This is a genomic window from Lactiplantibacillus garii (genome assembly GCF_003885105.1).
Lineage (GTDB): Bacteria > Bacillota > Bacilli > Lactobacillales > Lactobacillaceae > Lactiplantibacillus > Lactiplantibacillus garii.
The window spans coordinates 1-42,095 of record NZ_QWZQ01000027.1 but is presented as its reverse complement, the minus strand read 5'-3'; the positions used below and the strand labels follow the sequence as shown (position 1 = coordinate 42,095).

Sequence of the window (42,095 nt, the reverse complement as noted above, 5' to 3'; positions counted from 1 at the left end):
GTTTCAAAGTTACATGTACACTGATTAGTCTTTATTAAATATTAGTATACGCTATTACTTCCCTATTATGGTCCATGTAGCCCACCCATTTCCGATTTTAACAAGGCATGCAACTATTTTAGTAATCATCTTTTTATTTTTAACAGTTGCATTCATTATTAGTGATTTATTTTTCAGTTCTCCAATAAGACAATATTATTAAGATATTATCTAGTTTCGTAAAATGATATTTTTCAGTTATTATGTTGAGTTACAACTCCCATTATCTGTGCTAATTTAAATAATATAAACGATTACTTAATTATCGGACGGAGGCACAATCATGGATCAAAAACTTTGGAAAGAATATCCCATCTTATTTGGTGGGGACTATAACCCGGAACAGTGGCCCGAAGATTCTTGGGAACGGGACCTAACCATGCTGGAACGAGCTAACGTTAATTCAGCAACCATCAACGTTTTTTCGTGGGCCCTCTTGGAGCCTAAGGAAGGGACGTACGATTTCAGCATGCTGGATAAGATCGTTAACCTGTTGAATCAGCATCATTTTAAAATCGTCATGGCAACGTCGACCGCCGCGCTGCCCGCGTGGATGGCTAAAAAATACCCGGACGTTAACCGAGTCGACACTCACGGCATTCGTCAGGGCTTTGGGAAACGGCATAACGCTTGCCCTAACAGCCCCAACTTTCAACGGTTAGCCAGGGGCTTGGTTGAGCAGCTCGTCAAACGCTACGCTGGCAACCCTAATATCGTTTGTTGGCACATTTCTAACGAGTACGGCGGTCAGTGTTACTGTGACAACTGCGCACGGGCTTTCCGGGAATGGCTTAAGAAACGCTACACCTCGTTAGCCGAATTAAACGACGCCTGGGACGCCAACATGTGGAGCCACACTTTCAACGATTGGGACGAGATTGTTCCCCCGGATCAGCACACCGACGAATTTGAAAACGGCGGTGCAACTTTGGGCGGAGCTTCCTTAGACTACCGTCGTTTCCAATCGGACAGCTTACTGGCCAATTTCAAGATGGAAAAGGACCTTATTCGGGCGGCCGACGCAACCACGCCAATCACTACCAACTTCATGGGAACCCAAAAAGACCTTGACTACTTCAAGTGGGCTAAGGAAATGGACGTCGTTTCTTGGGACAACTACCCGAGTTTCGATACCCCGGCTTCCTTTACTGCGATGAGTCACGATTTGATGTACGGACTTAAGCACGCACCGTTCATGCTGATGGAACAGACTCCTAGCCAACAAAACTGGCAGCCGTATAACGCCTTAAAGGACCCCGGCGAATTCCGGATGCTCAGTTTTCAGGCCATGGCACATGGCGCCGATACCGTCCAAGTCTTTCAGTTGCGCCAAGCCCGTAACGGTTGCGAATCCCTGCACGGTGCGATTATCTCGCACGCAGATTCCACGGAAACCCGCGTCTTTAAAGAAGCCGGCCAAATTGGCGCCGACCTACAAAAGCTTCCCGCCGACTTGCTGGCCAGTCAAAAACACGCCCAAGTCGCAATCATCTTTGACTGGAACAGTTTTTGGGCACTCGACTTCGCACTCGGTCCCAACGTTCGCTTGCAGTACGTTGAGCAGGTCCACGCTTATTACCAATACTTCTACGACCACAACGTTGCCGTCGATATGATCTCGGTCGACGATGATTTTAACAACTACCAAGCGGTGATCGCCCCGGTCCTCTTCATGTTCAAACACGGTCTAGCTGACAAGGTCAACGCTTACGTTCACGCGGGCGGTAACTTCATCACTAACGCCATGAGTACGACCGTTGACGAACACGACAACGTGTATCAGGGGGGCTACTTCAAACAAATCGAACCCACCCTCGGGTTATGGTCTGAAGAATGGGACGTTTTGCCACCCGTCAGCACCTGCCAAGTTGAGTTTAACGACCAGTCAACGGCTAAGGCCAACACCGTCTGCAGCCTAGTCCACCTTGGGAGTGCCCAACCCCTGGCCAGCTACGAGACTGATAAGTTCTACGACGCGACGCCGGCCATTACGCAAAATACGTACGGTAAGGGCCACGGCTTCTTCGTCGGCACTTACTTGGATCAAACGGGCATGCAATTATTAGGTGACCGACTCGTTGACCTGATTGGCCTTGAAACGACTTACCAACCTACAGCCGACAGTCAGGGCATTGAACTGACCACCCGCCAGTCTGCAAGTAACCGCTACGACTTTTTAATCAACACCACGGCTGATACCCGGACTTACCATTACGAAGCACAGCCGTACGCAAAGGACCTGCTAACCGGCAAAGCCGTTAACAGCGGCTTGTTAACACTGAAACCGTACGCCGCATTGATCATTCAATCCAACTTATAAAACTGAAACTAAAATAAGGGACCCGGAAAAATCCGGGTCCCTTATTTTAGTTTCAGTTTATTTAATCAGCGCGTCGATAAGCCATCAATGCCGCTGACATCCCCTTGGTTTGGGGATAAACTTGGCGGTAAACTTGATCAACTTGCTGGTACGCGGCGACGTGGGCCGCGATTGGTTCGTAGACCTTACCGTAGTGGACAAAGGTTTGCGCACAGGCTTCCATTGAGTCAAACCAACCCAGGCCGGTAGCTGCAATCATTGCCGCACCCATTCCGGGGCCCTGCTCATTTTCTAGGCTCACAACTGGGTGGTTAAAAATGTCCGCCTGAATTTGAAGCCACAGGGGGCTCTTAGCTCCGCCCCCAATCGCAACGACCGTCTTGAACTGACTGCCGTGTTGCTCGTAGATCTGCATAAGGTCCTTAAATGAAAAGATAATGCCTTCCAAAACGGCTCGGACAAAATCGTAACGCTGGTGCGTCCCGTCAATTCCAATAAAACTTCCGCGGATGTCGGCGTCGGCGTACGGGGCCCGTTCACCCACGATGTACGGTGTGAAAATCAGCCCGTTCGCACCAACCGTCGATTGTCCGGCACTTTCCACCATCGTTTTAAAATCAACGTCCGGCGCAAAGGTCTTTTTAAACCAACTCAATGAGTAGCCGGCCGCCAGGGTCACGCCCATTGAATAATACTTATCCGGAAAGGCGTGGTCCTCAAACTGTAACACCCCGTGATAATTCGTATTCGGGTTATCCTCGTACTTTAAAACCACCCCGGACGTGCCGATACTGGCCATCACCTTATCTTCAGACAGAATCCCGGCACCGACCGCGCCGGCCGCGTTATCCGCGGCACCACCATAGACCTTAGTCGTCAGACTTAACCCGGCCGCCCGCGCATACTTCGGCGTTAAGTTCCCCGCAAAATCGACCGACTTCATCAATGGCGGGCAAAGCCGTTGGGGAATGCCGAGTTGCTCACAAATGGTTTGGCTCCACTGACCAGTTTTAACGTCGAGTAAGACCGTCCCGGTCGCGTCGGAATAGTCCATGGCCAACTGACCGGTCATCCGGTAACGGACGTAGTCTTTCGGTAAAACGAAGCACGCGGCCTTCGCCCAAATTTCAGGTTCATTTTCTTTTACCCATAACAGTTTGGGCAGCGTAAAGCCTTCCAGCGGACGGTTACCCGTAATTTCAATAAATTTATCGCCTAGGACCCGTTCAATTTCGTGGCACTGCGGCGTGGTCCGGGTATCGTTCCACAGGATAGCGGGTCGTAACACTTGGCCGGCGGCGTCCAGTAGAACTAACCCGTGCATTTGCCCGGAATAGCTGATACCCTGAACGTCATCGGGATTCAAGTGGTCATTGCTGATCAACTGCTGAATGGCCTGGGTGACTCCGGTAACCCAGTCTTCGGGCCGCTGTTCACTGTAACCCGGTTGGGGTTGTTGTAGGTCGTAACCAACACTTTGTTCCGCAACTACGGTACCGGACTGGTCCACGGCTAACACCTTAACGGCACTGGTTCCCAGGTCGACCCCTAATACTACTGCACTCATATTTCCACCCACTTTTCTTTTTAAAAAGGACCCGGGACAAGCGTCTCAGGCCCTACTACTCTCACTCTCAAATTGTCATCAATATTTTTAAAACTAATTATTTGCTTAACGTATCAATAATGTAGTGGTTGATCGTATCCTTGATTTCTTCAAGGTGATCAGAACTAGTTGCGGCTAATAATTCGGATTGCGGCTTGTCGATCGCGTACTTTTCAAGCGACTTGAAGTCAGCCTTGCCACTTTCGATATCGGCACCAACCCCGCTCTTGTAAGAAGCGTAGCGTTCGTCCAGAATATCTTGTAAGAAGCCGTCTTCCTTCATCTTCATAGCAACCCGTAGGCCGGCAGCAAAGCTGTCCATCCCAACGATGTGGCCGTAGAATAAGTCGTTTGGTTCAAAGGACGTCCGCCGTGGCTTTGCGTCAAAGTTCAACCCACCGCGAGGGCCGATTCCACCGTTTTCAACGACTTCGTACATCGCAGCGGTCGTTTCGTACAAGTTAGAAGGATATTCATCAATGTCCCAGCCAATCAACTTATCACCCTGGTTGGCATCCAACGAACCGAGCATGCCGGCTTCGCGGGCTACCCGAATTTCGTGTTGGTAAGTGTGCCCAGCTAAGTTTGCGTGGTTGCCTTCCAAGTTTAACTTGAAGTCTTTATCCAGACCGTAAGTCTTCATGAAGGCAATCGTCGTGGCAGCGTCAAAGTCGTATTGGTGAGTTGACGGTTCCTTAGGTTTTGGTTCGAGTAACATTTGAGCGTCAAAACCAATTTCGTTTGCGTAATCCTTAGCCATGTGGAAGAACTTAGCAGCGTGTTCCTGTTCTTCCTGCATGTTAGTGTTCCAAAGTGATTCGTAACCTTCACGACCACCCCAGAAAACGTAATTTTCAGCACCCACGCGCTTCCCAATTTCCAAACTGTGCTTTAATTGAGCGGCGGCGTAAGCAAAGATATCCGCAGATGGTGAAGTTGCGGCCCCTTCTACAAAGCGAGGGTTAGTGAACATGTTTGACGTGTTCCAAAGTACCTTCATCCCGGTCGTTTTTTGGTATTCAACGATTCGGTCAACGACCTTGTCCAAGTTTTTATTGGTTTCACGTAACGTGTCACCTTCCGGAGCGAGGTCGCGGTCGTGGAAGCAAAGGTAATCAACACCTAATTTATCGTAAAATTCAAAGGCGGCGTCAACTTTCGCTAAGGCTAAGTCCATTGGATCGGTAATGTGATCGTACGGACGTTGCGCGGTTCCGTCACCAAATGGGTCAACCAAGCGTTGATCAAACGTGTGCCAGTAAGCCACCGCAAAGCGGAGCCAGTCCCGCATCTTTTTCCCGCCGATTACTTCATCAGGATTGTAATATTGAAAGCCTAAACCAGATTTTTTATCTTGATGGCCGACGTATTGAATCTTGTCGACGCCTTTCCAATAACTCGTTTTTGTTTGCATTTTAATATCCCTCCACGTTAGTTTGTTCCAACAACCAACTTACAAATATCATTATAAAACTTAGCGACTTAAATGCAAGCGCTTTCTAAAATTATTTTGATTTTCTTTTTCCAGCGAAAAATCACCACAAAAAAGCCAAATGACGTGATAATCTAAGTCATTCAGCCGTTCGTTATTCACTTATTTAATTAGTTATCCCGGGTTCACTAACGCGGCTCGTCCGTAAAATTAATCCTGTTGAAACCGTAATTCGTAACCGTCCAACGCCAAAACGTGGTGGGTAATTAGTGAACACCCGCCCAATAACGTGGCGTACCGGGTTCGAGAAATCAAGTTGATTGGGAACTCCGTTTGTGCAATGTCTTGATAATCGCCCTTAATTTCGTCCATTAATTCGGGCAAGCCGGCAATCAAGGGTGAATTAATAAATACGGCCTGAGGATCCAACATGGTCACCACGTTGAAAATCAAGCCGGCAACGACGCTGCAAGCCTGGCGTAAAATGCGCTCAGTGTCGCGGTCGCCGTCCCTAAATAGCCGACTAATGGCTTCCCGGTCTAAATTATCCACCTGTTTAGCATTCTCAATCCGCGTAATCAGGGCGTCTTCGGAACACAGTGACTCAACGGACTGGCCCGCCGTGTTGGGACCGAGTAGCGTTAAGGACTTCCCGATTTCACCGCCACGCCCATTTTCACCCCGTGAGAGTTGCTGGTTCAAGATGATCCCGGCACCGATCCCCCGGTGAATGCTAAACGTCACGAAGCTGCGGTACGGTTGATCCGTACTAAAATCCCGAGCATAGATGGCGGATAAATTGGCTTCGTTTTCCAAAAGGACCGGTACCTGGTACTGGTCCCCAAAAACTTTGACTAAGTTAACGTCCTGCATGTCGAGCCACGGGGAAGCAATCACTTGGTTATCCTTAATCGTCCCGTGAATCGAAAAACAGATGCCGAGTAGGCCGTTAACGGTCCGGACTTCGGAAGCAATTTTGGCAAGAAAGGCCTGACACTTGGTCACCATCACCGTGATTGGCTGGTTAACGATGTCGATCCGCTGATACTCGATCACCGTCGTATCAGCATAGTTGGCGGTCGCGTGCAAATGGCGGTACCCGAGATCAAACGTGACCGTGTAGCCGTAATTCTGGTTAAGGGTCACCATGGTGGGTTTCCGGCCACCAACGTTCGACGCCGCCCCCTGACCAATTTCCGTCAACAGGTGCTGGTCCATCAGCGTGTTGTAAAGCGCCGAAATGGTGGATTTATGCAACGCAAGTTCGTGCGAGATCTCGATCCGCGACGTTGCCGGATGGTTAATAATTTGTTGTAAAACTAATTTTAAATTTAAATCGTGGAGTTGATCCCGATTCAGACTACGCTGTTCCATACCCATGACCTCACCTTTTATCTTCTACAAACATCATATGTATACAAAGACGGCTTGTCCACATTTTTTGTCAACAAGTCGTCTGAAAACTGCTTATTTACAAGGTAATTGCTGCTTGCCCGTTAATTAACTTCGTCGACGCCGTTCCGTCATTTTCATGAACGTAAACCGTAACGTCACCACTAACACCCTTAGTTGTTACCGTAACTTGGGGGCCGTTGCGGTGGGCCGTAACGGTCGCAACGTCGTTTCCGTGACCATCAACGATTGCCGTGGAAACTTCACCGTCTTTTAATTGATACAGGTGAATCGCCACGTCTTTCGTGTAGTCGTAAGCCGCGTGAACCGCTTTTTCATTCCGAACTAAAATGGAATTTTCACGGACCAGTACCGGTAAACTCAACTCATCAAAGTGTTCGTTGAGCCACTGCCCAGTTGCCGGCGCGTCGTAAACCTTACCGTCTAAGATACTAGTCCACTTGCCACCCGGCAGGTAGAAATGAGCCTGGCCGCGATCGTTAAAGATTGGCGCGACTAACAGCTGGGAACCAAACATGTACTGGGTCCCGTTGTCGTAAACGTTAGGATCTTCCCCGAATTCCAAGAACATTGGCCGCATTAACGGGTTACCATAATGGGCACCGTGTGCCGCCTGCGTGTAGAGGTACGGCATTAAGGAAAGCTTCAAATCAACGAAACGCTTCGTGTTGGCGACCGCTTCATCATCAAAGTTCCACGGAACCCGGTAAACGTTACTGCCGTGGTAGCGGCTGTGCGAAGACAACAGTCCAAACTGGGTCCAGCGCTTGTAAAGGTCCGGCGTTGGTCGGTCGGCGCCGTCTTCAAAGCCCCCGATATCGTGACTCCAAAAACCGAAGCCGGAAAGGAGGAATGATAACCCGCCGCGTAACGTGTCCCGCATGGAGTTGTAGTTGGATAGGCAGTCACCGCCCCAGTGAACGGGGTATGATTGTGACCCCACCGTCGCGGAACGGGCAAAGACGACCGCCTCTTCTTGGCCCTTAACTTCGGCAATCGCATCGTATACGGCCTGGTTATACTGCAGCGTGTAGTAGTTATGCTCTTGTTGCGGATCAGAGCCGTCAAAGAACTGCACGTCGTCAACTGGGATCCGTTCACCAAAGTCGGTCTTGAAACAGTCGACTCCCATGTTCAGGAGTTCCTTTAACTTGCTCTGATACCACTTAGTCGCATCCGGATTCGTAAAATCAACGAAGCCGTTTCCAGCTTGCCAAAGGTCCCATTGCCAAACGTCACCGTTTTGACGCTTCAACAGGTAACCCTTGTCCCGGGCTTCCTTAAATAGCGGCGATTTTTGGGCAATGTACGGATTTAACCAGACGCAGACCTTGATGCCCCGGTCGTGAATTTTCTTCAGTAAGCCCGCGGGATCCGGGAACATTTCTTTATCCCAAGCCAACGTGCACCATTCAAAACCTTTTTGCCAGAAACAGTCAAAGTGGAAGACGTCGAGTGGAATGTGGTGTTCCTTCATCCCATCAATAAACTTCAACACGGTAGCTTCACTGTAGTCGGTCGTAAACGACGTACTGAGCCACAAGCCAAACGACCATGCCGGTGGTAAGTTGATGCCCCCGGTTAATTGGGTATACCGGTGTAACACTTCCTTCGGTGTTGGACCGTAAATCACGTAATACTGTAGGGATTGCCCTTCCGTACTAAATTGGACCCGGTCCACGTTTTCAGAGCCCACTTCAAAGGAGACCCGTTGGGGTTCGTCAACGAAGACACCGTAACCACGGCTGCTAATGTAAAACGGCACGTTCTTGTAGGCCTGTTCACTCCCGGTCCCGCAGTCCTGGTTCCAAGTATCGACGGATTGACCATTTTTAACGAAGTTCCCAAAGCGTTCACCTAAGCCGTAGATTTTTTCATCAATGTCCATTGAAAGCTGTTCACGCATGTAGTTGACTTTGGTATCGTGGTTAAAAATGACCCCCTGCGCCTTTTGTGCGGATTCCGTAATTAAGTTGCCGTTGGCCGTAAACTTTAAATCAAAATCCGTTTTCAACGGTAGGGAAACCTTAAGTTGGCCACTAGTCAAGGAAGCCGTTTGATCGTCAATGTGAATGTCCACGTCCGGGTCTAAGTCGTTGATCTTAAACTTTGGACCGTGATCCGCGCTATCAAAATGTTCCAATTTGACCCCGATCACGTTCTCGACTGGCGAAGTAAACGTCATTGTCGTGGCCCCTAAATTCAACTGGTCGCCACGCGTCAAGACCCGCTTAAACGGTGCAAAGGTTTTTAAGGTTTTGCCTTCCCGTTGCGCATCGTACGTTTCCATCGGTGATTCAACGTCGTATTCTTCCCGATTCATCCAATAACCATTTGTAAATTTCACTAATCGCACCTTCTTTAACAGTTTTCATCAATATTATTATTTATCCGTTGCAAAAATGATTGCATTTCCGCGTTCCGCTAACTATGATTAGTAGGTAAGTTGGTTGTTTTATTCAACTAAATCAAGTTAACGCTTACATTGTACACTCAACTCCTAGCATAATTCAAACCCTTTTTATAAAAAAATGTCATAAACTTTAAAGTTAAGTATTTTGGCATTATTTTATCTTATTATTGTTAAAGCAAGCTAAATACACTATATTTCAGTTTCAATATCAGGTATTTTTTACTACTTTTGCTTAATTACAAGACTGGTTTGGCATGCTAAGGTAGGGGCAAAGTGAGGCATCCACGCATGGCAAAGTTAATGGAAAAAATGCAATTAGCGCTCGACCCGGTCCTAACTAAATTCAGCAATTTGAAAGCGCTCTTAATTTTAAACATGGGACTCGGGTTCATCGGTCCACTAGTCTTAATTGGTAGTCTGTTCATTATCGTGACGCAGCTTCCGGTTGGCGGGTGGCAACGTTTGATTCAACCAGTTCTGCCGCAATTAAAAATTCCAATCAACTTAATTTTCAACTACTTTTCATTACTATTGGCCGTTAACATGAGTTTTGCAGCCACTAAGTTGAATCAGCTAAGCCCCCAAACGGGAACTAGCATCGGAATTATTGCCTATTTAATGGTTAATTTAACCCCGACCGGCCACTTATTCGTCGCGGCGTTTGGCCCCCAAAGCTTCTTCACTGCCATTATTATTCCAATACTCGCCATTGAGAGCCTACAGTGGTTGACTAACCACAATGTCAAACTTCAGCACACCGGTAACTTACCACCAGCAGTTCCCGCATCATTTCTAAGCGTTCTGCCCGCACTCGTGGTGTTACTCGTGCTGGGCTTACTACAATGGTGGTGCCCACTCCCCATCAACACGGTGATTCAACTAATCTTTGCCCCATTAATTGCCTTGTTCAACAGTTTAGCGGGCATTCTGATCGTTCTATTTTGCACCTTACTCTTGTGGGTCCTGGGAATTCATGGTAATAATGTGATTGGTGCCATTTTAAGTCCGTTTTTCTTACAATCCCTAATTACTAACGGCTTAAACGCCGTAAACGGCCACGCCGTTACCCGTATCACCGCGGATGGTTTTTTAAATTTTGGCATGAATATTGGTGGAACTGGTGCCATTTTAGCGTTGACCCTGTGTACGTTCACCGCTAAAAGTAAGCGCTTTAAGGAGCTCGGTAAAATGGGCTTATTGCCATCCACTTTCGGCATTAGCGAATCGGTCGTTTTTGGACTGCCGGTCGTCATGAACCCCACCTTAGTGATTCCGTTTATCGGAATTCCCATTATTTTACAGGGCTTAACGTACGGCTTAATGCGCGCCCACCTCATTGGGATGGTTGTGGCCCAAGTCCCGTGGACCACCCCAACGATTTTAAACGGGTTCTTAATTACCGGGGGTGACTGGCGGGCGGCGGTCTGGCAACTCGTTGAATTAATCATTGCCGTTGGCCTTTATTGGCCGTTCTTCCACGCCTATGACCGTCAGACTTGGCAGCGCGAACGGTCAGCATCCGCATCACTGAATTGATTTAGGAGGTTTTTTACGATGTCTTTACATCAAACCACGTTTTATTCAAATGAATTACAAATGAATACGACCGCCGTCGTCATTTTGCCGGAATCCAAAGTTGGCAACGACGTGCCGCTCCAAGCCGTTGACCACCGTCTGCCGGTCGTCTGGTTACTTCACGGCCTGTTTGATGATGAATCAATGTTCTTACGCTACACATCGATTGAACGCTACGCAAGCGATACGGGCTTTGCAGTTGTGATGCCGCGAGCTGAACGCAGCTTTTACACGGATATGGCCGCGGGAGGCCGTTACTGGCACTTTATTACCGAAGAACTGCCCCAGCGGATGCGCTTCTTTTACCCGCTCTCACTCGATCCCCACAAAAACTTCGTGGCCGGAGCGTCCATGGGCGGTTACGGTGCGTATAAGTGGGCGTTTACCCATCCCGACCGGTTTGCGGCGGTTGCCGCTTTGTCCGGTGTCATGGATGTGACCCAGTTTGGTCAGGATAATCCCAACTTAGTTCCCGACTGGTCGTTGATTTTTAGCCAAACTGACCTGCATGAGACTCCGGCCGATATTAACTACTTAGCCACCCACCTACCGCAAAACCAACTCCACGTCTTGCAAACGGTGGGCACCGAAGACTTTCTGTACCAAATGAACCAGGCAATCCGTCCCGTCTTAGCGACGGCCTTTAAGGAGCGCTATACTTACCTCGAAGGACCCGGTAACCACGATTTCAAGTTCTGGGATCACCAGCTCCCCACGATCATGGACTGGTTTAAAACAATTTTACTAAATAAGGAAGGTACTAAATAATGACACAAACAATTGGCTTAATTGACGTTGGTGGGACCAGCATCAAACTCGGAGCATGGGCGGACAATCAGGTCCACAACTACCCCGCCATCCCAACACCCACAACGTTAGCTGAATTTTATACCGTACTGACCAGTGCGGTTGAACGGATGAAGCAAGACTACGCCATCACCGGAGTCGGTATCAGTTCTCCGGGAGCCGTTAACAAACAAAGTGGGCAAATTGAAGGCGCCAGCGCCATTCCGTACATCCACCACTTTGACATCCATTCGGCGTTAGTCGAAAAGTTCGGTCTACCGGTGACCATTGAAAACGACGCCAACTGCGCCGCGTTAGCCGAAGTGGCCGCGGGGGCCGGTAAGGACGTGGATAACCTCATTTTCATGATCATTGGTACCGGGATCGGTGGTGCCATTATTGAACATAAGCAAGTTCAACACGGTGCCCACCTCTTTGGTGGTGAACTAGGCTACACGTTAGTTGATGATCAGCACACGTTGAGTGAACTAGGCTCACCCGTACAAGTGGGCAACCGTTACACACAACGGGTCAACGACGGCCAAACTTACACCGGTAAGGACGTCTTCACCCTGGCCGACCAGGGCAACGCCGCCGCACAAGCCGAAGTTCACACGATGTACGCCGCCCTTGCTAAGGCCATTTATAACCTACAGTATAGTTTTGATCCCGAAAAAATCGTCCTCGGGGGCGCGGTATCGAACAACCCCGAATTGATCCCCGGGGTACTCGCAGAAATTAAAAAGATTCGGGCCATCGTAAAAATCGCCCCGTTTGATCCGGTTGTGGTGCCGTGTGCCTTCACCGACGGCGCCAACCTGCGCGGCGCGGCGGTGGACTTTATGACGACTTATCCAGAAAATTAAGGTTTGCAATTCTACAGCACGTGCCACCCGCATCATTGAGTGACGCGTGCTATTATAAAATTAGTTAGATTAAGTTTGGGGGCCATTTTACCATGCGTTACAGTTTTCGTGTTACCGACCGGTCGTTACCGTTTTTCGTGGACAGTATTGGTTACGACTGGCACCAAGAAGATATCAACCGGCCCCACGGTTACCCGTACGTGCATTGGCTGCAAGGCTTATCCGGCACCGGTGAAGTAACCGTGGGTGACCACACCTTTTTACTCGGAGCGGGGCAGGGACTGCTGATCAATCAGGGCATCCCGCACGCTTACCATTCCACTGGCGGCGACTGGCAGACCGAATTTTTCACTTTTGGGGGTGCTTTAATCGCGGAAGCAACGGCCATGCTCGGCTTTCACGATTACCTACTGATCAAGGAACAAGACGACCAGGTTTTCGATTTCATTAAGGACCACCACTTAGCCATCGAGGATCCGGACCCGTTAAAAATTTATCAGTCGTCTGAACTAGTTTACAGTTTCCTACTATTATTAAAACGCCACATGATCACCAATCCGCGCAACCAGCCGATTTATCAAAACGTGATCGAACCAATTATCCAGTTAATCCACGACCGCTACAGCGAAGACTTAGAAAACAACGATTTTGCTGAGTTTTCCAATTACAGTGAACAGTACATTTTGGAAGTTTTCCGTAAGTTTGCGGGGACTTCACCGCACCAGTACTTACTACAGTACCGCATTCAAAAGGCCAAGGAACTGCTGCTTAATAATTCCAAGTACTCCGTCGAACAAGTCGGCAAGATGGTCGGCTTCAACACCAACAGCCACTTCATTTCCGTCTTTAAGCGCTTTGAGCACATTACACCCGGAAAGTTCCGGCACTTTTACTTCTAAAATAACGCCCGGATAAAGTTAGTTTAATTAACTTTATCCGGGCGTTATTTAATTCAACTATTCAAAAAAGTCATTTTCAAACCGGCTTCTTAACTTTTCCGCTAGGTATAGCCCTAGTTTTTTAGAACCCACGGCGTTTGGATGTAACCCATCCGTACGTTCAAACTGCCAATTTTGAGTATCAACATAGATAGTATTTGGTACACCTGCTATAGCCGCCTGAATTTCCGCCGCAAAGTCTCCTACGAACGGCCGTAAAACCACAATCGGCACACCTGGAACCTTTTGGCTTAGTGCCATCATAAACGTTTTAAATTCAGCTGGAAATAAGTTACGGTTAGTTCGATCGTTAGTCCCATAATTAACAATACAAATATCTGGCTGGTCACAATCTACTTGAACACCATTCATTGCAAAGTCTAAGTACTCAATCGCTTTGGGGACATCCCCGGAGCCCCCCGTGGTTACTCCGGTTGCTCCAAACGCCATTGGAATATTCGTTAACTTTAGATTTTCAGAAGCAATGTTGCCATAAGACTGAATGTAACTATTTGTTTCCGGTTCGGGATCACCATTTACATGAATCCCCGCCGTAATCGAATCTCCTAGAAACCAAGCAACTTTATTAGTCGGTTTGATTGGCCGTACCTTTTCCGCCACAATTGACCGCACTGCCAAACCCTTTCCACCATACCAAAGGTCATCCGTCTCTTTGATAGCATCAACAACTACCCTGACTTCATGCTTCCCTGGATTCAAACACTTTGATACAATGCATCGTTCCGTTGCGGGCATTTTACGGTAAACTTGATGGTCAATTGACACCGCAACAATACACATCGTTTGTAGAACTTTAAAATCAATTTCCAAATGCGTTCCTTCAAATTGAAAAAACAGGGACGATCCTTCCGTAATCGTGCTTACTACGGTCTCTTTGCCCGTACTTTGTTCAAACCACCGGCCTTGAAAATAAGCGCTAGGGACGGATTTAAAGTTTGCATTTGCCGGTTTAAAGCTAAGTCTATTTGCACAATTAAAATTATTAAAAGCATGTTCACCAAGCATAATTTAATCTCCTATATCACTAAATTAATAAAAAGCGGCATTTCGATCAACGAAATACCGCTTTCATAACTTTACAAATACGTTGTTTCAATATTAGTTTACTCAATTATGATACCAATAGGAGTGGGCCTAATAATCTTCATAATCGACACAAGCTACTAACTAGCGGAAAGGTTGGGGGTAATAACTAAAACCAACTAGTCATTGATAACAACCATTTTCTAAAGCCTATCCTTTATTAGCACCCGTCATACCTTGAACGAAGTACTTCTGCAGGAAGAGGAAGATAACGAAAATTGGAATGGTTGAAATGATAATCAAAACCATGATAATCCCGTAATCAATTGAGAAGTTCGTTGTTGCAGATAATCCTGAAATTAACAGTGGTAACGTCTTTTGGTCATCACTCTGCAAGACGATTAATGGCCACATATAATTGTTCCAGGCACCCATGAAGGAGTAAATAGCCGCAGCGGCAAACGTAGACCGTAATTGTGGTAATACAACGCTCCAGAAAATCTTAAGCTCGTTAGCACCATCAATTCGGGCAGACTCAATGGTATCAATCGGGAAAGTTTCCAAACTTTGGTGGAAGAAGAAAATCAAGAAAACAGAGAGAATGGATGGTAAAACAACCGCCCACGCATTGTTAACTAAGCCAAAGTTAGTCATCATTCGGTACAGTGGAATCATTAACACTGAAAATGGAATCATCATTGATGCGATAAAGATGGAATAAATCCAATTCTTACCACGTGAACGGTAGATTTGGAAACCATAAGCAGCCAAAGCTGAAACAATGATTGACAGTACCGTAACTAAAACCGCAATTTTTAAACTATTCCAAAAATCTTGGACCACCGCCGTTTGGGCAAACGTATGGTGCCAATTATTCATGAATTGATCACCAAACGACATTTTTCCGGCAATAATTTGACTTGAAGAGTTAGTAGATCCGATAATCATCCAAATGAACGGGAACACACTAATGAAAGAGCAGATGATAATAAATAGATATTTAAAAAATGAACTTACTTTACTAGTCATCGTTCTTCGCCACCTTCATCTGTATTAATGAGAGAATTAAGATGATAAACATCACAACGTAGGACAATGAAGCCGCGTAGCCAAAGTTTGGCACGAACTTGAAGGAAACGTTGTAAATATACATCGCAATCGTCATCGATGAGTTGTTTGGTCCACCGGCAGTAATATTCATTGGTTCATCAAATAATTGCAACGTACTGATTGTTGATTGCACAGCTGTAAATAAAATGATTGGCCGTAATGCTGGTAAAGTGATGTGTAAAAATTGTTGGACTTTGGATGCCCCATCGATTTCTGCAGCTTCGTAAATTTCCTCAGATACGTTTTGTAGTCCGGCTAAGAAGAAAATCATGTTATAACCGGTCCACCGCCATAGTAAAGCTAAAATAATAACAACCTTAGCCATTACAGGATCCGTTAACCACGGAATTGGTGCTGAGATGACGTGTAACGTATTCATCAGGAACGTATTAATTAAGCCATCACTTGAAAATAACATTTTGAATAAAACTGAGTAAGAAACTAATGACGTGACACATGGTAAGAAAATTAATAACCGCCAAAAGCCTCTAAGTTTTAGTTTCTTGGAATTCAATACAACCGCTAACACAATCGCAAAAATCAGCATAATTGGAACTTCTACGATTAAGAAAAGGAATGAATTCCCAAGTGAACTCCAGAAAACATTGTCATGAAATAACCGGACAAAGTTACCAAAGCCCACAAACGTACTACTATCCCCGGAAATTGATGAAAACACCAATTTAACAGAATTTAAAATTGGATAGAGCATGAAGACTACAAAACCGATAATTGATAGGCCGATGAACCACCAACCAATCCGATTCGTTCTCTCATTTACACCGTTCATGTTTGATACCCTCCCAAACTACAAATATCAACTATAGTGAGTACTAGTTGCTGTTAACCTGCGTCTTGTATGCACTTTGAATCTTATTGATTGTGCTGTTCAAGCTCGTCTTACCTGAGTAATAGTTACCCAAATTGCTTTGGAAAACAGTTTCCAATTCAACGGAGTGAATCCCATATGAAACGGCTGGAATCTTATTCATGTTAGTAGCAAAGTATTGGTTAACTTTTTGACCAACGAACGGATCAGTTTGCTTCCATTCCTTGTTCTTCTTAGCAGGCTTGTAAGTCGTAATCGCGGCTTGATCCTTCAAGACTTTGGCATAAAACTTAGAATTACCATCGTACATCGTCTTCAAGAACTCTTTAGCAGCTTTATCGGCCTTAGCGTTACCAGTATTTAATGCGTAAAGGCTAGAACCACCTTCGTTAGTGGAGTTTACAGCACCTTTGACACCAGCGACACGTGGTACCGTAGCAACGCCCCATTTGCCTTTCATGTTTTTATCAGACTTGATAGTTGGTAAGTACCAAGCACCTTCAACAATGGCTAGGTCATTACCATTAAATACGGCCTTGTTCCGACTATTAAAGTCACTGTAACCTTTAATAACACCAGCATCGTTTAATTTCTTAATTGTCTTAATGGTTTCTTTGAAGGCCGTTGAGTTAACGTTCAACTTACCTGACTTAGTGAAGTACCAGTTACCAGTTGATTGTAGGATTTGACGAATCATATCTGGATCTTGACCTAACAAAGTACCAGTACCTAAGATTTCCTTACCACTGCCTTTTTTAACCTTTTCAGCAAGTTTGATGAATTGGTCCCAAGTAATGTTGTTTAAATCCTTAGCCTTTACACCGTATTTAGCAAAAATATCTTTCCGGTAGTATAAAGCTGAAACACCTGAATCAAATGGTACCCCGTAAGTTTTACCTTGATAAGTAACGATATTCTTCTTATAACCTGAGAAATTATTTAAATTAATATCACTGTTAGTATTGAAATACTTAGTATATGAAGATAGCATCTTTTGTGCGTTATAATCTTCAATCGTTACAATGTTAGGAAAACTACTTTGCTTACCAGCTGATAAAACGGTTTGCAACTTAGTAACGTAATCACCCTGGGTCTGAACCTTAAACTTAACCCCTGAATTCTTGTGTTCTGCGTTATACATCTTAACCGCAGTTTTCATATTTGGTACCGTGAAATTAGGATCATCCGCCCAAATTGTTACGGTGGTGGTTCCTGATTTTGATGAAGAGCTCGACGAGTTACCACATGCTGTTAATAACGTGGTACTTGCCAATACTACCCCTACTCCTAATAGGGCTTTAGTAAACTTTTTCATCATTGTTTCCTCCTTTTTTACAACCTGTATGTTTTAACAGTCCTTATTATGTAACCGTTTTCAGTTAACGTCAACCGGATTTTTATCACGAAATTTAGTAAAAATATAACGTTTCTCGGTTTTTACCTGTTTTACTTGCTTTTTTATTCAAATGTCAGCAAATAACAGAACAACAAATCGTTCATATCTTTCAAATCAAAACCAGTCGCCTGCTGAAATTTCCGAATGCGGTATTGTAAGGTATTACGGTGAACATACAGTTGTTTCGCGGTGTTGCTGACGTTACCACCATTTTGGTATAGACTCGTAATCGTCTCACGGGCGTCCGGTAACGACAGGAGTTCGTGCTTGCTGCGGACGATTAATTCGTTTTGACTGAGCTGCTTTTCAAAACAGTACTTCAAAATGCTGTTAGCAATGGTAAACACGCGCCGACTCGTGTTTTGTTGCACTTGGAACTGGAACAGTTCCCGTTCACGGGCAAACACCGCTCCAAGATTATTATCGGCCGGCCAATACTGTCCGACATACAGTTTCGACGTGCAGTAAAAGTCGTCGTCTAACGTTTGACTAATGCCCAAAAAGTCGTCACTAGCAAACACTTTCCCGTTCAGTTTTTCCACCGCGATGGCCGTGTCCGTACTAATTAAAAACGCATCTAATAAGGGGTGCTCAAACATTGACTGGAACGCGGTCAACCACTTAGTCGGGGTAATTGCTGGGTCCTGATTAATAATTTGAATCTGGATCACACGGACCATTTGTTGCGACGTCGCCGGTCCCTTTTCACCTAAGAATAGTCGGCGAAACCAGCGGTGCCCGTTAGCTAACAGTGTCTGGGACGTACTCTGATCATTAAGTAGTAGTTTTAACAGGGCAATTTCGCGCCCACTCACCCCGTTTGCGGGGAGGATCAGCCATTCGTTTCCCACCGGAAAGTTTAAGTATTGGTCATTTTCCACCGGGTCCGCACGTAGTACCGCCTGCGGAAAAATCGTTTTTACTTGATTAATCTCCATCACATTCCGCTCCTAACAAGTAAAACTTTTAGTAATAGTTTTGTGCAAACTGCCAAAACTATTTTACTTCTTTTGTTCAAGATTAGCATATCTTTGTATGCGCTTTCAAACTATAATCAATTATGAAATTTAAAACGAACGAGGACGTGACCTAAAATGGCTGAAGTAAATTTAAAACACATTTATAAAAAGTACGACGGCGCGGACGACTACTCCGTCACCGATTTTAACCTGGACGTTAAGGACAAAGAATTCATTGTATTCGTCGGCCCCTCTGGTTGTGGGAAGTCCACGACGTTACGAATGATCGCCGGTTTGGAGGACATTTCCAAGGGTGATTTGATTATCAATGGTAAAAAGAGTAACAAGTTGCCACCAAAAGAACGTCAAATTGCGATGGTTTTCCAAAACTACGCGCTGTACCCTCACATGACCGTTTACGGCAACATGGCCTTCGGGTTAAAGATTCAAAAGAAGGATAAGGCCGAGATCGATAAGCGGGTCAAGCACGCCGCGGAAATCTTAGGCTTAACGGAATACTTACAACGTAAACCAGCCGCCCTTTCAGGTGGTCAACGGCAACGGGTTGCCTTAGGCCGGGCCATCGTGCGTGACGCCCCGATCTTCCTAATGGACGAACCCCTCTCTAACTTGGATGCCAAGTTACGGGTCTCCATGCGGGCTTCCATTGCCAAGTTGCACCAAGATTTAAACACCACCACCATTTACGTTACCCACGACCAAACCGAAGCCATGACCATGGCTGACCGGATCGTCGTCATGCGTGACGGGAAGATTCAACAGGTCGGAACCCCGTCCGAAGTTTACGATAAACCTGCCAACGTTTTCGTTGGGGGCTTCATCGGTGCGCCGGCCATGAACTTCTTTAACGTTTCCCTAAACAACGGTAAGATCACCGATGATAAAGACGGCTTTACGTTAAAGGTTCCCGAAGGCCGCTTAAAGGCTTTAAAGGCCGCCGGTTACGATGGCAAGTCCTTCATCCTCGGTATTCGGCCAGAAGATATTCACACTGAAAACGCCTTTTTGGAAACTTTCCCTGAAAATACCATTCACGCCGAAATCGTCGTTTCCGAATTATTAGGTGCCGAATCACAACTTTACAGCAAGGTCGGCCAAACCGAATTTGTTTCTAAAGTCAACGCCCGGGACTTTGAACAACCCGGCACTAAGATGGATATGGGCTTTGACCTGAATAAGGCCCACTTCTTCGATGCCAAATCAGAACTTTCAATTGACAACATGGTTGCCGAAACGGTAACTGAATAAACATTCATAATCCAAGCCCAACCAAGTTTGCGGAACCCTAGATCCGTAAATTGGTCGGGCTTTTTTTGTAAGCCAATCGTTTGAAAAGCGGTCCTAAAATTATTATAATGTATTGAAATTGATATATTATTAGAATTAGTGTAAAGGAAGCGTTCCCCATGGATCCTAAATTTTTAAAAGTTATCAAAGCAACCACCCCAGCCACCATCGTCACAGTAAATGCCCACCCGGCCCACGTCGTTAACACTTGGAGTCACTACATCCACGTTGTCGACGACCACACTTTGCTAATCCCGTCTGCCGGAATGCACTCCATTGAAAATGATTTTCCAACCGACAACCACCTGACCATTGCGGTTGGGAGTTACCAAGTTCCCGGCACGACCGGCACTGGTTGTGGGTTCCACGTCCACGGTACCGGCGAGTTCCAAACCGCCGGCGCCTACTTTAACGAAATGAAAGCTGAATTTGACTGGATTCGCGCCGTTTTGGTCGTGACCGTTAATGACATCGAACAAAAAATCTAGCCAGTCAAAAAGGCCTTGCCCCCGCGTATAGTCGGTGGCAAGGCCTTTTTTGAGCCGTTAATGGCTAGTAACAGCCGTTTTAGTATCAGCAGGTAAATAGTCTAAGAAGTGGCTAAAGCACTGTTTTAAGAAGTGTTCACTGCCGTCATCGTTTAAGTGGTCGTGTTCGTCAAACTTGGTACCAGCCTGTGGCAACATAAATTCGTTCCCCGGCATGACCTTCGCGTCCATCCCCGGTGAATCCAGAATTTGGCGCAGGTTCATTTGGGCCCGAACCGTTCCTTGAATTCCTAAGGAGGTCCCGACAATCATAACCGGCTTGTCCTTAAACGGGTGTTCCGCGCTGGACAACCATTCCAAAGCACTCTTTAAAGCGGCTGGTACGGAGTGGTCGTATTCGGGCACCCCGATCACAACGCCGTCCGCGGCTTCAACCTTAGCGGCTAAAGCTTTAACGCTCGCTGGTTCTTGATCGAGGTCGTCCTCGTTAAAGAGTGGCAGGTCCTTGATTTCACAAATTTCAAAGTTAACTTCGGTTTCGAACAAGTCCTTCATCGCAAACAGCAACTTGCGGTTATACGACTTGGAGGCGTTAGTGCCCACGATGGCCACGATGTTGGCTTCGTCATCGCCAGCGGCAGTTTGACGCTTAGCGTTTGCACTCGCCGCCGCGCCGGCTACGTAACCGGACGAAATGCCCCAAGTATTCATCATGCTTGGCATTGAATCGTGCCCGTTGGCGCCGCCGATAACCTCACCGGCACCGAAGTAGTTCGCGACCGGCGCGTTTTTCGTTGTTAGCAACTGGAGATTGTCAGCGTTAACGCTGTAACCACCTAACGTCGTCGCAAAGCGGTCGCGTTGTTCAATCACGTAGAAAGTTTGGCCTTCAAACTGGTGTAAGAACTGTGGGTCCCGGCCGAATTCCTGGTCGTGACCATTCTTCACGAAGTCCTGGTACCGCTGCACGGTCGCGGCTAAAGCCGTCCCGTCAATCCCCGCTTCCTTAGCGACCGTCTGTAAGTCACCCTTAACAAAAACCGGGCGCTTCGTTGGGTCGGCGAAGAATTGTTTGATTTCTTGCGGTGTAAAGTCGTGCAAGACTAGTAAATCGTAAACTTTCTTCCATGTCCGTTCGTCCATCACTAAGTAGGCAACCTTGTCATCCTGCTTGAGAATGGCGTTACGGAAGGCGGTGTAAACGTTGGATTCGTTGACGATCCGTTCACCCTTACTGTTAACGTAGATCGCGCCCATATCGGTAGCTTCCTTAGAAGCGTAGGTGGTCAGTTTGGCCACGCCGGGTTCAACTTCCACCCCGTGTGGGTAAATCTTGTACCAACCCAAGTCGTGGGTCTGTAAATCAAGAACGTCGTTAAACTGGTAGGCGTCACCGGTCGACGTCATTGGACCGTAGTAGTCGATCCCTTTGCTTTCGTCCCCGCGCATCTTTTGGTTGGCACCGTGCCCACCAGTAGCTAAGACAACGGACTTAGCCTTGATCTTAACGGTCAGGTCGTGTTGCTTAGCCACGACCCCGTTTAAATCGTGGTTACGGTTAAAGGTCAACTCTTCAACCCGGGTGTCCAACAGAATTTGACCGCCCGCCGCGGTAAAGGCTTTGGACACTTTTTGAATAAATTCAAAGCTGCTGGCACTTGGTAATTCAATCTGCCGGTTAATTGAGTGTTCTGGTGTTTGGGTCTGCGCTTTTTGGTAGTGCAGGTCGGCAAACTCGCTGACGAAATCAATGGCAGAACCAATGTTATGAACCATTAAGTCGGTCAAAGCGGGGTAGTTGGTTTCCAAGCTTTCGCGACTAACGTCTTGGGCCAGCATTTCCGGCGTATCGTGGTTATTATCAAAAATCTGAGCGGCCACGTTCGATCCAGTCCCAACCACGTTGGAACCATTCAGGATGGTTGCGCCACCCATGTAGCCGTTCTTTTCGACCAAGATAACCTTTTGGCCCAGGGCTAAAGCGCGGCAACCGGCAACTAAACCAGCTTCACCGCCACCAATGATCAAAACGTCGGTTTTATAACGCTTCGTGGTGTCCGTTGCTTTAGCTTTTGGCGTCGGTTTAACGTTGATTCCCGCGGCTTCCACCGCCTTGTCAGCCGAACTTAGGAGGGCCTGCGTCATGACGGTCGCCCCGCTAATCGTATCCACGTCAAACGACTGTTCGGTAATAATGTTATGTTTCAGCTTATCAATGACTTGGTTAAAGATCCCGGACGTTTCGGAATGCTTTAAAATCTTTAAATCCTCAATTTTATTATCCTGTAGGTCAACTTCGTAATTGATGATCCCGTTGTGGCCCATCGCTTGGCCCTTTACTTGTTCATTACTCAATATAAAACACTCCTTTGCGTCGCGGTTGCAAGCCACTTGTAACCGTTACTTGCTGCTGACGATCAATAAAAATAGCTTCGGTACCGGGCAGCTTTTCAATCAAAGCTGCCCCGGCTCGTGGTCCTTTAAAGTAGGTCACCGTTGATAACACTTCGGCCAGTTCGGACTGGTCAGTGATCACGGTCACTTGGTCTAACTGATTTTCAACCGGATAACCGGTCTGAGGATCCAGAATGTGGTGATAACGGTGACCGTTAACTTCGAAGTAACGTTCAAAGATCCCGGAAGTAACCACCGTTTTAGCGGACATTTGCACCTGTAAAACCGGGTAACCCCGTGGCGCGGCCGGGGCCTGGACGCCGACCTGCCACTGACCATCCGGACTTAACGGATTGGAACCCAGTAACTTCACGTTGCCACCTAGATTAACGATGGCGCTCTTGATCCCAACACCGGCTAACTGCGCCACAATTTGGTCGGCAAAGTAACCCTTGGCAATGGCACCAAGGTCGAGCTGCATTCCCGCCCGTTTCAAGAAAACGCTACGGCGTGTAGCGTTTAATTCCACCTGATCGAGAGTCATCAGTTGTAAGCGTTGTTCAATCGCGGATTGGTCCGGAACTTGCTGACCACCAAAACCAATTCTCCATAGTTTTACCAGCGGGCCAATCAACACGTTAAAGCTGTCCGCGTGTTGCCGGGAATAGTCAACGGCGTCGCGAATCAGGTCAAAACAGCCGGGGCTGACCGTAACGGCATGCTGCCCCGCGTCCTGATTCACAGCACTTAATTCAGAATCGGACCGGTTCACCGAAAAGACCCGGTCCATTTGTGCTAAGTAGTCGTAGACGGCTTCAACCACCGTCTGTCGTGGTTCAAACAGGGTCAGTGAGATGACGGTACCCATCATGGTAAATTGCGAAACGTACTTTTTCTGTGCAACGGTCATCCACGTAACCCCCTTTTTAATTAACTAAGTTTTAAGTCTTCTAATTCGGGCCTGAGGTGGTCCAACGCAATTTGACCGGGAGCGGAAGCCGCACCGACCGTCGCGAAGGATAAACAGGAACCGAAGACTTCACCGGAAAGCCGGGAAACCTTTCCCAGATCACCCATGGACATCGTAATCACGGGTTGTGACAACGTTTTGTGGGCTTCGTTGGTGGCGGCTAACAGCGTTAACACGTCGTCGGCCGATTTCGGCATGACCGCCATTTTAGCGACGTCGGCCCCGAAAGCCACCATGCTGGTCAACCGACCAACCAGGTCCTTCTTATTCGGCGTTTTGTCAAAATCGTGGTTACTCATGATCACGACGACGTGGTTCGCGTGGGCCTTGGCAACCAAGCCCTTAACGGCGGCTTCGTCGTGGTACCGTTCAACGTCCAACGCGTCGGTGAAATTACCGGCTAAGACGTTCTCACAAACGGTGAAGTAATCGGCGTCACTCAGCTCGAGTTCGCCACCCTCACCCTTAGTCCGGAAGGTAGTCAGCAGCGCAATTGAACCAAGCGCGCTGCGTAACCACTGACCAGTTTGTTGAAGTTGCTTAACGTCGGTCACGCCTTCAAAGAAATCGATCCGCCATTCGACCACGTCCGGGTCGGCGGCTTTAATGGGGTCGACCGCGGCTAAAATGTCGGCGGTCGTTTTCCCCGTAATCGGGACGGCCAACTTGGGACGACCGGTCCCCAAACTTAAGTTACGTAATTTAACGACTGGTTGCTCCATTAGTGGCAACCCCCTTTTGATTAGTTTTACCAAATAAGTGGTAGTAACGTACCGTAATCAAGACGGCTAGGACGAACCCAACTAACGCGATGATGACGTCGAATAAGAAGATGTTGGCCAGGTTGGTTGACATCATCCCGGTAACCAGCGGAATCGTGAAGGAAGCAATCGATCCGGCCGTGTAAAACGCCCCGGTAATCGTTCCTTTGCCGGATGGGAAGAAGGTCGACATGACCGTCAAGCCAAGTTGCATGACCCCACCAGCGGCGGAGAACCCCACGACAAATGACATGATGGAACACATGATGGCCGTTGGGAACAAGTACATCAATAGCAATGAAACGAACGAAATTAAGGTGTAAACCCCTAAAAATTGAATTTCCTTAACGGCGCGCTTAGCTAACGCGGCGGTGACCAGTACACAGACGATCGAACCGACACTGTAGTAACTGATCAAAGCCCGAGAACTGGCATCGCCCATTCCGGCAACCTTGGCGCCGTACTGACTGAGCCACTGACTAACGAGGTAGAAGGTTGCTTGTGAAACGTAACCATAAAGGATGAACAGCGTTCCGTCAAACCATAAGTTACCCTTAGAAACGGGTTGATCATCGGCTGCGGCAGCCTTTTCTTCAACCTTAGCATCCTGGTTAGCAACCGGGAACTTGCCGGCAGCGGCCATGAAGATCAGGTTGGCTAACAAAACGACAATACATAGAATAAAGGACCAGCCGTACCAGTAATTGCCAGCTACTAAGAAGCTGACTAACAGGGGTAGCCCAAACTGACCAACGGAGATGAAAGCTTTGATAATAACGTTAGCCGTCCCCTTGGATTCGGGGAACATTTCCATTAAAGCGGGGTACGTCCCGGAGTCTAAGAAGGAGTTGGCAATCCCGGCCAAGATCCCAAAGACGTAGGCTACCGCAATCGACGTACTCATTAAGATTCCGCCGAAGAACAGCAGGTAGGTGATCACCCCTAAAATAACGAACGGCTTACGACCGAACTTATCGGATAACCAGCCGGAAACCAGCAATACGATCAGCCGCCCAATTCCCAAGGAAGAAATGACTACGGCCACGCCCCCGGTAGTGGTATTCCAGTGCTTAGCGAGGGCCTCCATATTTTGTGCCAAGATAATGACGCCCATCCCGTGAATGAAATAGTTCAAATACAGGCTGATGGCAGTCGGCATATACTTATTTTTCATATTAGAACCTCATTATTTTTGATCGTCATCGAATAAAATGTGACGGATGTAGTCAACTGGCATGTCTTCGCCCGTCCAAAGTTTGAAGGCGGCGGCACCCTGTTCCAGCATCATGCCTAAGCCGTTAAAGACGTGCTTAACACCGGCTTGTTTTGCGACCCGCATTAACTTAGTTTCACGGGGTGCGTAAACCGTGTCAAAGACCACTAAATCGGGGTTGTTAAACCAGGTTGGGTCGTCAACCAAGGTCTTGTCTTCCAACGGCTTCATCCCAACGCCGGTTGAATCGGTGTAGATAAATGAACTTTGAATTTCTTTCTTAAAATCGTCACGGTCTTCTAATTCGTGTAAGGTTGCGTGGCAATCGGTTTTTTCGTTGATCAAAGCGACGTTGCGCTTAGCGTTTTCCCATTCCGCGTCGTGTTGGTTAAAGATCGACATTTCCTTCACGCCGTCTAAGGCAGCTTGAACCGCAATCGCCGTTCCGGCACCACCGGCACCCGCTAAGGTCATCTTGTGACCGCGAATGTCAATGCCTTCGTCGTCTAAGGACTTCATAAAGCCGATCCCGTCGGTCGTGTAACCGGTCAAAACCCCGTCATCGTTAACGATCGTGTTGACCGCGCCGACCATTTCAGCGGCCGGGTCCAACTTATCAAGCAACGGGATCACCTTTTGCTTGTTGGGCATGGAGATGTTCGACCCACGCATATCTAGAGTCCGAATCGATTCAATGGCAGAAGGTAACTGGTCGTTGCCCACTTCAAAAGCCAGGTAAGCGTAATTTAACCCTAATTTTGCAAAAGCGTTGTTGTGCATGGTTGGTGACATCGAGTGCCGAATCGGGTATGCCATTAAGCCAATTAATAAAGTGTGTCCATCAATACGTTCTGTCATGTTAATCCACTCCTAAAATATTTTTAAATTTTTTGTTGATTTGTTACTCAATTCACTTGTTATCGTAACAAAATGCTTTAATATAATAAATATGAATACGTTGCTTAATCAATCGAATTTGTTTATGAATGAAAGGGGTATCATTAGTTTGAATCTTAGGCATTTGGAATTTTTTAAAGAATTAGCCCGGACGCAGCACATGGCTAAGGCTGCCGAGAACCTCGGCATTTCCCAGCCTTCTTTGAGCTACGCCATTAAAAAGCTTGAAAAAGAAGTTGGCGTCCCTTTATTTGAGCCAGACGGGCGCAACATCAAATTAACCCCGATTGGATCGGTTTATTTGAAGTATATTACGGCCAGTTTAAACGATTTATCACAAGGCAACGAACTCGTGCAGCAGTTGATGAATCCCGATACCGGGCACATTAACCTGGGCTTCACGTACACCATGGGCCAACAACTCGTTCCCGAACTCATTACCGAGTTTCAACTGGACCCGCAAAATCAGGCGGTCACGTTTGAACTCGGCCAGGGCAACTCCGGCGAACTGCTAGAGGACCTGGCCGACGAAAAGTACGACCTGGTCCTTGCTTCCAATGTCGATAAACTTGGTGAGCAGCCCACCGCCAACTTATTCGACTTTATCCCGCTCGTCCAGCAAGCCATCGTGGCCGCGTTACCGACCGGGCACCCGCTGGCCCAAAAAGAAGCCGTACAAGTCAAGGAACTGGCACCCTACCCGATGATCCTGTTCTCCAAAAACAGCGGGTTGCGGCCGTTGATCGACCAAATTCTGGCCAGCGCCCACGTCAAACCCAAGGTTGCTTACGAAGTCGAAGAGGACCACACCATGGCGGGGTTCGTGCGCTTCGGCTTAGGCGTGGCGATCATGCCGGATCTGCCCCTGCTAGACCAAAGCAGCGTGGTGTTAAAACCATTAGCCGACCAACCCCTGCAGCACCAAATTTATTTAATCGTTAAACGCAACCACTTCTTAACGCCGTCGGTTCACCGTTTTCAAGAATTCAGCCGCAGTTACTGCTGGCAACACTACACCAACCAAAACCGGCTGTTATAACGCCATAAAAAGAGTGCCCTCAAAGTCAACGTGAACAACTTTGAGGACACTCTTTTTAATTTTTAGGCTGCTTTTTCAAACCGTTCAACCGGCTGCCGACCGTGCACCAGGCTTAAGACGACCAGGCTGCACAGTACCCCGACGACCGCGATGGCCACGTCAAACCACATAATATCTTGAATACCCGTCTGCGAGATCCAGGCGGTAACCACCGGGATCGTGAAGGACGCTAACCCGCTGGCCGTGTAGTAGATCCCGGTAATCCGGCCCTTCGCCCGCGGGAAGGTGTCACTCATAATGGTTAACCCTAATTGCATAACGCCACCGGCCGCCGAGCAGCCAATAACAAAGGAACTCACTAGGGCCACGCCCCACTCGGGTACCAGCGTTAAGGCTAACAGCGCGGCTAACGAAACGCAGGTATCCATTAACATGAACCAAACGGGTTTAATGACCCGTTCAACGAGGACCGCGGTCACGATCACGCCGAGAATCGACCCGATACTATAAACGCTGACCAGCATCCGCGCGTGAACTAAGTTTAGCTGAATGACATCGCTGCCGTACTTAGTCAGCCACTGACTAACGAGGTAAAAGGTCGCCATCGAAACGTAACCGAAGATGGTCAGAACGACGCCCAAAATAACCTTTTTGGGGGTCCAAGCCGTCTTGATGGTCGCATCGGTAACCGCTTTTTCAGCCGGGTGCGTAGAGAGTTGCGGAAAAGTCCGCCGGCGTAGAAAGACCAAGTTAACCGCCATCAAAATAACGCACAGTAGGAAGGACCAGCCGTACCACCAATTAAAGTGGTCCAATCCCGCCACTAAAATCGGCAGGAGTAGTTCCCCAATTGAGGCGAACGCCTTGATCATAATGTTGGCCGTAGCCTGGCGCTTGGGATATAGCTCCATCAGGGCCGGATACGTCCCTGAATCTAAAAACGAGTTGGCCATGCCGGCCAAAATTCCAAAAAAGTACGCCGTGTAAATATTGGGCGAAATGACGATTCCCACGAAGAACAACGTGTACGTCAAAATACCCAGTTGGACAAATAGTTTGCGGCCCCAGCGGTCGGAAAAAGTGCCGGCGAGGTAGAGAACTAGCAAGCGCCCAATGCCCAACGATGAAATGACCAGTGAAACGCCGGCGTCGTTAACGTGCCATTGTCGTCCCAGCACCGTCATGTTCTGCGCTAGAATCACGATGGCCATGCCGTGAACGAGGTAGTTCAGGTATAAACAAATTGTCGTTTTAATTCGTTCTGTCGAAGTCATATGAGTCACCCGTGCCTTGCTTTAATTTGAATTGAGTAACAAAACACTTTTTGCTCATGTATTAACAACCATTTAAGAGTAAACGGTTCCATTTGTCAAGGGGTGAGCCGCCTGAATTGTTTTACCCCATACGAAAGGACACCCCCAAACGTGCTGAGGTGTCCTTTGATACGCGAACTAATTAATTATGCTTTAACGGTCACCGTGGCCGCGTCGTCCGCCGGCGTGACGGTCGTGGGGGCCGTCACCGTTAGTTGGTCAACGTGATCCATGTTCGTAATCACCATGATCACCGTTGTCTGTTTACCAGCCGCTTTCACGGCCGCAAGGTCCATTTGAACGAGTGGTTGGCCCGCCGTAACCCGTTCACCAACTTGAACTTTAACGTCAAAGGGCGCGCCCTTTAACTCAACCGTGTCCAAGCCGAGATGCAGCATCAGCTCCAAACCGTCTGGCGTCGTCAACATCACGGCGTGCTTCGTGTCGGCGATAGTCTTAATTTCACCGTCCGCGGGTGCCGTAATCGTCCCAGTGGTGGGTTCAATGGCAAAGCCGTCCCCCATCATTTTCTGTGAAAAGACTTCGTCAGCGACCGCCGTAATGGGCATCAGCTGACCGTTAGCAATGGCCTTTAAGGCCACCGCCGTTTGCTTTTTCTTAAAACCGAACACATTACCACCCCTAATTAAAATGTTTCCGAATCGTGTCCCGGGTCGCCACGAGTTGCTTAATGTGGTGCGCGTAATCATGCGTGACAAAGGTGTAATACAGCAAATCAATGACGTACAGTTGCGCCATTAACGACGTGGTTGCCGCGGTGCGGGCCGTCTGGTTTTCTTCACTGTCATCGTTGCGCAACACAAAGTCCGCTAGCTTCCCCAGCGTGCTCTTTGGGTTGCGCGTCAACACAATGACCGGTACGTTGATTGAGCGGGCCAGGTTCGCCAACTGGATGCTTTCCGCCTTTTCACCCGAATTGGAAATCAAGAATACGGCGGCCGTGGCGCGTTGCGTCGTAATTCCCACGGCTAGCAGGTGCGTGTCCTGCGAGTGAATAATGGCCTTACCGACCCGAATAAACTTTTGTTCAAAGTCGGTAGCCGCCACGTTAGAAGCGCCCAGTCCGTAGACGTACACGTTAGCCTTGCCAGCGATTAGTTGGCTCGCCGCCGTTAACGCCTGATCATCTAGGCCGGCGTTAGTTTCCTCAATCGTATGGCTAATCCGTAGCGCTAATTTGGACTTAACCGCCGCCAGGTCATCCTGGGGGTTAATTTCATCGTATAAACTTTGATCAACACTGCTTTCTGCCGACAGTCGTAATTTTAACGCGGGGTACCCACCGTCCGGAATCAGCGCTTGCCCAAAGCGGGCGACCGTCGCGGTACTAACGTCCGCCGCCGCGGCCAGCTCGGCAGTACTCATCTGAATCACCTCGTGGGTGTGTTCTAAGATGTAGCGGCCAATTTTTTGCTCAGCGTTTGAAAAGTTGGCTAGCTTGTTGTGAATGGTAAATAAGATACTAGTCATGGGTAACCTCCTACGTTTAACTAATGGTATTTAGGCCGCCGTTGCGATTTCGTGGCCCTCTTTATCTTTAGCTATTTTAGCACTAGCAGGAACGCCGAAGAAGTACGTTGCGACAAAGCCACCGGCGTACGCCGCTAGTAGGCCTAAAACATAGCCCATCCAGTGCCCGTTGTTGATCAACGGAATCAGTGCGACCCCGGAAGGCCCGATTGCGATGGCCCCGATGTTACCTAAACCACCAATCACGGCACCACCGATACCACCGCCGATACATGCGGTAATAAACGGCCGGCCCAACGGTAACGTGACCCCGTAAATTAACGGTTCGCCAATACCTAAAATCCCAACGGGCAGGGCCCCCTTGATCATGTTCGTTAATTGACGGTTATTCCGGCAACGCAGCCACAGTGCAATCGCAGCCCCGACTTGACCAGCACCGGCCATAGCCAAAATTGGTAATAGTGGCGTCATGCCTAACTTGTTAATCATTTCAATGTGAATTGGTGTCAAGATTTGGTGTAACCCAAACATGACCATTGGCAGGAAGAACAGTCCCAGGACAAACCCGGAGAAGGCCCCACCAACGTTTAAGACCCATTCGATCCCGCCAACTAAGCCGGTCGAAATAACCCCGGCAATCGGCATGACGATAAAGATGGTGAAGATCCCAATCACCAGGAGTGCGATCGTCGGTGTCACGATAATGTCAATTGAATCCGGAACAACTTTGTGTAACCATTTTTCAACGAGTGAAAGGACCCAAACGGCAAAAATAACCCCGATGATCCCACCTTGACCCGCGGATAGCGCTTGGCCGTTAAAAATGTTGTGGATCGGTGCTTGTGGGGTGACCCCCGTTAACAGCGTCACGGCCCCAATGACCCCACCTAAGCCGGCGGTTGCACCAAAGACGGTCGCACTGTTGATCCCAACGTAGATCACTAAGTACGAGAACAGGCCACCGTTAATGACCTTCAAAACGTTAATGAAGTCGGTCCAGTTCTTGCCAATATCGCCGGCGACCATCATATTAGATAGGATTGCAGCGATCCCGGAAATTAAACCAGCCCCAACGAACACTGGAATTAATGGAATAAAAATACTAGAAATTGCACTTAAAATTTTGCGCATTGGGGTTTGTTTAATTTTAGCTTTTTGGGCGGCGTGAACTTTCTTGGCCTTGGCCTCCACCATTTCCTTGTCACGTTGGTGTTCCGACTTGGTCGTCGAATCATTCTTAGTCGTAAAAGTACTTGGATCGGGGAACGGTTCGCCTAAGCCAACCCCCACTTCTTTGACCATTTCTTCGGCCACTTTGTCCACGGTGCCGGGGCCCACGATGACTTGCAACGTGTCTTCTTGAACAACGCCCATGACGCCGTCAATGGCCTTTAAACCGTCCATGTCCACTAAGGAGTCGTCCCGAATCGTCATCCGTACCCGGGTCATGCAGTGGATCAACTTTGCTATGTTTTGCGGTCCGCCAACGTGGTCATAAATCGCGTGGGCGATCCGAACGTACTTATCTTCAGCCATAATAAATCCCTCCTAATTAACTGCCTGACGAACAAATCCCTTTGCCCGCTGCAGGCGTTGTGCTGCTTCGTCCTTACTCATATCCGTTAAAACCATCACGATGGCCAGCTTAACGTCTTGATCCGCATCCTCAAACGCCTTGGCGGCCGTTGTGGCGGAACAGTCCGTTGCCTGGACAATGATCCGTTTTGCCCGTTCGACCAATTTTTCGTTAGTTGGTTTAACGTCGACCATTAAATTCTTATAAACTTTACCGATTCCAATCATTGAAACCGTTGATAACATGTTTAAAACTAATTTTTGCGCCGTCCCCGATTTAAGCCGGGTCGAACCCGTCAAGACTTCCGGACCGACCTCAACTTCAATGGCAATCGCGGCGTGGTCACTGATTACCGCGTGCGCGTTACAGGCCAGGCTAATCGTTGCGGCACCAACGCTCTTAGCATAGTCTAAGCCGCCTACCACGTACGGGGTCCGACCACTCGCCGCGATCCCAACTACGGTGTCGTGGGCCGTTAGTTTTAGATCAACTAAGTCCTGCCGACCCAGTTCAACGGAATCTTCGGCCCCTTCTACGGCCACCGTCATGGCGGACATGCCCCCCGCAATCAAACCTTGGACCAACGTCGGAGCGGTTCCAAACGTCGGGACACATTCAGCGGCGTCCAGTACGCCTAGCCGGCCACTAGTTCCAGACCCCATGTAAATTAAGCGACCGCCGGCTTGTAAATGGTCAACAATCGTTTTTACAGCGCTTTCAATTTGAGGAAGCACTTTTTGAATCGCCGCCGGAACCTTCTGATCCTCCTGATTCATGAGGGTTAAAACCTCTTTGACTGATAACGTATCCAACGCCATCGTTTTTTGATTCCGCGTTTCCGTGGTTAAATTTCCTAAGTTCAATTGCCATCATCCTCCTTTATAAACTGAACCGCTTGGTTACTGTCGATCCATGGTAATAAGGCCAAGTCACCCGCGGCAACTTGTCCCACCACGTTGACCCGTTCATTCGCGGGTAAAGCCGTCTTCATAATTTGCAGCTCACCCACGTAACGGCCATAGCGGTCATTGTCAATCGTTACGGCCCCTAGCGGCCGCGCCACCGTATTGGCCGGTGCCAGTTGGTGAATCTTTTGACGCCCTTCAACTAACCGCACCACGTCCCGCGCAACGTCGGGGCGGTTATGCCAAGTGGTTGCCAGTAGTTGCGCCGTCGTCGTGTGAACGGATAATTGCAAAGTGTGGTCCTTAAAAAAATGTTTGAATTGTTCACACCGCGCCGAACTCAACACTGAGTCACCAACGTAAACCTTATCAACTAACAAACGACGCTGGAGGTTCAAAGTAGCCGCCAGTGGCTGGGCGCCACGGTCAGCCTCGAGCGTCGGTAACCCGACGTGCAGCGGTCCGCGCAAATCGGTATCGCCCATCACAAACGCCATCGTTGTAAATCCCTGCGCCTTTAGCCACTGATTCTTTGCCAGGACCCAGTCAGCGTCCAACCCGGTTTCTGGCCGGGGATAATAGTTATGCCACGCTTCCAAGTGTTCAAAATTAGCCCCGGCTACCGTTAATGCCTGAACGTCGGCCGGACTGATGGTACTGGCATTCAGGGCAATCGGCATCAAGTGGGATAACGCGGCGATGGTGGTCATTGGCACCCCGTCATCAATTCGTAACGCCGTTAACCCCAACTCCGCCAGCGCTGCGGCATCCTTGATATCGACACCCATCCGTTGCATTCCGGCCGCCGAAACGTCCGCGGTCAACTGTAAATTTAGTTCCCGACAAACTTGTCCCAGTTTTCGGACTCGCGTTAGGTATTGATGCGGGTCGTCCTCCGGAATGTGCATCGACGTAAAGACCCCGGTAAAGCCGGCGTCAGCCATCATTCGCATCTGTTCAAGCCGCGTTGCATCTAACGGTTGGTTCAAATACACCGAAAAACCCAGCATTATTTCACCCTCCAATTGTTATCGCTTTCATCTTCAAAATAAATATACCACCGTTGTAACAAAATTACAATACGGTGGTATATTATAATCTTTAAATGAAATTATATTTCTTATACATTTTATTTCAATCGTCTTATTACCAATACCAATTTTAATTCTATAACACTTAGAGCGCTAAAATCAATGTTTTTATTAAAATAATTAGCCTATACCAATTTAAAAAGGCGTTTTAAGCTATAAATTTTGATTGAAAACAACGCTACCCGTTTTCAGTTAAAAAGGCCCCCCGTACGTCGCGGGTGGCCTTTTAGCTTAGCTCAAGTCTAAGTTGGTTAAATCTACTTCAGTTTTTGCGGGTTTTTTGGGCTTTTCCAACCCGTTATTCTTAATGACTTCTTGGTACCAATAGAACGACTTCTTAGGGTACCGTTTTAAGCTGCCCTTACCCTGATCATCTAAGTCAACGTAAATGAAGCCGTAGCGTTTGCTCATTTCACCGGTAGAAGCACTGACTAAGTCAATGCACCCCCACGGTGTGTAACCCATTAAGTCGACCCCGTCAGCAACTGCGCCGGCCATCGCTTGAATGTGTTGTTTCAAATAATCGATCCGGTAGTCGTCTTCCACGTGGAAGTTCTTGTCCGGTTTATCAAGTGCACCCAAGCCGTTTTCAACGACGAAGAGCGGCTTTTGATAACGGTCGTAGAGCTCGTTTAAGGCAATCCGCAAACCGGTTGGGTCAATCTGCCAGCCCCAGTCACTCGCCTTTAAGAACGGGTTCTTAACACCGCCCATCAAGTTACCAGCCACCGTATCGGTATTTTGTCCGGTCGTTTCGACCGCCGTTGACATGTAGTAGCTAAAACCGATGTAATCAACCGGGTACTGCTTCAAAAGAGCCAGTTCGCCATCGGTCGTTTCGAGGTCATCGAAGGCCAAGCCGTATTCAGCTAACAACCGCTTCGTGTAAGCGGGGTATTCGCCACGGACCTGCACGTCGGCACAGAAAAAGTTGAAATCCTGGTTGTGGTGCAAGTTGGCTAACTGGTTAGCCGGGTTGGCATCGTAACTGTAGCTCGTCGCGTACAGAATCATGCAACCGACCTGAATATTTTTATGGAGTTCGTGGGCAATTTTAACCGCTTTCGCGCTGGCAACGAACTGGTTATGCCAAGCTTGAAAAACGTTCTTTTTATCGTCGGCTCCGTTGGACGGTACGAGCCCTTGCCCCATCACTGGGAAGTGGGCGGCACTGTTGATTTCGTTAAAAGTCATCCAGTACTTGACCTTATCCGCGTAACGGGTCAAAACGGTCCGGGCAAAGTTTTCATAAAATTCAATTAAGTAGTGGTTCTTCCACCCGCCGTAGCGTTTGGCCAGGTTCAATGGCATTTCATAGTGTGAGATCGTAATGATTGGTTCAATGTTGTTAGCCAAGCATTCGTCGATTACGTTATCGTAAAACTTCAAGCCGGCTTGGTTGGGTTGTGGTTCGTCACCGTTAGGAAAGATCCGCGACCAGGCAATGGAAAACCGGTAACATTTAAAACCCATTTCAGCGAAGAGCGCAATGTCTTCTTTATAATGGTGATAAAAATCAATACCCTCGTGGTTCGGGTATGTATACTTAGCTTCATCGATGGTCCAATCAAAATCGGGCTGACTAACGATCTTAAACCGATCCTTACCGCCAGGAAGCGCGTCGGCGATTGATAAACCGCGGCCACCTTCCTTGTAGCCACCTTCTAATTGATTGGCAGCGGTCGCGCCGCCCCATAAAAAGCCTTCTGGAAATTCTGACATCTAATCAACACCCTTTCTGGCTTACCATTATAAAAATGATAGCCCTTACATTCCAGTATAATCAATTTGACCTATCAATATCAAATCGATTTTATCGTAAATTCATAGAAACCCTTTATATAAGCGTATAATTTGTAATAGTACATAGTACAAATTAATGGATTATAGACGATTCACCACCATTAACGTGGTAAAGCCCGTACCAAGTTTTGAATGGTATGGGCTTTACTACTGATATTTTTAATTAGCTGGCATTGACAACTTACGCTAGGTCTTCCCCATTTGAAGCGATAACCTTTTTATACCAATCAAAAGAATCTTTCCGGATTCGTTTGAGCGAACCGTTACCTTCATCATCTTGATCAACGTAAATAAAGCCGTAACGCTTGCTCATTTCGGAGGTACCGGCACTGATTAAATCAATGCAGCCCCAAGTCGTGTAGCCCATTAGGTCCACGCCATCCTTGATGGCTTCCTTCATCTGTTCAATGTGTAGCCGTAAATAATCAATCCGGTAATCATCGTGAATTTTACCGTCCGCGGCGATTTTATCTTCCGCACCCAGACCATTTTCAACAACGAATAGCGGCACCCGGTAACGATCCCAGAATTCGTTTAACGTGATCCGTAAACCAACGGGGTCGATTTGCCAGCCCCAGGCACTCGCTTTTAAGTACGGATTCTTTCCGCCTAAAGCTAAGTTACCGTTGACCTTTTCAACGTCGTCGGTCGCTGAAGTGATGGTCGTCATGTAGTAACTAAAGCTCAGAAAATCAACCTTGCCTTCGCGCAATAAGTCCTCATCGCCCGGTTCCATGGCCAGTTCGATGCCGTTTTCAACGAAGTAACGGTTCATGTATTCCGGATATTCCCCGCGAACCTGGACATCCGTAAAGAATAAGTTTAACTGATCTTGTAATTGTGCCGCCCGTACATCAGTAGGATTTGGCGTATTAGCGTACGTTTGCATCCGCGCTAGCATACAACCAATTTGAGCATCCGGGTCAATTTGATGGCACTGTTTAACGGCAATCGCACTAGCTACAAATTCATGGTGTAACGCTTGGTAACGTAACTGCATTTGTTCAGGCAGACTCAACTCGCTATCTACAGCACCAGTCCCGGTGAAACCCCATGTTGAAGCGTTAATTTCGTTGAAAGTCAACCAGTACTTAACTACTCCCTTGTAGCGTTTAAATAGCACTTCGGTATAGCGGGTAAAATCGGCAATCGTCTTGCGTGACGCCCACCCATTATTAGTCAACGTTAAGTTTAACGGCATTTCGTAATGGGAGATTGTGACAACGGGTTCGATTCCGTACTTGTGACATTCCGCAAAGACGTTGTCATAGAACTTCAATCCCGCTTCATTTGGTTCCATCTCGTCACCCTTAGGGAAAATTCGGGCCCAAGCAATCGACAAACGGTAGGCCTTAAATCCCATTTCAGCAAACAATTTAATGTCTTCTTTATAGTGATGGTAAAAATCAACTCCCCGCCGTTTGGGGTACATGGTATCCGTTTTGTCATTGATGGCCACTTGTAAAGTTTCGTTAGTGACTTCGTTCATGGACATGACTTTGCGGTCAGTGGCCTTTTTAACGACTTCCGCCGTGGTCAAGCCCTTACCGTCTTCGTTCCAGCCACCTTCAACTTGGTTGGCAGCGGTCGCACCGCCCCATAAAAATCCTTTAGGAAATCCCGTTGGCATTGTTTTTGAGTACATGATCAAAACTCCTTTTAATTTAGTTTAATTGTAATAATGGTTCAGTTGCATTCACATCTTTTAATTCCGGCAACGCCACTTTAACGTCGTGGTAGTTCTTCGAATTAGTCACCACGATTGGCGTTGTAACGGTGTAACCAGCGGCTTCAATCGCCTTGATATCAAATTTAATTAAGGGCTGACCCGCTTTAACGCTAGTTCCTTTTTCAACTAGGGTTTCAAAACCCTTACCGTCCAATTCAACGGTATCCATCCCAATGTGCATGAGAATTTCTGCTCCATCAGTAGTGTTTAACCCAATCGCGTGTCCGGTTGGGAAAACCATCGCAACTTCGGCATCGGCTGGGGCGTACAAGACTCCTTCAGTCGGTTCAACGGCAATTCCTTTGCCCATTGCGCCGGATGAGAACACCTCATCGTGTACTTCACTCAATGGTACGATCCGACCCGTTTCGGGACTGGATAAGTTAGTTGCAACGTTGTAATGAACAGTAGGATCAACCTTTGTCGCAACACCAGCAGCAGTCGTCTCAACAACCCCACTAGCAATTGCTGGTTCTGCATCAGTAGTTTGACTCTTTTTAGGCGCTTCACTATCCACACTCTTACGGCCAAACAGCATTTGTAAGGCAAAGCCTAGAACAGCGGCAACCGCCATTGCTAAAATCAGCCCGTAAACAGTGCTGTCCACGCCCGCTTTAGAAATCGCAGCAGGAATCGAGAAAATCCCCATGCCGCCCATCATGTACAGCTTAGTACCAGCTAACCCGATAATGCCGCCACCAATGGCCGCTGCAATACAACTTAAAATAAATGGGCGTTTGCGTGGCAGCGTTAACCCGTAAATAGCCGGTTCGGTAACACCGAAGATACCGGAAATAAAGGCTGGTAACGCAATGCCACGGGTCTTTTCATTCTTAGTTTGAAGTAAAATTCCTAAAACGACCCCGGTTTGCGCAAACGAAGCTGCTAAGGATAACCCTAAAATGGGATCGTAACCTTGTGAAGCTACGTTGGCCATCATCACGGCCACGAAACCCCAGTGAACACCAAAGATAACAAAGACTTGCCAGAAGCCCCCCATAACAATCCCGGCCAACATCGGACTGAAGTTGTAAATAGCTACACAGATTGATGAAATACCATCACTTAACCAACTAGCAACCGGCCCAATGATTAAAAACGTCACGGGTACGGCAATCAATAGGGTAATGAACGGTACCAAGAACGTCTTGACCACGGTCGGTACAATTCGCTTTGCAATAGTTTGGACTTTTGAAGCAAACCAAACCGCAAGAATAATTGGAATAACTGACGACGTATAACTCATCATCACTACCGGAATCCCTAAGAAAGTTGCGTGAATTTGTGATTCGAACAGCGTTCCGCTAAAGAGCGTTGTTAACACGGTTTTGCTATCATTCAACGCAACAATGCTTGGGTAGCAAAGCGCCATCCCAATCGCCATGCCGATAAATTGATCCACGTGAAATTTCTTGGCAGCCGTTAAGCCCAATACAATTGGTAAGAAGTAGAAAAAGCCATCCCCAATTGAATACAAAATTTTATAGGTCCCAGAGTTGGTGGATAACCAATTAAGAGCAACAAACATGGCTAAAAAGCCTTTGATCATCCCGGCCGCACATAGAACACCTAACATGGGGGTGAAAATACCAGAAATTAAATCAATAAAGCGGTCAAACACACTCGTTTTTTCGTCTTCACCGTAGTCATCCGGCACACTGCCGCCATCGGAAAAGCCACCTACTTTAATCAAGGTTTCATACACATCCGCTACTTCGTTTCCAATAACGACTTGATATTGACCACCGGATTGAACGACCGTGATCACGCCATCCGTTTCTTTAAGTTCATCCGTTTTTGCAACGCCTTCATCTTTCAGCTTAAAACGGAGCCGCGTCGTGCAATGAACCACACTCCTAACGTTATCCTTACCGCCGACACCGGCGATGATTTTTTTACTTAACTCTTCATAAGCCATACTCGTTTCCTCCTAAAACGTTAATTTTAAGTAAAACAAAAACCCAAACGTCCTTTCTTCAAACTACGCGACTAGGGCCCTAGCCACGGCTAATCTCAAGAAAAGATATTTGGGTTAATGCCTGATTACTCAGTAACACACCTGATTTATCTTTAATTATTCACTTTTCTGACGGTGCGTCACTCGCCAAATATGTAAGGTTAAATAGACCTTATCATCTGGTTGCAACTGCCAACCTGCTTGACTCTGTAAAAACGTATCAATACGTTCAACGGTTTCGTACGCACGTGGATATTTTGTCATCATTAATTGTAGTAATGACGCATCCAACTCACCATTCGTCACCGTCACCTGACACGCCCGTTGAACTAATAGCGCCCGCAAATGGGCAATAAAACGACTATAATTAAATGATTCGGTATCCAATGTCATGTGGAACTGATATTGCACGATATCAATGATGCCACTAATTAGTTTAGTAATTTTTATCGTTTCTTGTAATTTAGATCCGTCCGACGCGGCATTGACGAAGTGATACGTCATAAAAACAACTTCACTTTTAGGTAGCGTTACGTTTGCCAACTGATTAATTAAGGCAACGGCTTGATTCGCCGCTTGATATTCCTTATTAAAAAGTTTTTTCACTTCCCACCGAACGGTCCCGTTGTCCACATCGATTCCGTCGTTTGCGCGCTTTAAGGCGAAATCAATGTGGTCAGCTAAAACAAAATACTGATAGTCACTAAAACTAATTTTTAGCAATGGTTCAACTAAATGCACCACCTTGGTCGTGATGGTAAACGATTGCGGCTTCAGATCCTGAAAGCTATCAATATCGACATTTTGTTTTAACGTCGCGACAAACCGACGTTGAACCTTATTTTCATCGATTAAATCGCCTTTATGTTTGCCAAACCCAACGCCATTACCAACGACGATCCATTCAACAGCCTGATCATCAACGACTAAAGCGGCGTTATTATTAAAATTCTTTAGGAACTTCACTATGACCAGCCTCCAAGCGTGACCAAACAAAAAACCTACTCCAACAGTATCGCATCCCACAACAGGGACTGCTCGTACGTTTATAAAGTAGGTTTATGCCTGATCGAATCAGTAACACGCTCTCGTTTATGTGGTTTATAATAGCAACAACTGTAAGCGGTGTCAACAATTAATTTTAGATACTATTCCATTCAACATAGTCAAAACTAAATCTATGACCAATAAAGGTGAAAAAGAACTCAATTCAAAAACAAATTGAGTTCTAATAGTCATCTGTTGCCAAATGTCAGTAACAATACTTACATCTTGCAGGCGCTATTTACTATTAAGAGGTATCACTTTATTCCAAACTTTTAGCTTAAATGTCTCGTTATCAATCGTTTCAATAACCGTTAAGCTATCATTATCAACAATTCCGTGACCCGCTGTTTTTAATGTATCACCAGAATCACTGTGACAAATATCCTGGCGTAGATTAGCAAATGGTACACCCAATAAATATTTTACCGTCATAGAAATAACATTTCCATGTGATACCACTAATACTGAGTTTGAATTGTTGGGACCTTCGTTTTGTACGATGGCTTTTATAACTTTTGTTGTGCGCGACAAAAAATTATCATAAGTTTCACCGCCACCTGCTAACTTAGGATTATATTTATCAGGTTCTCGAATTAGATAATCATATTGCGGATTATCCATAACCAGTTGTTCTGGTTTCCCATCCCAAATACCAAATTCAAATTCTCGTAAATCGGGTACAATGGTGATTTCTGGCGAAGTTACACGTTCATTTAAAATCAACTTTGCGGTATCTAATGCTCTCCCTTGGGGACTTGAAAAAACACTAGTAAATTGCTGATCAGCAAGGTATTTGCCCAATTGCTTTGCCCTTTCTACACCCTCAGTTAATAGCGGAGAGTTTACTTGACCACCTTGAAACCGGTGACTCGAATTAAACTCCGTGACCCCGTGACGTACTAAATAAATTCGCACTAGACTTTCTCCTCCTACGAAGCAAAATTAATGATACTTTTTTGTACAGAGTTAAAGTTTTTTTCCATCATATCTAAGTCAAAATTCTTTTCCATTAATTTTTCAGAGGCAATCTCAATACTATTTTGTTTAACAGTTCCATTAGTAATAACAATATCCTTTTTTCCAATATGTGCATAATCTAGTTCGTCAATACTCTTTAAAATTAATTCTTGATCCTGACCCTCAAGCTTTTTTATTATCTTTGAGTTCGCATATATCACGGGTGATGAGAGATCAGCTATACAGTCAAGATGAATAACTTTAGCATGTGCTTGGTTGTCCTTTATATACTTTAATAACATATTTTGACCATTCCTGTTCTCACATCCATTATCCGTGAAAGCGAAAACGGTTTTCTTTCTTTGCTGACTTGTCATCTTTCTACACATATCCACCATAAAAATTACACTTAACGTATTACGTACAAAAT

At 47.1% G+C, this 42,095-nt stretch carries 34 protein-coding genes; 8 read left to right on the top strand and 26 right to left on the bottom strand.

The window, feature by feature from the left end:
* The first annotated feature begins 322 nt into the window (after nt 1–322).
* Nucleotides 323–2,359: a beta-galactosidase gene (locus D1831_RS08840; protein ID WP_125072575.1), complete on the top strand. Its 2,037-nt coding sequence runs from the start codon at nt 323–325 to the stop codon at nt 2,357–2,359.
* Nucleotides 2,360–2,420: 61 nt separating this feature from the next.
* Here the strand turns inward: D1831_RS08840 and xylB are convergent, their stop codons facing one another.
* From xylB to yicI, 4 genes are all read right to left on the bottom strand, one after another.
* On the bottom strand, nt 2,421–3,926 hold the full coding sequence (gene xylB / locus D1831_RS08835) for a xylulokinase (RefSeq protein ID WP_125072574.1): 1,506 nt from the start codon (nt 3,924–3,926) through the stop codon (nt 2,421–2,423).
* A 97-nt stretch (nt 3,927–4,023) separates the two neighbouring features.
* Nucleotides 4,024–5,379 (bottom strand): xylose isomerase, encoded by a 1,356-nt coding sequence (gene xylA / locus D1831_RS08830; RefSeq protein WP_125072573.1) that lies wholly within the window; start codon nt 5,377–5,379, stop codon nt 4,024–4,026.
* 228 nt (nt 5,380–5,607) lie between these two features.
* Entirely contained in the window at nt 5,608–6,771 is a 1,164-nt protein-coding gene (locus D1831_RS08825) for an ROK family protein (protein ID WP_125072572.1), read from the bottom strand.
* A gap of 97 nt (nt 6,772–6,868) precedes the next feature.
* Complete coding sequence (yicI, locus tag D1831_RS08820; RefSeq protein ID WP_125072571.1) at nt 6,869–9,157, bottom strand: alpha-xylosidase; 2,289 nt, start codon at nt 9,155–9,157, stop codon at nt 6,869–6,871.
* 354 nt (nt 9,158–9,511) lie between these two features.
* Here yicI and D1831_RS08815 point away from each other — a divergent pair, with 354 nt between their 5' ends.
* The 4 genes from D1831_RS08815 (at nt 9,512) to D1831_RS08800 (ending at nt 13,349) form a co-directional block, all read left to right on the top strand.
* On the top strand, nt 9,512–10,759 hold the full coding sequence (locus D1831_RS08815) for a PTS sugar transporter subunit IIC (RefSeq protein ID WP_125072570.1): 1,248 nt from the start codon (nt 9,512–9,514) through the stop codon (nt 10,757–10,759).
* 18 nt (nt 10,760–10,777) lie between these two features.
* On the top strand, nt 10,778–11,566 hold the full coding sequence (locus D1831_RS08810; RefSeq protein WP_125072569.1) for an alpha/beta hydrolase: 789 nt from the start codon (nt 10,778–10,780) through the stop codon (nt 11,564–11,566).
* Nucleotides 11,566–12,450 (top strand): ROK family protein, encoded by an 885-nt coding sequence (locus tag D1831_RS08805; protein ID WP_125072568.1) that lies wholly within the window; start codon nt 11,566–11,568, stop codon nt 12,448–12,450. Before D1831_RS08810 ends, D1831_RS08805 begins: the two co-directional genes overlap by 1 nt.
* A gap of 92 nt (nt 12,451–12,542) precedes the next feature.
* Nucleotides 12,543–13,349 (top strand): AraC family transcriptional regulator, encoded by an 807-nt coding sequence (locus tag D1831_RS08800; RefSeq protein WP_125072567.1) that lies wholly within the window; start codon nt 12,543–12,545, stop codon nt 13,347–13,349.
* Nucleotides 13,350–13,406: 57 nt separating this feature from the next.
* Here the strand turns inward: D1831_RS08800 and D1831_RS08795 are convergent, their stop codons facing one another.
* The 5 genes from D1831_RS08795 to D1831_RS08775 form a co-directional block, all read right to left on the bottom strand.
* Nucleotides 13,407–14,414, bottom strand: coding sequence for an SGNH/GDSL hydrolase family protein (locus D1831_RS08795; protein WP_125072566.1), 1,008 nt, complete (start codon nt 14,412–14,414; stop codon nt 13,407–13,409).
* 228 nt (nt 14,415–14,642) lie between these two features.
* Nucleotides 14,643–15,461 carry a carbohydrate ABC transporter permease gene (locus D1831_RS08790; RefSeq protein WP_125072565.1) on the bottom strand — a complete coding sequence of 273 codons (819 nt, stop codon included), beginning with the start codon at nt 15,459–15,461 and terminating at the stop codon, nt 14,643–14,645.
* Nucleotides 15,454–16,332 carry a carbohydrate ABC transporter permease gene (locus D1831_RS08785; protein WP_125072564.1) on the bottom strand — a complete coding sequence of 293 codons (879 nt, stop codon included), beginning with the start codon at nt 16,330–16,332 and terminating at the stop codon, nt 15,454–15,456. The genes D1831_RS08790 and D1831_RS08785 overlap by 8 nt, the downstream gene beginning before the upstream one ends.
* Nucleotides 16,333–16,375: 43 nt before the next feature.
* Nucleotides 16,376–17,686, bottom strand: coding sequence for an ABC transporter substrate-binding protein (locus tag D1831_RS08780; RefSeq protein WP_158610655.1), 1,311 nt, complete (start codon nt 17,684–17,686; stop codon nt 16,376–16,378).
* Nucleotides 17,687–17,829: 143 nt separating this feature from the next.
* On the bottom strand, nt 17,830–18,705 hold the full coding sequence (locus tag D1831_RS08775; RefSeq protein ID WP_125072562.1) for a helix-turn-helix domain-containing protein: 876 nt from the start codon (nt 18,703–18,705) through the stop codon (nt 17,830–17,832).
* Nucleotides 18,706–18,861: 156 nt separating this feature from the next.
* On the opposite strand from D1831_RS08775, the gene D1831_RS08770 reads away from it, so the two are divergent.
* Nucleotides 18,862–19,995, top strand: coding sequence for an ABC transporter ATP-binding protein (locus tag D1831_RS08770; RefSeq protein WP_125072561.1), 1,134 nt, complete (start codon nt 18,862–18,864; stop codon nt 19,993–19,995).
* 158 nt (nt 19,996–20,153) lie between these two features.
* The gene (locus D1831_RS08765; protein ID WP_125072560.1) at nt 20,154–20,522 is read left to right on the top strand and encodes a pyridoxamine 5'-phosphate oxidase family protein; all 369 of its coding nucleotides are present in this window, start codon (nt 20,154–20,156) and stop codon (nt 20,520–20,522) included.
* A gap of 57 nt (nt 20,523–20,579) precedes the next feature.
* Here the strand turns inward: D1831_RS08765 and D1831_RS08760 are convergent, their stop codons facing one another.
* Genes D1831_RS08760 through D1831_RS08740 form a run of 5 tightly spaced genes read right to left on the bottom strand, consistent with a single transcriptional unit; the run spans nt 20,580 to nt 26,718 of the window.
* Complete coding sequence (locus tag D1831_RS08760) at nt 20,580–22,847, bottom strand: FAD-dependent oxidoreductase (RefSeq protein ID WP_404819893.1); 2,268 nt, start codon at nt 22,845–22,847, stop codon at nt 20,580–20,582.
* A gap of 22 nt (nt 22,848–22,869) precedes the next feature.
* Nucleotides 22,870–23,826, bottom strand: coding sequence for an FAD:protein FMN transferase (locus D1831_RS08755; protein WP_125072558.1), 957 nt, complete (start codon nt 23,824–23,826; stop codon nt 22,870–22,872).
* 20 nt (nt 23,827–23,846) lie between these two features.
* Entirely contained in the window at nt 23,847–24,608 is a 762-nt protein-coding gene (gene aroD / locus D1831_RS08750) for a type I 3-dehydroquinate dehydratase (RefSeq protein ID WP_125072557.1), read from the bottom strand.
* The gene (locus D1831_RS08745) at nt 24,589–25,821 is read right to left on the bottom strand and encodes an MFS transporter (RefSeq protein ID WP_125072556.1); all 1,233 of its coding nucleotides are present in this window, start codon (nt 25,819–25,821) and stop codon (nt 24,589–24,591) included. Before D1831_RS08745 ends, aroD begins: the two co-directional genes overlap by 20 nt.
* Before the next feature lie 12 nt (nt 25,822–25,833).
* On the bottom strand, nt 25,834–26,718 hold the full coding sequence (locus D1831_RS08740; RefSeq protein WP_125072555.1) for a shikimate dehydrogenase: 885 nt from the start codon (nt 26,716–26,718) through the stop codon (nt 25,834–25,836).
* Nucleotides 26,719–26,866: 148 nt separating this feature from the next.
* Between D1831_RS08740 and D1831_RS08735 the strand changes: the two genes are divergently transcribed.
* Nucleotides 26,867–27,796 (top strand): LysR family transcriptional regulator, encoded by a 930-nt coding sequence (locus D1831_RS08735; RefSeq protein ID WP_125072554.1) that lies wholly within the window; start codon nt 26,867–26,869, stop codon nt 27,794–27,796.
* 62 nt (nt 27,797–27,858) lie between these two features.
* Here the strand turns inward: D1831_RS08735 and D1831_RS08730 are convergent, their stop codons facing one another.
* The 12 genes from D1831_RS08730 to D1831_RS08675 form a co-directional block, all read right to left on the bottom strand.
* A complete protein-coding gene (locus tag D1831_RS08730) occupies nt 27,859–29,070 on the bottom strand; it encodes an MFS transporter (protein WP_125072553.1) in 1,212 nt (403 codons plus the stop codon).
* Between the two features lie 185 nt (nt 29,071–29,255).
* Nucleotides 29,256–29,741, bottom strand: coding sequence for a PTS sugar transporter subunit IIA (locus tag D1831_RS08725; protein ID WP_125072552.1), 486 nt, complete (start codon nt 29,739–29,741; stop codon nt 29,256–29,258).
* Nucleotides 29,742–29,751: 10 nt separating this feature from the next.
* On the bottom strand, nt 29,752–30,600 hold the full coding sequence (locus D1831_RS08720; RefSeq protein ID WP_125072551.1) for a MurR/RpiR family transcriptional regulator: 849 nt from the start codon (nt 30,598–30,600) through the stop codon (nt 29,752–29,754).
* Between the two features lie 30 nt (nt 30,601–30,630).
* Nucleotides 30,631–32,136, bottom strand: a complete 1,506-nt coding sequence (locus D1831_RS08715; RefSeq protein ID WP_125072550.1) for a PTS transporter subunit EIIC — start codon at nt 32,134–32,136, stop codon at nt 30,631–30,633.
* A 12-nt stretch (nt 32,137–32,148) separates the two neighbouring features.
* Entirely contained in the window at nt 32,149–33,039 is an 891-nt protein-coding gene (murQ, locus tag D1831_RS08710) for an N-acetylmuramic acid 6-phosphate etherase (RefSeq protein WP_125072549.1), read from the bottom strand.
* Nucleotides 33,036–34,091: a DUF871 domain-containing protein gene (locus D1831_RS08705; RefSeq protein WP_125072548.1), complete on the bottom strand. Its 1,056-nt coding sequence runs from the start codon at nt 34,089–34,091 to the stop codon at nt 33,036–33,038. Before D1831_RS08705 ends, murQ begins: the two co-directional genes overlap by 4 nt.
* Nucleotides 34,092–34,403: 312 nt before the next feature.
* Entirely contained in the window at nt 34,404–35,894 is a 1,491-nt protein-coding gene (locus tag D1831_RS08700) for a glycoside hydrolase family 1 protein (RefSeq protein WP_125072547.1), read from the bottom strand.
* 262 nt (nt 35,895–36,156) lie between these two features.
* A complete protein-coding gene (locus tag D1831_RS08695; protein WP_125072546.1) occupies nt 36,157–37,620 on the bottom strand; it encodes a glycoside hydrolase family 1 protein in 1,464 nt (487 codons plus the stop codon).
* 19 nt (nt 37,621–37,639) lie between these two features.
* Entirely contained in the window at nt 37,640–39,622 is a 1,983-nt protein-coding gene (locus D1831_RS08690; RefSeq protein WP_125072545.1) for a beta-glucoside-specific PTS transporter subunit IIABC, read from the bottom strand.
* 156 nt (nt 39,623–39,778) lie between these two features.
* Entirely contained in the window at nt 39,779–40,627 is an 849-nt protein-coding gene (locus D1831_RS08685) for a PRD domain-containing protein (protein WP_125072544.1), read from the bottom strand.
* Nucleotides 40,628–40,942: 315 nt separating this feature from the next.
* Nucleotides 40,943–41,623, bottom strand: coding sequence for a histidine phosphatase family protein (locus D1831_RS08680; protein ID WP_125072543.1), 681 nt, complete (start codon nt 41,621–41,623; stop codon nt 40,943–40,945).
* Nucleotides 41,624–41,637: 14 nt separating this feature from the next.
* Nucleotides 41,638–42,095, bottom strand: a 458-nt coding sequence (locus D1831_RS08675) for a hypothetical protein (protein WP_225422837.1), incomplete at its 5' end; no start/stop codon positions are given.

Coding starts and splice junctions, on each gene's coding strand:
- D1831_RS08840 (WP_125072575.1), top strand. CDS start 323: ATGGATCAAAAACTTTGGAAAGAATATCCCATCTTATTTGGTGGGGAC.
- xylB (WP_125072574.1), bottom strand. CDS start 3,926: ATGAGTGCAGTAGTATTAGGGGTCGACCTGGGAACCAGTGCCGTTAAG.
- xylA (WP_125072573.1), bottom strand. CDS start 5,379: ATGCAAACAAAAACGAGTTATTGGAAAGGCGTCGACAAGATTCAATAC.
- D1831_RS08825 (WP_125072572.1), bottom strand. CDS start 6,771: ATGGAACAGCGTAGTCTGAATCGGGATCAACTCCACGATTTAAATTTA.
- D1831_RS08815 (WP_125072570.1), top strand. CDS start 9,512: ATGGCAAAGTTAATGGAAAAAATGCAATTAGCGCTCGACCCGGTCCTA.
- D1831_RS08810 (WP_125072569.1), top strand. CDS start 10,778: ATGTCTTTACATCAAACCACGTTTTATTCAAATGAATTACAAATGAAT.
- D1831_RS08805 (WP_125072568.1), top strand. CDS start 11,566: ATGACACAAACAATTGGCTTAATTGACGTTGGTGGGACCAGCATCAAA.
- D1831_RS08800 (WP_125072567.1), top strand. CDS start 12,543: ATGCGTTACAGTTTTCGTGTTACCGACCGGTCGTTACCGTTTTTCGTG.
- D1831_RS08795 (WP_125072566.1), bottom strand. CDS start 14,414: ATGCTTGGTGAACATGCTTTTAATAATTTTAATTGTGCAAATAGACTT.
- D1831_RS08790 (WP_125072565.1), bottom strand. CDS start 15,461: ATGACTAGTAAAGTAAGTTCATTTTTTAAATATCTATTTATTATCATC.
- D1831_RS08785 (WP_125072564.1), bottom strand. CDS start 16,332: ATGAACGGTGTAAATGAGAGAACGAATCGGATTGGTTGGTGGTTCATC.
- D1831_RS08780 (WP_158610655.1), bottom strand. CDS start 17,686: ATGAAAAAGTTTACTAAAGCCCTATTAGGAGTAGGGGTAGTATTGGCA.
- D1831_RS08775 (WP_125072562.1), bottom strand. CDS start 18,705: ATGGAGATTAATCAAGTAAAAACGATTTTTCCGCAGGCGGTACTACGT.
- D1831_RS08770 (WP_125072561.1), top strand. CDS start 18,862: ATGGCTGAAGTAAATTTAAAACACATTTATAAAAAGTACGACGGCGCG.
- D1831_RS08765 (WP_125072560.1), top strand. CDS start 20,154: ATGGATCCTAAATTTTTAAAAGTTATCAAAGCAACCACCCCAGCCACC.
- D1831_RS08760 (WP_404819893.1), bottom strand. CDS start 22,847: ATGGGCCACAACGGGATCATCAATTACGAAGTTGACCTACAGGATAAT.
- D1831_RS08755 (WP_125072558.1), bottom strand. CDS start 23,826: ATGACCGTTGCACAGAAAAAGTACGTTTCGCAATTTACCATGATGGGT.
- aroD (WP_125072557.1), bottom strand. CDS start 24,608: ATGGAGCAACCAGTCGTTAAATTACGTAACTTAAGTTTGGGGACCGGT.
- D1831_RS08745 (WP_125072556.1), bottom strand. CDS start 25,821: ATGAAAAATAAGTATATGCCGACTGCCATCAGCCTGTATTTGAACTAT.
- D1831_RS08740 (WP_125072555.1), bottom strand. CDS start 26,718: ATGACAGAACGTATTGATGGACACACTTTATTAATTGGCTTAATGGCA.
- D1831_RS08730 (WP_125072553.1), bottom strand. CDS start 29,070: ATGACTTCGACAGAACGAATTAAAACGACAATTTGTTTATACCTGAAC.
- D1831_RS08720 (WP_125072551.1), bottom strand. CDS start 30,600: ATGACTAGTATCTTATTTACCATTCACAACAAGCTAGCCAACTTTTCA.
- D1831_RS08715 (WP_125072550.1), bottom strand. CDS start 32,136: ATGGCTGAAGATAAGTACGTTCGGATCGCCCACGCGATTTATGACCAC.
- D1831_RS08705 (WP_125072548.1), bottom strand. CDS start 34,091: ATGCTGGGTTTTTCGGTGTATTTGAACCAACCGTTAGATGCAACGCGG.
- D1831_RS08700 (WP_125072547.1), bottom strand. CDS start 35,894: ATGTCAGAATTTCCAGAAGGCTTTTTATGGGGCGGCGCGACCGCTGCC.
- D1831_RS08695 (WP_125072546.1), bottom strand. CDS start 37,620: ATGTACTCAAAAACAATGCCAACGGGATTTCCTAAAGGATTTTTATGG.
- D1831_RS08690 (WP_125072545.1), bottom strand. CDS start 39,622: ATGGCTTATGAAGAGTTAAGTAAAAAAATCATCGCCGGTGTCGGCGGT.